The sequence below is a fragment of the Micromonospora desertarenae genome, assembly GCF_056150265.1.
Genome location: NZ_JAXCFQ010000013.1, coordinates 1 through 56896, shown reverse-complemented (window position 1 = coordinate 56896; position 56896 = coordinate 1). Strand labels below are relative to the sequence as shown.

Here is a 56896-nt window from a genome sequence, read left to right as displayed (position 1 = left end):
AACCTGGCCCGCCCGGCGATGCGGGACGCCTCGTTCCGCTCGGAAACGATCTTCCACGAGTACGGCCACGGGGTCTCCAACCGGCTGACCGGTGGCCCGACGGTCAACTGCCTCACCGGCAACGAGCAGATGGGGGAGGGCTGGAGCGACTTCCTCGCGATCGTCTCGCTGCTCAACCCGGCGATCGACGATCCGGAGCAGGCGCGCGGCTACGGCCAGTACGCGCTGTTCCAGGACAGCCGGGTGGGCGGCGGGATCCGGCCCCGGCCGTACTCGCGGAACATGGAGATCCAGCCGTTCACCTACGACAGCATCAAGACCGGCGGCTGGCTGGACGGCACCTCGCTGGCCGCACCGCACGGCATCGGCCACGGCTGGGCCGCGATGCTGTGGGACCTGACCTGGAACCTCGTCGACCGGCACGGGTTCAACCCGAACGTCTACGAGCCCTGGCACACCGGCGGCAACAACCTCGCCCTGCAACTGGTCATCGACGGCCTCAAGATGCAGGGCTGCGGCCCCGGCTTCGTGGTCGGCCGCGACGCCATCATCGCCGCCGACGCCGCCCTCACCGGTGGCGAGAACGCCTGCACCATCTGGGCCTCCTTCGCCCGCCGCGGTCTGGGCCACAGCGCCGTCCAGGGCACCACCAACCGGGACGACAACACCGAGGCGTTCGACACCCACCCGTCCTGCCGCGGTGACTTCCTCGACCGGGCCGCACAACCGGCTCTCAACACCGTCGTCGCCGGCGACGCCGTACCGATGCGGTTCAAGCTCGCCGCCAACCGGGGCCTGGACATCCTGGCCAGCGGCTCGCCCTACTCCCGGCTGGTCGACTGCGACACGCTCCGCACCGTCGGCCCGGACGGCGCCGTCACCCCCCGACCGACGCCGGTCGCCGCCCGCAACCCCGGCGGGTCGGCGATGTCGGTCAACGCCAACGGCCAGTACAACTACCCGTGGAAGACCGACCCGTCCTGGGCCGGCACCTGCCGCGAGTTCGTCCTGACCCTCGACAACGGATTCCAGTACCGCGCCTACTTCGCGTTCACCGGCTGAGCCGTAGCCGCGGCACCAGCCGGCCCCCGGAGGGAGCGCCCGACCACGGGCGCTCCCTCCGGCACGCGCGCTCACGGCGCCAGGTCGGTCCGCGCCACGCCGCTGGCCGGGTCGTACGGGTAGGAGAGGTGCTGGTGCACCATCAGCCAGGCGCCGCCGCGCCGGGCGAAGACCCGCGTGCCGCGGGACCAACTGTCCACGGCCGGGCCGGCGGCCGGCCGCAGCTCGACGCGGTTGAGACCCCAGGCGACGGCGAGGTCACCGTCGACCAGGATCGCCAGGTCGGGCACGTCCCAGCGGACCGCACCGTCGCCGGCGGCGTCGAGGCCGGCGGCGCAGACCTCGCGGACGGCCTGGACGCCGACGTACCGCAGGGGCTGCTCGTGCTCGTACGAGACGACGTCGTCGGCGATGGCGGCCATCAGGGCGTCCAGGTCCTTCGCGGCGGTGCCGTCGAACCACCGCTGGTGGAGCCGACGCAGCTCCCGCTCGGCGGCGGCGCGCGGGCCGGCCGGGCCGGCGGTCGAGTCGACGTTCGGGAAGGAGTGGTGCTCGTGGCTGACGACCCACCGGCCCGCCCGCCTGCGCAGCCCGAGCGTCAGCCGCAGCCGGTTGTCGGGAGCGGCGGCGAGGTCGGCCGGGGTGCCGCAGCGCAGCAGGGCGTACGCGAAGGCGACCTCGTCGCCGGCGGTGACATCCAGCTCCTCGATCTCGAAGGAGGCGCCCTGGGCCTGCCACCGGAAGAACGGCGGCCAGGTCTGCCGGTACCCGTCGAGGCCACGCACGCCCTCGTAGGGCGGCGGCACGTCGAACATCACGATGTCCTCGTCGTGGTCGGCGAGCACCGTGGCGAGGTCGCCGCGGTGGACCGCGCCGGCCCACCGCTCGATCAGGGTGCGGATCTCTTCCTCGTTCGTCGGCATCGTCGGCCCTTCCGGTCGGTGTGTCCGTCAGGACTACAACCCCGGCCGGGGCGGAAAGTCATCGCGCGCCGGAGACCTCCTCGCCGGGCAGCTCCGCCGGCAGGCCGTGGGCGGGCAGGTGGGCGTCGAGGAACGAGACCACCTCGGCCACCCGCCGGCCGCGCAGGACGAGCAGGTCCAGCCCGGCCGGAAGGTACGCGCCCCGGTCGTCGTCCCATAGGTACGTACCGAACGCGAGCTGCCCGTTCGCCCGGGCGGGCAGGAACCGCCAGCGGTGCCGGCCGGCCGCGTCGAGCAGGAAGCCGCGGATCCCGTCGCGCCCCTGGTACCAGGCGCGCAGCGGCGGCATCGAGTACCGCGCGTCCTCGGTCAGCATCGCCACGATCGCGTCGACGTCGCTGGTCTCCCACGCGGCCACGTACCGCTGGACCAGCTCCCGCCGGGCCGCGTCGCCGAGGGTGTCGAGGGTCTGCTGCTGGCTGGCCTCGGGAAGCAGGTCGGCCAGCACCCGGCGGGCGCGCTGCAGCGCGCTGTTGACCGCGGCGACGGTGGTGTCCAGCAGATCGGCGGCCTCGCTGGCCCGGTAGCCGAGGACGTCGCGCAGCAGCAGGGCGGCGCGCTGCCGGGGCGAGAGGTGCTGCAGGGCGGCGACGAAGGCCAGCTCGACGCTCTCCCGCGCGACCACCTGGGCCTCCGGGGTCAGCCGCGCGGTCCAACCCATCAATCGATCCGGGTACGGTTCCAGCCACGCCGCCTCCGCCAGGGGCGCGCCCTCCGGGCTGAGGTCGGTGGGCAGTTCCCGCCGCCCCCGGCGCTCGATCAGGGTGAGCGACCGGTTCGTCGCGATCTTGTACAGCCACGGCCGGATCGCCCCGTCGTCGGCCAACCGGTCGAGGCTGCGCCAGGCCCGGTCCAGGGTGTCCTGGACGGCGTCCTCGGCGTCGTGCACCGAGCCCAGCATCCGGTAGCAGTGCGCGCGTAGCTCGTCGCGCAGCGGGCCGACCAGCCGGCCGAAGGCGTCCCCGTCACCGGCCCGGGCCGCGGCCAGCGACTCCGCCACCGCCGACCCGTCCGGCGGACCGGGCCGGTACCCACGATCCTCGACCTCGCCCACCACCGCACGCTAGCGCGGCCGGACCGGTCGTGGCACGGGGGAGTACCGGTCACCTTCGATCCGGAAGACTTCCAAAACTTCCGGTAGCTCGGCCTCGTGGTGATCGCTGAACCTGACGTTCCACTGTGCGTCGCCGTCGGGCGACGCCGCATGATGCCGCTTCTACCAGGGAGGATACCGTTCAGACGCTTGCCGAGCCTCAGGAGAGCCTCCGAAACATTTCCGAGAAATGTTGACACCCCTGCGGCGCCGAATCGATACTGTCGCCATCGATAGACCTCGACATCTGTCGATCCGGGTCACCCAACACGACCTGGTCCGCCGGTCGTCGACCGCACGGCGACCGGTCAACCCCCACCACGTCGTACGACGTCGACGCGCGGTGGCCGCCACCCCGACCGCCGGCCGCCGCGCCCGGGTCGTACCAGGCTGCCTGGCCTCCCCGCCAGCCACCACGAGGAGGAAGCACGCTCATGAACGACGTCCCCGTCCGACCGCCGCAACACCGCCGAGGCCGCCTCAGAATGCTCGTCGGCGGTGCCTGCACCGTGGCGCTCGTCGTGGCCACCACGATGCTGCCCACCGCCGCCAGCGCGGCCGTGACCTCGAACCAGACCGGCACCCACAACGGCTACTTCTACTCGTTCTGGACCGACAGCGCCGGAACCGTGTCGATGGAACTGGGCTCCGGCGGCAACTACAGCACCTCCTGGCGCAACACCGGCAACTTCGTCGCCGGCAAGGGCTGGAGCACCGGAGGCCGCCGGAGCGTGACCTACTCGGGCAGCTTCAACCCGTCCGGCAACGCCTACCTGACGCTCTACGGGTGGACCCGGAACCCGCTGGTCGAGTACTACGTCGTGGACAACTGGGGCACCTACCGGCCGACCGGCACCTACAAGGGCACCGTGACCAGCGACGGTGGCACGTACGACATCTACCAGACGACCCGGTACAACGCCCCGTCCATCGAGGGCACCAGGACCTTCAACCAGTACTGGAGCGTGCGGCAGTCCAAGCGCACCGGTGGCACCATCACCTCCGGCAACCACTTCGACGCCTGGGCCAGCAAGGGCATGGCCCTGGGCAGTCACGACTACATGATCCTGGCGACCGAGGGATACCAGAGCAGCGGCAGCTCCAACATCACGCTGGGCGGCTCCGGCGGCGGCGGTGGAGGCGGCGGTGGCGGTGGCGGTGGTTGCACCGCGACACTGTCGGCCGGTCAGCAGTGGAGCGACCGGTACAACCTCAACGTCTCGGTCTCCGGCTCCAGCACCTGGACCGTGACGATGAACGTCCCGTCCCCGGCCAAGATCATCGCCACCTGGAACGTCAACGCCAGCTACCCGACCGCCCAGCAACTGGTCGCCACGCCGAACGGCAGCGGCAACAACTGGGGCGTGACCATCCAGCACAACGGCAACTACACCTGGCCGACGGTCTCCTGCGGCACGGGCTGACCCCGAGCCGCACCATCGCCCGGTGGCGCGCCGGACCACGATCCGACGCGCCACCGACGGTGCGGCCGCCATCGACGGTGAGTGCCGTCAGGTCCCCGACGTGAGCATGGTGACCTCCATGATCAGCACGCCGGTCGCGGCGACGGCGGCGAGGCAGTGGACGAGCGCGTCGGTCGGCGTCTCCTCCTTGCCGAACACCTTGCCCAGTGCCAGCAGGATCGTCATGACGGCGGCGAACGGGCCAGCGACAGAGATGACGACGAGAACGGTCTCGTACAGGTTTTCGGCTGTGTGGTCGAGGCCCAGCGCCGCGACTCGGGGTGCGGTGTAGATCGCCATGACCCCGAGGACGATGGTGACCACGCCGGCGCGCAGCACGTCGTCCACGGGGACGGCTGGCTTCGCCGCTTCTGTGTGGTTCCCGGACTGCCGGCGTCCCTGGGACACCTGGATCACCGCCGCCGTGCTCTGCACCAGCGCCGCCACGATCACCAGCCACTGCACCCAGGACGCGTCCGGCGACACCCTCGACCTCCCCGTCGGCGGACCGATGCCCGTCGTCGATCCGATGTGGACATCCTCGGGCATGGCGTCACGGTCCTGCTCGCCCGTGCTCACCGGCTCGGGCCGTGCATTCGGGACCCGGAGACCGGGCACGCCCCGTCTCCGGAGGTGGTCTACCGGTCCGCGAAGCCGCCGGCGGGTCGCGAGGCCCGCACCGGCACGACGTACCGGCTGCCGTTGGGGGCAGTGGCGGCTCGGCCCCTCACCGCCGCCCGAGGCGGGACTCGCGCGGGTTGCGTCCACCCGTCAAGGGTGGTCCGGCGGTAGCTCCAGGGTCCAGGTCTGGCCGGTCAGCTCCCGGCCGAAGCTGTGGTGCCGGTGCTCGTCGACGAGCCGGAAGCCGGCGGCCTGGTAGATGCGCCGTGCCGCGGTCAGGACGTCGTTCGTCCACAGCGTCAGCCGGCGGTAGCCGGCGGCCCGGGCGAAGTCGACGCAGGTGCTCACCAGGCTCGTGCCCAGGCCGTGCCCGCGCGCGGCCGGGTCGACCAGCAGGATGCGCAGCTTCGCCGTGTCCTCCGGCGCGTCCGGCCCGTCGGCGGCGACGCAGAACACGCACCCGACCCGTTTCCCGCCGAGTTCGGCGATCCAGCCGGCCTCCCGTACCGGATCGTGGCGGTCGGCGTAGTCGGCGACGATCCGGGCGACCAGCGCCTCGAAGGAGACGTCCCACCCGAACTCCCGCGCGTACAGCTCGCCGTGGGCCATCACCACCCAGCCCAGGTCGCCCGGCTGGTCCGCGCGGCGAATGCGGAGCTGATTCCGGCCGTCACCCGAGCGATCGCCCGGGGACGTGGCGGGAACCGGCTGGACCGGCACCGACATGGCTGCCTCCTCGACGCCGGCCGCCCGATCGCGGGCGGCACTGACACGACTGTTTCAGTATGGCAGCATGAGGAACCATGTCCACCGCCGATGCGCCGGAACGCGGCGAGGCGAACCCGTCGGCGCGCCACGTCGAGCTGCGGGAGGCCGCCTACCGGTACGTCCTCGATCACGGCCTGGGGGACATGTCGCTGCGTCCGCTGGCCACGGCGATCGGCTCCAGCCCCCGGGTGCTGCTGTACCTGTTCGGCAGCAAGGACGGCCTGGTCCGCGCCCTGCTCGCCCGCGCCCGCACCGACGAGCTGCGCCTGCTGCGCGGCCTCGACGAATCCGGGGAGGCGCCCGGCGACCTGCGGACGGTCGCCGGACGACTGTGGGCCTGGCTCGCCGCCCCGCAGCACCGGTCCCTGCTGGTGCTCTGGGTGGAGGCGTACGCCCGGTGCCTGGTCGAACCGGACGGCCCCTGGGCGGACTTCGCCCGGGCCACCGTGCACGACTGGCTCGACGTGCTCGCCCGCGCGCAGCCCGCCGCGCGGCGGGACACCGCGGCCGGCGCGGCGGAGCGCAGCGCGGTCCTCGCCGTCCTGCGCGGAGCGCTGCTCGACCTGCTCGCCACCGGCGACGTCGAGCGCACCACGGCCGCCGTCCGGCACGCGCTGGACCAGCGCTGACTCGTCCGGGGGGACTCTCCGGCCGCCGGCGCTCAGATCGGGAATCCGGATCACCCGGGCATCGCCGGCGTACCAGGATGTCATCGGGGGGTGAGACGTGCGGAGCCGGGACCGGGATGTGCGGCGGCTGGGCCGGGAGGCGTACGAGCGGCTCCGCACCTACGCCATCGTCGCGGTCCAGGCCGGGGTGGCGGCCGGGCTCTCCTGGTTCGTCGCGGCCGACGTGCTGCACAACTCGCAGGCGCTGTTCGCGCCGGCGGCGGCGATCGGCACCATCGCCGCCGCCCTCGGCAACCGGATCAGGCGGGCGGCGGAGCTCGTCGCCGGGGTGATCGTCGGGGTGCTGACCGGGCAGCTGATCATCGAGGTGATCGGGACCGGGCCGATCCAGACCGGCCTGATCGTGGCGTTCGCCATCTCGTCGGCGGCGGTGATCCGCGGCAACGGCGCCGTCATGGTGCACGCCGGCAGCACGGCCGTGCTGTTGGGCACGCTGTCCGCCGACCAGTCGCACCTGGCGGTGGCCCGGACCGTCAACGGGTTGATCGGCGGGGTGACGGCGATCGCCGTGGCGCTGCTGCTCATGCCGGCCAACCCGGTACGTGTCGTGCACCGGGCCGCCGGTCCGACGCTGGACATCTTCGCGCGCGACCTCACCGCTGTCGCCGAGGCGCTGGAGCAGCGTGACGTCCACCAGGCGGAGAGTGCCTCCGAGCACCTGGTCGCGGCGGAGGAGGAGCGGAACGCGACGCTCGAGATGATCGCCGCGGCCGCGGAGATCGCGGTGCTCTCGCCGTGGCGGTGGCGTCGACTGACCGTCCTGCGCCGTTACCAGCACGCCGCCGAGCACCTGCAACGCGCCTACGCCAACAGCCGGGAGATGGCACATTGGATCGTGTCGACGCTGCGGCAGCGGGAGCCGGTGCCGGCCAGCCTGCCCGCCGCCATCGAGCACCTCGGCCAGGCGGTGCGGCTGCTGCACCGCGATTTCCTCGCCGGCCGGGAGCCCGACCTCGCGCGCGCCCGGGCGCGGCAGGCGGTCGCGGACGTCGACCAGGCCTGCGCCGAGGACCTGCGGTTCTGCGGAAAGGTCCTGGTCACGCGACTCCGCCTGGTCATCAGCGAGGTGCTCCAGGCATCCGGCGTGCCGAAGGCGGAGGCGAACCAGCAGGTGGGGTTGGCGGCGGAGGCGAGCTGATCTCCCGATCGGCGGCGCGCCGCCCGGCTCAGAACAGCGTCGACGGCCCGACCGGGACCGGCTCGGGCAGCGGCGCCAGCTCGGGCAGGCGGGCCCGGACCTGGTCGTGGAAGCCGCGGGCCAGCTCGGGCGCGGCGGCGTTGTCCGGCGTGTGCACGAACACGGTCGGCGAGCGGCCCTCCCGCAGCCAGCCGGTCACCACGTCGAGCCACGGCCGCCAGCCCTCGATCGTCCGCGCGGGGTCGTCCCGGCCCAGGTACCGGACGATCGGCCGGTCGGTCAGCGCGCGGGTGCGCAGCGCCGTCCGCGGCTTGCGGGTCCACGCCTCCCGCTCCGCGTCACTGGTCGGCGGGGTGCGGAAGAAAGCGGTGGTGTCGAAGGGGATCCACTCCGCGCCGACCGTGGCGAGCGCCGCCTCCAGCGTCCGGGCCGCCCCGGCGTCGTCGAAGAACGCGGGGTGGCGGACCTCCACGGCGTACCGGTGGTCGGTGGGCAGCCCGCGCAGGAAACGGGCGAGCGAGGATACGTCGGCCGGGCCGAACGAGCCCGGCAGCTGGATCCAGAGCGCGTGCGTCCGGGGCCCGAGGGGTTCGACCGCGTGCAGGAAGGCGCGGAGTTCCTCGTCGGCGCCGGTCAGCCGGCGTTCGTGCGTCACCGTCCTCGGCAGCTTGAGCACGAACCGGAAGTCGGGCTCGGTCTGTCCGGCCCACGACGCCACCGTCTCCCGGGCCGGGGTCGCGTAGAAGGTGGTGTTCCCCTCGACCGAGTTGCACCAGCCGGCGTAGGCGCGCAGCCGCTCGTGGGCCGGCAGCGGGTGCGGCAGGTACCGCCCCGGCCAGGACCTGTGCGTCCACATCGCGCACCCCACGTGCAGCCGCATCCGGTCTCCCCCTCGACGCGCACCTGGCGCGGGACGGACCCGCGCCGACCGCACGGTATCCGGCCGGCCGGCCGCCCCGGCCGCCGGCTCCGCGCCCACCGGCCGGGCGGCCGCCACCGTCGCGCCCGTGCCCGATCCGGCGCCGCGACGGATCGCCGGCGGATCGGGCTTGTGGCGGCGTCGATGGACGCGGATACTCTGAGGCCACCACGTGCCGTACCCACGGGGGAGGTGGTGGGCGTGGCAGCCGCGGAGGCCTCTGTCACACACCGCGCGATGGACGGCCGGCGATTCCAGCTCACCGGCCCGCTCGACCTCAGCGCGCCGTTCACCTCGGTGGTCGAGGTGACCGTCGCCGGCCGGCTGCACGAGTTCACCGCCGGTTCGGTCGGCCTCGCCGACGACCTGGCGGCGGAGCTCGGCGTCACCGACTTCGACGAGGAACTCGCCTACCAGGGCGGCACCCTGCTGACCGCGCGGGTGCGGTCGCACGACCCGCAGATCCGGCTCGACGAGGAGCGGCTGGTGGCGGCCTGGCGCGGGCGCCGGTACTGCTTCCTCACCCAGCTGTACGGCGGCTCCACCGCCGACCTGCTCGCGGTGCTGCGGACCCTGCGGATCACCGAGCACGACGACGGCCTGACGGTGCGCCCCCAGCCCAGGGCGGGCAGCCGGTACGCGGCGCCGGCAACCGTGCTCAAGCAGGTGCCCGGCCTCGGCCTGCTGGACATGACGCCGCTGACCGCGGAACGGACCCGACAGCTGCCGTCGTGGCGGGGGCTGGCGACGGGCGCGGGCGAACTCTTCCGGGACACGCTGTCGGACGGCAAGCCCTACTTCGTGCTCGCCGCCACGGACGCCTGGGTGACCGTGCTGCCCCGCGCCGACACCGTGGTCGACGGGGTACCGGACCTGGTCAGCCGGTTACGCGTGCAGCTGGGCGGGTGAGGCGACGTGACGGCCCTGGTCGCCGGCGTCGGGGCGTACACCGTGCTGCTCACCCTGCTGGTCGCCGGCGGTGAGCACCTGACGCGGCCGGCCGTGCTGTCGGCGGCGCTGACCGCCCAGCGGGTGGTGCCCGCGCCGTCCGCCGTCGCGGCGGCGGTCATCGCGGCCGAGGGCCTGCTCGGCGTGGCCGGGGTCGTCGCGCTGCTCCGCGACGACGGCGGCCGGCTGCTCGGCCCGGTCCTCGCCGGCAGCGCCGCCCTCCTCGCCACGTACGCGGGCTACGGCTGGTACCTGCGGTCGACCGGACGGTCCGTCCCCTGTGGCTGCTCGCGGGTGGAGCTGCCGATGACCGGCTGGGTGGTGGCGCGCGCGGCCGTCCTCGCCGGGCTGGCGCTGACCGGGTCGCTGCTGTCCGGCGCGGTGGCGCCGCTGGCGCGCCCGGGCACCGAGCTGCTGGTCGTGCTGCTCGCCGCGGCCACGTTCACCGCGCTGCTGGCCCACCTGCCCGCCGCCATGCACGACCCGACCCCGGATCAGCCGCCCGCTCGGGTGGGACGAGGAGGCGTACCCGGATGAGTTTCCAGACCAGCGCGCTGATCCTGAGCTGGATCGCGATCCTGCTGCTGGCCCTCGTGGTGTCCGGCCTGGTCCGGCAGGTGCACGCGCTGAGCAACGGCGCCGCCGGCCGTCCCGGGTCGGTCGGGCTGCGGCCCGGGTCGGCGGCGCCCGGGTTCCGCGATCTGGCGCCGCCGTCCCCGGCCACCCTGGTCCTGCTCTTCCTGGACAGCGGCTGCGCCACCTGCCACCACCTGCTGGACGAGGTCGCCGAACGGGCAGCGCCCACCGACGTCGTGCTGCGGGTGCTCTACCGGCACGCCGCCCCGGCCGCCGCGACCGACCTGCCGGTCACCGTCCACACCGAGCAGGCCGAGCTGTTCGACCGGTACGACGCGATCGCCACCCCGTTCGCGGTCGTGGTCGACCCGACCGGGCGGGTCCGGCGATCCGAGCCGGTGGGCTCCCGGGCGGTGCTGCGACACCTGCTCGACCAGGTCGACCAGCCGTCCGGCACCGAATCCGGGCCGGCCGTCCACCAGATCCAGCGGGGAGGTGCGCGATGATCACTCTCGACGCGGTGCCGGCGCTGCGCGGCACCGATCCGGGTACCGGCGCCGCGCCCCGGCGCCGCCCGGCGGCGAGCCGGACCGGCAGCCGCCTCGGCACGTCCTGGGCGCTGTCCCGCCGCACGCTGCTCCAGGCCGGCACGGCGGTGGGGATGGCCGCGCTCAGCGTCTTCCCGGCCGCCCGCCGCGCCTACGCCGACGGGTACGACATCTACGGCAGCTGCCCGTCGTACGCCGCCGACCAGAACTGTTCCCCCGGCTGCGGGCCGAGCCCGATCTTCGCCGCGGCCTGCAACACCAGCGGCACGTACGCCGGTTTCCACCGCAACGACGGCACCACCTGGAAACTGCGGCCGAACCAGTGCTACGCCGGCACGTACGACGGTTGGCTGTGGCGCTACCAGGGCGCCTGCGGCGCCTGCGCCTGCTCGGTGGAGCGCCGCTGCCACGACGGGTACCGGATGACCAGCTCGGGCTGGGTCAGGTCGATCTGCCGGTGGAACACCGACTGCGGGTGCCTCAGCACGGTCGCCTGGCCCAGCACCCGCCGCGGCCAGTCCGGCCCGAACGTCTACACCGTGCAACACCTGCTGAAGGCGCGGGGCCACGCGGTCACCGTGGACGGGGTCTTCGGCAGCGGCACCGAGAGCCGGGTGAAGCAGTTCCAGACGGCCAACGGCCTCACGGCCAGCGGCGTGGTCGACGCCGGGACCTGGCCGCTGCTGGTGTTCACCGTGTCGAGCCGGGGGATCACGGTCCGCAAGACGGTCGGCACCGGCGGCCGGCCCGGCTCGGTGGTCGTCGCGCACTACCCGTACAGCGGTGACGTGGTCCGCGCCGTGCAGCGGCAACTGAACAGGCACGCGCACGGGCTGACCGTCGACGGGGTCTTCGGGTCGGCGACCGACGCGGCGGTCCGCGACTTCCAGCGGCAGAACGGGCTCACCGTCGACGGCGTCGTCGGCGAGAGCACCTGGCGCACGCTGACCGGCGGGGCGGTGTGACCGGTCCGCCGCCCGTACGACGGGTTCCGCCGCTGCGGCGCTGGGTGACCGACCCGCTCGGGCCCGTCCCGCTGCTCACCGCCGGCGCGGTCGTCGCCGCCGCGTACGGGCACGTGCTCACCTGGGCGGTGCTCGGCGGGCTGGCCGGCTACACCCTCTCCGGCTCGGTCTGAACCCGCAACAGCGCGTACGCGCTGGGCTCGCCCGGGCGGCGGGATCGGAATCCACAGGGCGCGCTGCTCGCCCTGTTCGTGGTCGGGCTGCTCGGCGGCGGCCTGCTCAGCGGGATGGTGCTCGGGCTGCTCTCCGGGCTGTCGGCACCGCTGCCGGAGCCCTGGCGGTACGCGGCCATCGTGGCGGTGGCGGTGCTGGGCCTGCTCCGGGAGACCCGGGTGCTGACCGTCCCGTTGCCACAGAACGCCCGCCAGGTGCCGCAGGACGTGCTGCGCCGCAACCCGCGGCGGGGTGCGCTGCGGTTCGGCTTCGAGCTCGGCACCGGGGTGCGGACCTACGTCTCGGCCACCGCCCCGTACGTGCTCGCGGCCGCGGTGCTGCTCGGCGGCCAGCGCCTGCTGGTCGCGGTGCTGGCCGGGGTCGGCTTCGGCGCCGGACGGGCCGCCACCCCGCTGCTGCGCCGCGCCTCCGGGGCCGTGGCGGGCTGGGACGCGGACCTGCGCTCCCGACTTCGCCCGATCACCGTCACCGGCTGCGCCGCCTTCGTCGCCGCGTTCGGACTGCTCCTGCTGCACCAGGTGTAGCCGCCGGCCGCTGCCCGGCCCCAGTCGGCGCGGGCCGCCGGCGGATGGCCGGCGCCGACCGGCGGCAGGTCCTCCCAACCCGCCGGCGGCCGGCCCGGCCGTCCGTTCGCCGGTCAGACCCGGGTGATCCGGACCGCGTCGGCGATGACGTAGCCGGTGCCGCTGGTCCACCGGCTCACGCCCACCTTGTCACCGTCGCCCCCGGCCAGGGTGAACACGCCCAGGGACACCCACTGGCCGCCGCCCTGCCGCTGGTTCACCCGCACCGTCTGGTTCCCGGCGGTGGTGGCCACGAGGTACGGGGTCGAGTCGTTGTAGCCGGCGTCGGCCGGATACCAGACCTCGACCTGGTAGCTGCCGGTCTCCGGCAGGTTCGCCCGGTACCAGGCGACGTCGCTGGCCGGGGTCGGCGCGGCGAACCGGTAGTCGGTGCCGAACCGCTGGCCGGAGTACGTCGAGGTGCCCCAGTTCGCGCTCGCGGTGAACCGTCCGGTGGTGGTGTTGTCGAGCGTGACGCTGAAGTCCTGCGGCGGCGGGGTGGTGCCGGTCGACACGTCGAGGTAGTCCCGGTCGATGTAGATCCGTACGCCGCCCCAGGTCTCGTAGCTGTCCCCGGTGTACTGGTGGATGCGCTGGTGGTTGGCGTAGTACCCGTCCGGGCAGTAGTCGCCGGCGTCGGTGTCCGCCACGCCGTTCCACCAGCCGAAGAAGAGGTGGTCGACCCGGGTGTAGCGGGTGTCGTGGTAGGCGCCGCAGAGGTCGCGGACGCCGGAGGAGCCGCTGGAGTACATGCCCGAGAGGTAGCCGAGCGTGTGCAGCCGCTCGGTCCAACCGGACAGGTACGACAGCACCGCCGCCTTGCACGCCTCGCTCGACGGGTAGTGCTCGATGTCGTTGTAGATCACGCTGCCGGCGGGGATGCCCAGCGCCTGGGCCGCGTTCACCGCGCTGGTCGCCCGGCTCGCCCCCTCGGACCGGGCCGTGGCCGGGTCGTAGGACATCTTCGGCGTACGGGTGCCGCACGGCGCCTGCTTGTCGAGCTCGATGGGGATGAGGCGCCAGCCGTTGTTGGTCTGGTTGGTCACCCAGGTCGCGGTGAGGTTGGGCTGGGCGCAGGAACGGCTGGAGCCGCTGATGTAGATGCCGACGGCGCGGTAGGGCGAGGAGGCGCGCCAGGTGTTCATCGTCGCCTGCGACGGGGCGGTGCAGGTGTCGAAGCCCTTGCCGAGGTAGGTGCCGGGCTGCGGGCCGGCCGCCGCCAACGGCGCCACCGCGGCCGGCTCCGCGGCGGCGCGGACGGCGTCCAGGGACACCGGCGTGGCGTCCGGACCGAGGCGGGCGGCGGCCAGCATCCGGCGGACCGCCGGCTCGGTCTCGGGCGTGTGGAACGCGGTGACGAGCACGCCGGCGTCGCGCACCGCGAGCCGGATGGATCCGTCGCGGGACACCAGGGGAGCCACGGTGGCCCGGCCGCGGGGTGCCACGGCGGTCTCCGCGGTGAGCTGTTCGGCGGTGACGGCGTCGATCGGCTCGACGAGCAGCCCCGCCGTACGCCCGGCCGGTCCGTCCGGACACCAGGGCTCGGCGCCCGGGTGTCCGAGGTAGACCGTGGGCCGGTCGAACCGGACGCACGCGTGGGGGTCGGTGGACAGGTCGACGACCCGCCAGTCGGCGGGTACCGGCACCCGGTAGCCGCGATAGCTGACGGTCCGGTCGTCGGTGGGCGTCGCCCAGGTCGGGGTGGCCGCCACCGTCAGGCCGACGAGGGCGGCGGTGAGGCTGGCCATGATCCTTCGAGTTCTCATCGGAGCCTCTCTGCGGGAAAATCCTTCGCGCACATTCGCGGTCGTGGCAAATTCCTACCATCCCCGGAGGATCAGCGCTAGAGACAGGCGTCGATGGGATCAGGCGTCGTGCGCGGGGGCCGTCACGGGCCCGCCGCGCGCCCGCCGCGCCGGACGGAGATCCGCAGCGCGTTGCACACGTCGAAGACGCCCGGCACGTCCCACGCCAGCTCGCCGGCGACCTGGCGGACGTGGGGGTCGGCCACGGTCCCGCTGAGGATCACCACCCGGTTCTGCACGGCGACCGCGATCTGCTGCCGGCGGGTGGTCCAGTCGGCGCTGAGCCGCTGCGCCACCAGGGCGGCCAGCCGCAGGTCCGGGGTCTGCTCCGGCTCGACCGGATGGAACGAGGGGTCGTCGGGAATCGGCCAGGGCAGCACCATCGATCCTCCGTGGCGTCGGCGGGTGGACGGGTCGGCGACGGCTGGCCGGGCCCGTCCGCACCGCCGGCCGGTCCGGCCGGCGCGGGCTCGCGCGTCGCGTTCGGCTACCACGGTGGGCGAGGTACGTGGAGGCGATCACGCGGTTTCACGACAGTTGTGTGACAAACCCGAGGTGGGTCGCGCCCGAGGTCAGGGTGGGCGGCCGCGGCGTTGCGGACGGGTTGGCGATCTGGTCGAATGATCTCGGCGGCGGTCCCCGGGATCCGGCCCCGACGGAGTCCGACGAGCCGCGAGCCGTGCGTACGGGCGCCGCCGGTGTCCGTCCGGGGCGATGGGCGGGTGACGATGCGGGTCGCGCTGATGGTGACGTGCCTGGCCGACACGCTGTTCCCCGCCGCGGCCACGGCCACCGTGCGGCTGCTCGAGCGGCTCGGCCACGAGGTGGTCTTCCCGGCGGAGCAGACCTGCTGCGGGCAGATGCACGTCAACACCGGCTACCTGGCCGACGCGCTGCCGTTGGTGCGGCGCCACGTGCGCACCTTCGACCCGTACGACGTGGTGGTGGCGCCGTCGGGCTCGTGCGTCGGGTCGGTGCGGCACCAGCACGCCATGGTGGCCCGGCGGGCCGGCGACGAACGACTGGCCAGCCGGGCGGAGTCGGTGGCCCGGCGTACCCACGAGCTGTCGGAGTTCCTGGTCGACGTGCTCGGGGTGACCGACGTGGGCGCGTACTACCCGCACCGGGTGACCTACCACCCGACGTGCCACTCGCTGCGGATGCTGCGGGTGGGGGACCGGCCGCTGCGGCTGCTGCGGCAGGTCCGCGGGCTGGACCTGGTGGAGCTGCCGCAGGCCGAGGAGTGCTGCGGCTTCGGCGGCACCTTCGCGGTCAAGAACGCGGACACCTCGACCGCGATGCTCGCCGACAAGCTGCGCCACGTCCTCGCCACCGGGGCCGAGGTCTGCACCGCCGGGGACTCCTCGTGCCTGATGCACATCGGCGGCGGGCTGTCCCGGCTGCGGGCCGGCGTCCGCACGGTGCACCTGGCGGAGATCCTCGCCGCGACCGAGGAGACCGGCGCCGCCGCCGACCCGACCCGGACGGCGGCACGGGCGTGAGCCGGACCTTCCTCGGCATGCCGGCCACCGCACCACGGGGCGTCGGTCACCTGCGTGGCGACGAGCCGTTCCCGGCCGCGGCCCGGCGCGCGCTGGCCGACCCGCAGCTGCGCCGCAACCTCGGGCACGCCACCACCACGATCCGGGCCAGGTCGGGCGCGGTCATCCGCGAACTGCCCGACTGGGAGCAGTTGCGCGCCGCCGGCTCGGCGATCAAGGCCGACGTGCTGGCCCGCCTGCCGGAACTGCTCGAACAGTTGGAGGCGGCGGTCACCGCCGCCGGCGGGACGGTGCACTGGGCCGCCGACGCGGTCGAGGCCAACCGGATCGTCACCGACCTGGTGGCGGCGACCGGCAGCGACCGGGTCATGAAGGTCAAGTCGATGGCCACCCAGGAGATCGGGCTGAACGAGGCGCTGGCCGCCGCCGGGATCACCGCCGTGGAGACCGACCTCGCCGAGCTGATCGTGCAGCTGGGGGAGGACCGGCCGAGCCACATCCTGGTGCCGGCCATCCACCGCAACCGGGCCGAGATCCGGGAGATCTTCCTGCGCGCGATGCCCGGCGTCGACCCGGCGCTGACCGACGAGCCGGCCGCGCTGGCCGCCGCGGCCCGCCGCTACCTGCGCCAGGCCTTCCTGACCACTCCGGTCGCCGTCTCCGGCGCCAACTTCGCCGTGGCCGAGACCGGCACCATCGCGGTCGTGGAGTCCGAGGGCAACGGGCGGATGTGCCTCACCCTGCCGGAGACCCTGATCACCGTGATGGGCGTCGAGAAGGTCGTCCCCACCTGGCGGGACCTGGAGGTCTTCCTGCAACTGCTGCCCCGGGCGTCGACCGGGGAGCGGATGAACCCGTACACCTCGATGTGGACCGGGGTCACCCCCGGCGACGGCCCGCGGGCGTTCCACCTGGTGCTGCTCGACAACGGGCGCAGCGCGGTGCTCGCCGACCGGGTGGGCCGGCAGGCGTTGCACTGCATCCGCTGCTCCGCCTGCCTCAACGTCTGCCCGGTCTACGAGCGCACCGGCGGGCACGCCTACGGCTCGGTCTATCCCGGCCCGATCGGCGCGGTGCTGTCGCCCCAGCTCACCGGCGTCGAGGACAACGCCTCCCTGCCGTACGCCTCGTCGCTCTGCGGCGCCTGCTACGACGCCTGCCCCGTGAAGATCAACATTCCGGAGCTGCTGGTCCACCTGCGGGCCGCACACGTCGCCGCCCGGCGCCGGCCGACCGCCGAGTCCGTCGCGATGGCCGCCGCCGCGTACGCCATGGACCACCCGGCGTGGTACGCGGCCGCCCAGCGCGCCGCGCGGCTCACCCGCCTGGCCGGCCGGCGCGGTCGGGGGCTGCCCCCGCCGCTGTCCGGCTGGACCATCGGCCGGGACCTGCCGGAACCGCCCGCGCAGTCGTTCCGGGACTGGTGGGCGCGGCGATGAGCTCCCGGGACCTGGTCCTCGGCCGGCTGCGGGCCGCCCTCGGCCCCGACCCCGCCGCCCCCGCCGACGTGCCGCGCGACTACCGGCCGGCCGGCGGGCCCGCCGACGTCGACCTGCTGGCGCGCCGGCTGACCGACTACCGGGCCACCGTGCACCGGTGCGCCGACGGCGAGGTGGCGCGGGTGGTCGACGAGGTCCTCGGCGGCCGGCGGATGGTGGTCCCGCCGGGCCTGCCCCGGCGGTGGCTGCCGGGCACGGTCGAGGCGGTGACCGACGACCGGCTCGGCAGCGCCCGGCTCGCCGCCGTCGACGGGGTGGTCACCGCCGCCGCCGTGGCCGTCGCCGAGACCGGCACGATCGTCCTCGACGGCGCGCCCGACCAGGGCCGGCGGATCATCACGCTCCTGCCCGACGTGCACGTCTGCGTGCTCCGCGCCGACCAGGTGGTCGCCGGGCTGCCGGACGCCGTCGCCCGGCTCGACCCGCGCCGGCCGCTGACCTGGATCAGCGGGCCCTCCGCCACCAGCGACATCGAACTCGACCGGGTGGAGGGCGTGCACGGCCCCCGGCACCTGCACGTGGTCATCCTGCCGCCCGGCCCGCCGTCCTAGCCGGCTCGTCGGTCCCGGACCGGCGGTGGCGCCGTCGACCGCCGGCCCGGGCCGACCGCTACGATCTTGCCCATGGCGTTGCTGCACCGGGCGGACCTGCGCCCCGCGAAGCTGGAACTGCTGGCGGCGTGGCTGCCGGGACGCGACTGGTTCCACGGGGAGCCGGGCGCCGACCTGGTACGGGTGGCCAGCTACCGGTTCGACGACCCGGCCGGCGAGGTGGGCATCGAGACGATGCTGGTGCGGGCCGGGGACGGCCCGGTCCACCAGGTGCCGCTCACCTACCGCGGGGCGCCCCTGGCCGGCGCCGAGCGCTGGCTCGTGGGCACCACCGAGCACTCGGTGCTCGGCCCGCGCTGGGTGTACGACGCCGCCGGCGACCCGGTCTACGCGGCGGCGCTGGCCGACGCCGTCCTCGCCGGCACCGGCCAGGCCGAGGAGTACTTCGAGGTCGACGGCCGCCGGGAGCCCCGTGAGGCGAGCATGGTGATCGGCACGAGCGGCGCCCCGGTCGCGGTGCCCGCCGTGGGGGCGGTCCGCGACGTCGTGGCCGGCGACCCGACGGTCATCGTCACCGACGCCGTCGAACTCGCCGTGCTGCGTCGGCTCGGCCCGGCCGAGCAGCGCGGCGGCACCGCGCTGACCGGTACCTGGAGCGGGCAGCCCACCCCGCTGCCGCTGGCGTACGCCTCGGTGCGCTGACGCCACCCGCGGCCCGCCGTCGCGGCGGGTCGGCGAGCGAGGCCGCTCGGCTCAGGTGACCACCGCCGGGCTGGCCGCCGGCATCGAGGCCACCCGGCTCGCGGGGCCGGTGTGGCATGTGGCTGCGGACACGCGGTGACCTCGGTCACGGGCTCCTCGGCGAGCCCGGCCCGGACCCGCGCCGACGAGCGGACACCCGGGTCGGCGTCGGTCGATGCGTCGCCGCCGACCGCGCCGGTCAGCGGCGTGGACGGGGCCGCCCGGGCCCGGTCGGTGGTCGTCCCGCCCTGGGCCGTTCGGTGGGGCCGGGTGGGAGTGACGTCGGCCTCGACCGCCGGAAACTCGGAAGCCGTTTGTCGGTGCGGCTCGTTAGTCTGCCTGCCGGACATCGCTCCGTCCGTCACACCGCGCGCGCCACACCGGCCCGGCGCCCGGCCGGCCGACGCCGGCCCTCAACGGGGATTCAGGAGACTTCGTGACACAGCAAACCATCGCGACCTCGGACAAGCTCGACGCCGCGGTCCTCAAGGTGGCCGGGGTGGTCGTGCTCGGCGCGATCATGTCGATCCTCGACGTGACAGTCGTCAGCGTCGCCCTGCCGACCTTCCAGCGCGAGTTCAACGCGTCCTACGCCGACGTCGCCTGGACCATGACCGCCTACACCCTCGCGCTGGCCACGGTGATCCCGCTGAGCGGATGGGCCGCCGACCGGTTCGGCACCAAGCGGCTCTACATGATCGCGCTGGCGCTGTTCACCATCGGGTCGGGGCTCTGCGCCACCGCCGACACGATCGGGCAGCTGATCGGCTACCGGGTGCTCCAGGGTCTCGGCGGCGGCATGCTGATGCCGCTGGGCATGACGATCATGACCCGGGCCGCCGGCCCGCACCGGATCGGCCGGCTGATGGCCGTCCTCGGCATCCCGATGCTGCTCGGCCCCATCTGCGGCCCGATCCTCGGCGGCTGGCTCATCGACACCGCGAGCTGGCACTGGATCTTCCTGATCAACCTGCCCATCGGCGTCATCGGCCTCATCTACGCCCAGCTGGCGCTGCCGAAGGACAACCCCGAGCCGTCCGAGTCGTTCGACTTCGTCGGCATGCTGATGCTCTCGCCGGGTCTCGCGCTGTTCCTCTACGGCGTCTCCACGCTGCCCGACGCCGGCACCTTCAGCGACACCGAGGTGTGGGCGCCCATGCTGGTCGGCGGCGCGCTCGTCGTGGCGTTCGTGCTCTACTCCTTCAAGCCGAAGCACCCGCTGCTCGACCTGCGGCTGTTCGCCAACCGCAACCTGACCGTCGCGACCGTGGCGCTGTTCGTGTTCATCATCGCGTTCATGGGCGCCGGCCTGCTGTTCCCGAGTTACTTCCTGCAGATCCGCGGCGAGTCGACCCTGGCCGCCGGCCTGCTGATGGCGCCGCAGGGGCTCGGCGCCATGGTGACCATGCCGATCGCCGGCACGCTGGCCGACCGGGTGCCCGTCGGTCGTACGGTGCCGTTCGCGCTCGCGCTCATCGCCGCCGGCTTCTTCGCCTTCACCCAGGTGGACACGGACACGTCCTACTGGCTGCTCTGCGGGTCGCTGTTCGTGATGGGTCTGGGCATGGGCGGCACCATGATGCCGATCATGACCTCGGCGCTGAAGACGCTGAACGCCCAGGATGTGGCCCGCGGTTCCACCCTGGTCAACATCCTGCAGCAGATCGGTGGCTCGGTCGGCGCCGCGGTGATGTCGGTGATCCTCACCAACGAGCTGAACGGCTCCCCGGTGATCCCGGGGGTCACCGACCCGAAGGGCGAGCCGGTGACCGAGGCCAGCCTCGCCATCGGCGTCCAGCAGCAGCCGGAGCTGCTCCAGCAGTTCCCGGTCGACCCGTCGCTGCTCCAGCGCGGCCTCGACTTCGCCGCCAGCTCCTTCGCCAGCACCTTCTGGGTGGCGTTCGTGCTGGTGCTGCTCACGTTCGGCGCGGTCGCGTTCCTGCCGCGCCGGCGGGAGCCGTCGCACCTGCTCGACGGCGAGCAGGGCGACGAGACCCGGACGCCCGTCGTCATCCACTGACCCACCGTCGGGCCGTCGGGGCACATCCCCGGCGGCCCGACCGGGTCGGTGGGCGGCGCGCGCGGCCCGGGTTCGACCGCCGGCCCGCGGCGCGGGCGCCCAGCCCGCGACGCCGGCCCCCGAGGGCCACCCGGGCGGCCGTGATTGGATGGCGGAATGCAGTTCACCGTGACAGACGTGCCGGAGCGGGAGCGTTTCGAGGCGCGGGACGAGGCCGGGGCGCTGGCCGGCCTGGTCACCTACCAGCTCAGCGGTGCCATCATCGCCTACACGCACACCGAGGTCGACCCGGCGTTCGAGGGCCAGGGCGTCGGATCGACCCTGGCCCGCGCGGTGATGGACGACGCCCGGGCGAAGGGGCGCACGGTCGTGCCGATCTGCCCGTTCCTCAGCGAATGGCTCGGCAAGCACCCCGAGTACGACGGCATCGTGGCCCGCTCGACCCGCAAGGTGAAGTAGCCCCGGCGGCCGAGCCGCGGGTGGCTCCGGGCTCAGCGCACCGAGAAGCCCGCCGGCAGGCCCCGCCGGCCGGTGGCGGCGAGCAGCAGCGGCCCCGCGACGCCGTCGGTGACGGTGAGGTCGGTGACCACCCGCGGCGCCTGTGCCGCGGCGGTCGCCGGCTGGCGGTCGACCTTCCGCAGGCGGGCTCGGTGGTGGGCCACGCGGCCGACCTTCGGGGAGGCAGCGGGGACGTCGTGGTGAGCCACCGGGGGTCCTAGCGCCAGGGGTCGAGGGCGTGCTTGCCACGGGTCTGACCGGCTGCGAGTCGCTGCAGCACCGCCGGCCCCTCGGCCAGCGGATGAACCTGAGGGGTGCCTGGCGGGTACACGCCCTGGGCGATGAGTGCCTCGATCTCGGCGAGTAGTCCCCGGTATATGGACGGGGCCGCGGCCGCCAGGGCGCCGATGTGCAGGCCCTTGACCTGGACCTGGTGGGTGAATACCAGGTCGTGCGTGCTGAGGCTGGCGTCGCCGGAAGCGGCACCGTACACGACGACGCGTCCGGTGATGGGTCTGGTGACCGACAGGCTGGTCGTGAACGTGGCGCGTCCCACCGACTCCAGGACCAGGTCCACACCGCCGGTCCGGCGGGTGATCTCCTGGGCCAGATCGGGGCGGCGGCCGTCCAGGACCTCGTCGGCGCCGAGCGCCTTGACGGTGGCGTGCTTGTCCGGTGACGCCGTGGCGATCACCCGCGCGCCGTAGTGGCGGGCGAGGCGGACAGCGGCCTGTCCCACGCCCCCGGCCGCGGCGTGAACGAGCACCACGTCACCCGTCTTGAGCTCGCCCAGTGGCTTCAGTGCCGCCAGTGCGGTTGCCCAGTTCAGCACCAGGCCGAGAGCTTCGGCGTCGCTCCAGCCGGAGGGGACGGGGAGTGCACCCGCGGCCGGCATCGTCATGTACTGCGCGAAGGCGCCCGGTCCAGTGCCGACGACGTGGGTGCCCAGGCGGAGCGGGCGGTCGATGTCCGGGCCGACGCCGACGATCTCGCCAGCGGCCTCGAAGCCCGCCACGTAGGGTGCCCGCGGGCCTCCTCCATAGGTGCCACAGCTCTGCATGACGTCCGCGAAGTTGACCCCGGCAGCGCCCACCCGGATCAGGTACTCGCCGGGTCCAGGGACGGGACGAGGCTGATCGGTCGTGAGGGTCAGATCCGTCGGCCCCCGACGCGACCGCTGGATGAGTGCCCGTACCGTCTGCCCGTTGGCGTTTCGCCGCTCGTCGATCTCCATGCGTCCGACCGTAGAAGCCTCACACTGACGTCAAGGTCAAGTCGCCGTCATCGGCCAACCCGGCGAGCCTCGCGCAGGTAACTGTCGAGAGCCGCCTGCTGATCGCTCAGACTGGCGATGCGTGCGGCAAGCCGATCGCGATACCTCTGCACCTCCTGCAGGAACTCCGCACCCATCGTGACCGCCTCGGCGTCGGCTTCGGCAGCGAGACGGGGCAGGACGTCCCTGATCAACCGCACCGGCAGCCCGGACTCCAGCAGTGAGCGGATGACGCGGACCCGGTCGATGGTGGACCGGCAATAGTCACGGTACCCATTGCCGCACCGGCCAGGGACGATCAGGCCCTCGTCCTCGTAGTACCGCAACGACCTGGCACTCACGCCGCTGGCTCGGGAGGCCTCGCTGATCCTCATGCCCGGAACCAACGTCCGGGCGGTCCACGGGCTTCCAGCCCCGGCGTCACAAGAACATGAAGATCCCGCTGCGGCGTCCACGACCTCCAGTCCCGCACCACCCGACCACCGGGGGCCCGCGGCCTGCCGCACTCCCGGGCGTACACCGAGGGCCTGCTCCGCCGGCGGAGCAGGCCCTCGGTGGGCTGTCAGGCGACCGAGGCGGGGAACCGTTCCCAGACCCGGTGCGCGGCCATCAGCCGTTGCACGGCGGTGAGCACGTCGAACCCGGAGTCACCGCTGACCACGCCGGGCGTGCCCGCGACCCCCGCCCGCTCCAGCACGGCGACACCGCCGTTCCACGCGCCGATCGCCTTCGCGTGCCGCCAGCCCTCCTCGACCAGCAGCAGCACCCGCGGATCCACGGCCACCGGGGCCGCCGCCCCGGCCTTGGCGTCCCGGGCCGGCAGCGCGTCCGGCGCGGGAGCCGGCGCACCGGCCAGCAGCAGCACGTCGAACTCGACCGAGCGGGCGGTGGCGAAGGTCCGCTGCACCGGCAGGCCGTCCACCGTGCCGCCGCGCGGCGCGATCAGCAGCGGCACCATGCCGGCGGCGAAGACCGCGCGCCGCACCTCGTCCACCCCGTCGAGACCGGCGGCCGGGTCCACCACGATCCCGACCGTCCGGCCGTCGGCCGGCCATTCCCGGCCGACCTGCGACAGCGCCGGGCTGGGCGCGACGTCGGCGAGGGGCACTGTCGGCTCCGGCGCGGGCAGCCCCAGGCCGGTGGCGACCTCCGCGCACAGCACCGGGTCGATGTTCGCCAGGCACTGCAGCTGGCGCTCCCTGATCGCCTGGTGGTAGCACCTGCCGAGCTCGAAGGTGTAGGCGCGGATGATGTGTTCCTTCTCCACCGGCGACATGCTCAGCCAGAACAGCCGGACCTGGCTGTAGTGGTCGTCGAACGAGACCGGGTTGGCCCGCACCTTGGGCGCCTCGGCCACCGTGACCGGCACGTCGACGAACGCGCCGTCGCCGTCACCGGCGGGGAAGGGGTTGCCGCCGTCGAGCGAGTTCGGCCGGTACGGCGCCACCCCCGCGTGCACGGCGTGCTGGTGGAAGCCGTCGCGGAGCATGTCGTTGACCGGGGCGTGCGGTCGGTTGACCGGGATCTGCGCGAAGTTCGGCCCGCCCAACCGGGTGAGCTGCGTGTCGACGTACGAGAAGAGCCGGCCCTGCAACAGCGGGTCGTTCGTGACGTCGATCCCCGGCGGCAGGTGGCCGGGGTGGAAGGCGACCTGCTCGACCTCGGCGAAGAAGTTCGTCGGCGTCCGGTTGAGGGTCAGCCGGCCGACCGGCTGCACCGGCGCCAGCTCCTCGGGCACGATCTTCGTCGGGTCGAGCAGGTCGATCCCGGCGAAGGTCTCCTCCGGAGTGTCGGGGAAGACCTGGAGGCCGAGTTCCCACTCCGGGTACGCGCCGGCCTCGATCGCGTCGTACAGATCCCGGCGGTGGAAGTCCGGGTCGACGCCGCCCAGCAGCTGCGCCTCCTCCCAGGTCAGCGAGTGCACGCCCAGCTTCGGCTTCCAGTGGAACTTCGCCAGCGCCGTCTCCCCGGCGGCGTTGACCAGCCGGAAGGTGTGTACGCCGAAGCCCTCCATCATCCGGTACGAGCGGGGGATGCCCCGGTCGGACATGTTCCACATCGTGTGGTGCTGCGCCTCGGTGTGCAGCGAGACGAAGTCCCAGAAGGTGTCGTGCGCGCTCTGGGCCTGCGGGATCTCCCGGTCCGGGTGCGGCTTGCCGGCGTGGATGATGTCCGGGAACTTGATCGCGTCCTGGATGAAGAAGACCGGGATGTTGTTGGCGACCAGGTCGAAGGTGCCCTCGTCGGTGTAGAACTTGGTGGCGAAGCCGCGGGTGTCGCGGACCGTGTCGGCCGAGCCGCGCGAACCGAGCACGGTGGAGAACCGCACGAAGACCGGCGTCTCCCGCCCCTTGGCCAGGAAGCCCGCCCGGGTGACCCGCTCGGCGGTGCCGTAGCCGACGAACACGCCGTGCGCGCCGGCGCCCCGCGCGTGCACCACGCGTTCGGGGATGCGCTCGTGGTCGAAGTGCGTGATCTTCTCGCGCAGGTGGTGGTCCTGGAGCAGCACCGGACCGCGCGGACCGGCCTTCAGCGAGTGGTCGGTGTCGCGCAGCCGCGCTCCCTGGGCGGTGGTGAGGAAGGCGCCCTGCTGGCCCTTCGCGGTGCTCGGCACCCCGGTCGGCGCACCGGTCGGCGTCCGGGTCTCCGGGGCAGCCTGCTCCTTCTTCGGCGGCAGCGGGTCGTGCGGCGTCGTCGGCTCCGCCACCGTCGGTGGTGCGCTGCCCGGCGCGCCGGGCACCTCCGGGCTCAGCACGTCACCCACCTTCTCGGCGGCGGCGGTGACGACGTCCTTGACGGCCTTGACGGGCTTGCGGGAATCCACTGGATGAGTCCTCCATGGAACGGCTACGGCGTGTGTTCGCCCTACCCCCGGCCGACCCCGCAAAACGCCTGCCACCGGGTCGCCGGTGTGATCCCGCCGGGCGCGCCCCGGTGGCCGCCGCGCCCCGCGCCCCGGCGTGCCGCCCGAACGCTGGCACAATGGCCGGACCGTCGACCCGGAGCGGGGTGGAGCGCCGATGACGACCGAGGGCCGCGTCCGGCCGAACGAGACCACCGTGCCGCTGCTGCACTGCGTGTCGCCGGAGGACCTGGAGTACGGCGGCTCGAAGCGGTTGGCGGGCCTGGCCCGTGTCCTCGACAACGCCCGGATCCTGCGCGAGTTCAAGAACGATGACCGGGCCGCCTTCCGGGCGCTCAACTCGGGGCTGCGCCGGCACGCCGGGACCGCGTCCCCGGTCGACCAGGCGACGGCGCTCGCCGCGCTGATCGAGCTGTCGGTCGCGCTCGGGGAACCGGAGCGCGTCCCGGACTGGGGCAGCCGGCTGCGGCGGCTCCGGTTGACCGCCGAGGAACTCCAGCGGGTGCGGGCTGCGGTCGCCGACCCGGCCCTGCTCGGGCCCTGGCTGCCCGAGGCGAGCTGACCAGCCGGGAGTCGCGCCGCCACTCGACCCGAGGAGACGTGGCGTCGCGGTCGGGGCGCGCCCACCGCCGGGTGGCCCGACGAGGTCGGCGACACCGCCCACCCGGGGCTTGACCTGAAGTTCGGTTCAGCTTCCAGGATCAGCGGATGACCTTGACACAGCGGCCCGTCCCGGCGCGGGGCGTCCGCAGCACCGCCGGCGCCGGATACCTGACCGGGCTCTTCGTCGACGCCCTGGGCTCCGGGCTCTACCTGCCCCTCACGGTGCTCTTCTTCCACCAGGTGACCCGGCTGCCGGTGGCGAGCATCGGCCTCGGCCTCACCCTCGCGGCGCTCGCCGGCCTGGCCGCCAACCCGGTCGCGGGCGTGCTCGCCGACCGGTTCGGGGCACGGCGCGTGGTCATCGCCAGCTACCTCGCGCGAGCGGTGGGCTTCGCCGCCTACCCGCTGGTCGACAATCTCGCCGCGTTCGTCGCGGTCGCCGCGCTGGTCGCCGCGGGCGACCGGAGCTACTACGCCGCCAACAGCGCGTACGTCGCGGACCTGGCGCAGGGCGCCGCCCGGGACCGGCTCTACGCGCTGGTCCGCACCGCCCGCAACGTCGGCTTCGGGCTCGGCGGGCTGTTCACCGCCGTGGCGGTGGAGTTCGCCGGGACGTCCGGGTACCACCTGGTGGCCGCCGGCAACGCGGCGAGCTTCCTGCTCGCCGCGGCGCTGCTCGCCGGCACCGGACGGCGGGCCGGCCGGGTTCGCCCCGCCGAGCGGGTACGCGCCGAGGCGCCGGGCCTGCTCGTGATGTTCGCCGGGTACCGCCGGGTCCTCGCCGACCGGCCGTACCGGCGGCTGGTCCTGGCCGAGCTGGCGTTCACCGTCGCCCACCAGGTCTTCCCGCTCGCCGTCCCGGTCTACGCGGCGGTGGTGCTGGACGCGCCGGCCGGCCTGCTCGGCGTGCTCTTCACCGTCAACGCCGTCCTCGTCGGCGCCGGCCAGCTGCCGGTGCTGCGTTGGCAGCGCACCGTACGCCGGACCCACGCGATGGCCTTCGCGGGCGTGGTCTTCATCGCCGGCTTCGGGGCCTTCGCACTCACCGCCCTGCTGCCGGCCGGCCCCGCCGTGACGGTCGGGCTGCTGGCCGCCACGCTGCTGTTCACCCTCGGGGAACTGCTGCACACCGCACCGTCGGCCTCGCTCGGCGCCGGCGCGGCGCCCCCGTCGCACCGGGGCCGCTACCTGGCGGTCTACCAGCTCACCTGGGCGATCTCGGCGATCCTCGCACCGGCCGGCGTCACCGGCCTGGTCACCGCGAACCCGCACCTGCTCTGGCTGACCGTGGCCGGCCTCGTCGCGGTGGCCAGCCTGACAGTGCTCCGGCTCGCCCCCCGGCTGCCCGCCGAGGCGGTCTGGCCGGAACCCGCCGGGGAGGGGGAGCGACGGCCCGCCCGGTCGAGCGTCCGGGTCGACGGTCGCCGACTCGCTCGTCGATAGCAGGAGCTCGCAGCGGCGCGCCGAGCCGCTGCCGGTCCGGCTAGCGGGCGGGGTGCGGCGCCGCCGGCGCGGCGGCGCGGGCGGCGTCGAGCCGGTTGGCGCGCAGGGGGTCGGCCAGCAGGGCGGCGAAGGCCAGCTCGGCCGCGCCGACCAGGGTCGCGTCGTCGCCCAGGGCCGAGACGGAGAGCCGCACCCGCTCGCGGGAGACCGGCAGCACGTTCTCCGAGATCCGCGCCCGCACCTGGGCGGCCGAGCCCCGGTACACGTCCCGCAGCATGCCGCCGAAGACGACCAGGCCGGGATTGAACAGGTTGATCAGGTTGGCCACGCCGATGCCCAGCCAGTCGCCGATCCGCCGCAGCGCGTCCCGGGCCGCCGGGTCGCCGTGGTCGGCGGCGTCGACCACGGCCCGGACCGCGTCCCGGCCGAACCACTCCGCCGGGCGGCCGGCCGCGTCGAGCAGGGCACGCTCGCCGACCTCGGCCTCCAGGCAGCCGCGGGAGCCGCACCCGCAGGGCCGCCCGTCGTACGGGTTCACCATCATGTGCCCGAGTTCGGCACCGTACCCGGCGTCGCCGTCGAGGAGTTCGCCGTCGACGATGATCCCGCCCCCGACCCCGACGTCCCCGTGCAGGTAGATCAGGTTGCGGACGCCGACCCCGGCGCCGCGCTGGTGCTCCGCCATGGCGCCCAGGTGGGCCTCATTGCCGACCAGCACGGGCAGGTCGAGGCCGAGCCGGCGGCCGAGTTCGGCGCCGAAGGCCTGATCCACCCAGCCCATGTCCGGTCCGAACCGGACCATCCCGTCCGAGGGCCGGATCATCCCGCAGTACGACGCCGCCACCCCGACGCAGACCGAGTCCGGCGGCGTGCCGTCGCGCAACTCGCGGCCGAGTTCGGCCAGCACCCCGACGACGACGTCCAGGTCGGCCCCGGCGCGGGAACGCACCGCGTCGCGCCGCTCGACGATCGTGCCGCCCAGCCCGACCCGCGCCGCTGTCAACCGGTCCACCGCCACGTCGAAGGCGAGCACGTGGACCCGGTCGGACTCCGGCCGGACCACCACCGAGGGTCGGCCCGCCCGGCCGGTCGAGGACAACCCGGACTCGCGGACCAGGCCCGCGGCCGCCAGGTCGGCGGTGAGCGCCATGATGGTGCTGCGGTTCAGCCCGGTCCGGCTGCCGAGGGTGGCGCGGGACAGCGGGCCGTACAGGTGGACGTGCCGGAGCAGGGCACCGAGGTTGCGCCGACGGATCTCCTCTGGAGCGCGTCCGTCGTCCCGCGTCTTCCGGCTCTTCAGCATCTAGAGAACCCTGGTCGGCTGGTGGAAACCTACCCGCCAAGATACGCGTCGCGTAAAGCGTTGACGATGGCCCGCCCCGAGCGGGCGGGCGTTGGCGCGCGACCGGCGACCGGCCGGGACGACCGACCGGCGCCGGCGCGGTCGCAGGGTGGCCGGCGGCCCGCTTTCCGGATCGGCTGTCCGCCCCGGCGGCCCTTGGCAGAGTGAGGGGGTGACGGACAAGGGGCCGAAGGTGGCGGCCGGCCGGATCCAGCTGGTGGGGGAGTCCAGCGCGGTCAGCCGGCTGGAACTCTTCCTCGACCTGATCTTCGTCTTCGCGTTCGTCACCGTGACGGCCCTGGCCGCCGCCGACCTGACAGTGGTGAACCTGCTGCACGCCGGGGTGCTGCTGATCCTGCTCTGGACCTGCTGGATCTCGTACGCCTGGCTCGGCAACGCGGTGCGGGTGGACCGGGGTGTCATGCCGGCGGTCATGTTCGGCCTGGCGGCGATCGTCCTGGTCATGGGGGCGGACCTGCAGGAGGCGTTCGCCGACAAGCCGGGCGGCCTGCCCGGGCCGCTGGTCCTCGTGGTCTGCTACCTGGCCATCCGGGTGGGCACGCTGCTGGTGCTGACCATCGTCGCCTGGTCGGATCCCGCCGAACGCCGCGGCCACCTGCGCCTGTGGCTGCCCCTGCTCGCCGGGGCGCCGGTGCTGCTGGCCGCCGCGCTGGTGCCCCGGCCACTCGGGGAGGGCAGCACGGCCGGGGAGTGGGTCCGCTTCGGTCTGCTGGCGCTCGCCCTCCTGGTCGACCACGGCGGGGCGATGGCGATGGGCCTGACCCGGTGGCCGATCTCCTCGGTGAAGCACTGGACGGAGCGGTTCCACCTGATCATCCTGGTGGCGTTCGGCGAGGTCATCATCTCGGCCGGCATGGGTCAGGGCGTCGGCACCGGCACCCCGGTCAGCTGGGGGGTGGTGGGCGGGGCGGTGCTCAGCATGCTGCTGGTGGGCGTGCTCTGGTGGACGTACTTCGACATCGCCCGGTTCGGCGCGGAGGACGCGCTGGAGCGCGCGTCGGGCCGGGCCCGCGCGGCGCTCGCCCGGGACGCGTACACCTTCCTGCACCTGCCGATGATCGCCGGCCTGATCCTGCTCTCCCTCGGGCTCAAGCACACCTTCAACGGCCTGGCCTTCGAGTCCATCCGGCACGAGTCCGGGCTCGGCCTGTTCGCCCTGTACGGCGGGGTGGCGCTGTACCTGGTCGGCCTGATCGCGTTCGAGCGCCGGGCGATGGGCCTGCTCGGCCGCGGGCCGATCACCGGCGTCCTGCTGGTGGTCGCGCTGGCCCCGGTGGCGGCGCACCTGCCGGTGGTGTTCGGTCTGGCGCTGCTGGCCGCGGCCGTGGTCAGCCTGGTGGTGCTCGACCGCACCATCTTCCGGGTCCGGCACCGGGCGCTGCACGGCGCGATCGAACCGGTCACCGAGCGGTTCAGCGGTGTCACCCCGAAGGAACTCTTCCTCGACCTGGTCTACGTCTTCGCCTTCATCCAGGTCACCGAACTGATGACAGCGGTACCGAACGCGCGCGGACTGTTCGAGGGGGTGGTGGTGCTGGCGCTGCTGTGGTGGTCGTGGTCCTGCTACGCCTGGCTGGGCAGCGCGTTCCGGGCGGAGAACGCCGTCGCCCGGCTGATGCTGCTCGGGGCGGCGGCGAGCATCCTGGTCATCGCCATCACCGTGCCGGTGGTCTTCGCCGACCTGCCCGGCGGGCTGTCCGGACCGGTGGTCTTCGTGACCGCGTACGGCGTCGTGCGGGCGCTGAACCTCGCCGCCTTCTGGATGATCACCCGGCGCGACCGGGCGTTCCGGCGCCAGCTGGTGCGGCTGGCGCTGCCGGCCGCCGTGGTGCTCGCCCTGCTCTACGCCGCCGCGGCCGTGCCGCAGACCTCGGCCGACCCGGACGAGTTCCAGCCCGTCCGGGCGGCGCTCTGGGTGGCCGCCATCGTGATCGACTTCGGCAGCGGATACCTGCTGAACGCGCGGCACTGGCTGGTCCGCTCCGCGGAGCACTGGGCCGACCGGTTCGGGCTGATCATCCTCGTCGCGCTCGGCGGCGCGATCGTCTCGACCGGGCTGTCGGTCACCAACCGGGCGATCTCCACGATGATGATCCTCGCCACGGTGCTCGGGCTGGTGCTGGTCGCGGCGCTGTGGTGGGCGTACTTCGACGTCGACGCCACCACGGGTCAGCGCCGCGTGCAGAGCCTCAGCGACGGCCAGCGCAGCCGGCTGGCGCTGGAGGCGTACACCTACGCCCACCTGGTGATGATCATCGGCATCGTGCTGGTCGCGCTCGGGCTGCGCAAGACGGTGGCGGAGGTCGAGCGGGTCGCCGGACCGGTCGGCTGGGACATGCCCCACCTCACCCTCTACGGCGGGGTGATCCTCTTCCTGCTCGGCGACAAGCTCTTCTGGTGGCGCATCACCCAGCGGATCCGCCCGCTGCGGGTGGTGGAGCTCCTGACGCTGGTCGCGCTGACGGCGGCGTGCACCCGGGTGTCCCGGCTGGCCGGGCTGGCCATCCTCGCCGCCGCGCTGACCGCCTTCGCGCTGGCCGAGTCGGTCGGCAGCCGCCAGTTGCGCCGTGCCGTACGCGAGCCGCTGGTGCCGGAGTCGGCCGCGCCGTCCCCGCCGCACCGGCCGTAGCCCGGCGTCGAGCTGCGGCGGGTGCGGGTCAGGGCGTGCGGGGCACCGGTTCGGCCAGGGCCCGCAGGTCGGCCGGCAACTGCGCCAGAGCCTCCTCGAACTCCGCGTGCCCGGCCACCCGGTGCAGGGTCTGCAGGACGGCCCGTACGCCGGGCGCCGCGAGGTCGGGTGCCACCCCGGCCCGCTCCGCCACCCGGCGCAGGAACTCGTCGTGCCCGAAGACCTCGGGGTCCTCGGTGCCCTTGATGAGCAGCGGGCGCAGCTCGGCCGCGACACGGTCGGCCAGGTCCGCCGCCTCGCCGCCGCTGATCCGCTCCGTGAGGGTGCGCAGGGTGGCCTCGGTCAGGGAACGCGCGGTCTCCGCCGGGACGTTCGCCCGCGCGGCCACCTTGTCGAAGAACTTCAGCTCAGCCATGCGCCGTCCTTCCCGTGCCGGAGACCGTGGCTACCCGCGCCGACCGGCGGCAAACGGGCTCCGCCCGTACGCCCGTTCGCTCCGGCTCAGTCGCCCAGCCGCTGCCGGGCCAGGAACTTCGGCACCACCATCCGCCACGCCTCGGTCACCAGCTCGGTCATCTGGTCGTGGTCGAGCCGGTCGAGGTGGCAGCACACCCAGTTGAACCGCAGGTCGGACGCGCCGGGCAGGAAGAACACGTCGGGCTCGGCGGCGACCAGGCCGTCCCGCTGCTCCTTCGGGTAGCCGAAGCCCATCGTCCGCTCGTCGCGGGAGAAGGCGACGTAGACGATCGCGCCCACCCGGAACTTGATCCGGTCGTGGATCACGTGCTCGCTGGTGCGGGGGAGCGTCCGGGCCAGCGCGCGGACGTCGGCGACGGTCACCATGGGGTCACGGTAGCGAGGCCCCCCGACAGCCGGTCACCGTCGTCCACCGGGCGGCCACCGCGGGCGTCGGCGCCGGCTGGCCGCTGGGCGGCACGGGAGCGCCCGGCCGGCGCCCCGCCCCCGGTCAGGACCGGCCGAGGCGCGGCACCACCGGGCGGATCTCGACCGGGGCGCCCGGCCGGCCCCCGGCGCGGGAGCGGTATGCGGGGACGCCGACGCAGGTGAAGAGCAGGGCCGCGAGCTCGTCCGGCTCGGCCAGCAGGCCGGGCACCTCGGAGTCGATGAAGGTCATCCCGGACGCCCCCGCGCCCAGCGCGTACGCGGCCAGGTGCAGCCGCCCCTCGACCAGGCCGGCGGCGAGCTGGGCGTCCCGGTAGCCGCGGTCGTCCAGCCCGGCCAGCGGCGTGGCCGCGATGACCACGTACGCCGCGTCGCCGGCGAGCGACTGGTCCAGGCAGATCCGCAGCAGCTCGTCGCGCAGGTCGCCGGCGCGCAGCGGCCGGGACAGGTCGGGCCACCGGTAGAGGCCGGGCGGCACGCCGTCGACGCCGTGCACGGCGACCCAGTGCGGCACCGGCACCCCGCGCAGCGCCGCGGCCAGCGGCCACTCCAGCGCGGCGCGGGGCAGCGTCCGGGAGCGGTCCATCCGCCGCTGCGAGCCGCGCCGGCGCACCACCTCGTCGAGCGTGTCCGACGGCGGGAAGTCCGGCAGCGGGGCCGCCTGCGGCCACGGCTGCCCGAGGTCGTCGCGTTCGCCCGCGCGCTGCGCGGCGGTGCAGAGCGGCAGTTCGACCGGCGGCAGGTCGCCCGGGGCGGCGGGCCCGGCCGGCCCGATCGCCGGCTCGCCGTCGCCGAGGGACAGCAGGGCCAGCGGGTACTCGTGCACCCCGTCCGCGCCGACCAGGGTCCGCACCGCGGCGTCCGGGAAGCGCGACCGCAGCCGGGCCGGGAAACCGGCGCTCGCGGCGGCCGCCGACAGCTGGGACAGCAGCGTGCCGGCGTCCCAGTAGAGGTGCCGCCAGCCCCGCTCGGCGTAGCGCCAACCGGTCCGCCACGGCACGCCGGTCACCACGAGCGTGGTCACCGCCCCGGCGGCGGCGGGGGCGACCCGGACCAGCGCGTGCCGCGCCGGGTCGTACCAGTGCACGCCGTCCGGGACCCCGGCGACGCCGCGGGTGCTCGCGTAGACCTCCAGCGGGAAGCGCGCCCCGGCCGACCCGGCGGCCCGGTAGTAGATCGGCCGGCCGTCGCGCCGGGCGGTGCGGACCACGCCGGCGCCCAGGAACAGCACGCGCCCGAGCTGCGCCGCGTCGAGTGGCCGGGCCGGGCCGGTGACGCCGGCGAGGACGGCCGTCGCCGGTACGCCCGGGTCGGGCAGGTCGCGCGGCAGCGCCACGACGGGCAACCCGTCCGGGTAGTCCTTCACCGGCGGCGGCAGGGTCGCGGGGTCGTTCGGCACGAGGTCCTGGCGCACCCGCGGATCGTCCGCCGGCACGTTCCACTCGCGGCTCGGCAGGTAGGACGTCAGCCGGTGCAGCAGCCCGGCGCCGGAGTCGAGATCCACCCGGCCATCCTGCCAGCCCGGCCGGGCGTAGGGCGGCGCCGGCTCGTGGCCGGGCGCACACCCGTCGCGGCCCGGCCGGTTTCGCGTTGCAGTTGCATCGTAAAACCGGTAGCGTCTTTCGCAATGCAACTGCATCGCAAAAGAGGTGTCCGCTATGTGGGTGATCGCACTCTCCGAGGTGACCGGCGACATGGTCGAGCTGGTTGGTGGCAAGGCGGCCGGGCTTGGCGAGCTGATCCGCGCCGGTGAGCGGGTGCCGGCCGGGTTCTGCGTCACCACCGCCGCCCACGACCAGGGCACCGTCCCGGAGGTCGAGGTCGCCCGGGCGTACGAGCAGCTCGGCGGCGGACCGGTCGCGGTGCGCTCCAGCGCCACGGCGGAGGACCTGCCGGACGCCAGCTTCGCCGGCCAGCAGGACACCCTGCTCGGCGTCACCGGGCTGCCCGATCTGCTGGCCGCGATCCGCGCCTGCTGGGACTCGCTGCACCACCCGCGCGCCGTCGCCTACCGCGACGCCCACGGGATCGACCACGCGTCGGTGCGGATGGCCGTCGTCGTGCAGCGGATGGTCGATCCGGCCACCGCCGGCGTGCTGTTCACCGCCAACCCGCTCACCGGCTGCCGCACCGAGACGGTGGTGGAGGCCGCCCCGGGCCTCGGCACCGCCGTCGTCGACGGCGCCACCGCCGTCGACCGGTACGTCCTCGGCGACGCGCCGCCCACCGCGGCCGGACCGTTGACCGCCGCGCAGCTGACCGAGCTGCGCGCGACCGGCCACCGGCTCCAGCGGCACCTCGGCGCCCCGCAGGACGTCGAGTGGGCGTACGACCACGACGGCGTGCTGTGGCTGTTGCAGTCCCGCCCGATCACCACGCTGTTCCCGCTCCCGCCGGACACCGGCAAGCCCACCCCCCGCGTCTACCTGGAGTTCGGCCACGTCCAGGGCATGCTCCAGCCGGCCACCCCGATGGGCATGTCCAGCCTGAAGGCCTTGGTGGCCGGGATGCTGGCTTCCTTCGGGCTGACCGTCGAGGTGACCGACATCGGCGGGCGCCTCTACGGCGACCTGACCGACCTGGCCCGCGACCGGGCCACCCGCAAGCGGCTGGTCAAGCTGATGGCTGTCGACTTCGGCCCGCGCGCGCAGGCGGTGATGGAGCACGTGCTCGCCGACCCGCGGTTCGCACCGGCCCCGCGCGCCGCCGCCCGCCGGAGCCGCTCCGGCCCGGCCCTGCGCACCGGCCTGCGCGCGGTCAGCGGGGTCACCCGCTCGTTGGCCCGGCCGGACGCCGCCCGGGACCGGCTGTTCCGGGAGGTCGAGCAGCTCAGGCTCGGTTCGGCCGCGCCCGCCGGGCTGCGTACCGCCGCCGAGCGGCTGGAGTTCGTCCGGGCCCAGGACACCTCGGCCGGCGCGGACGACATCGTCTGGCCGATCGTCGCCGGCATGCTCGCCGCGGCGCTGCCGCCCATGCTGCTCGCCGGGGTGGCCAGCCGCGACGAGATCAACACCGTGCTAGCCGGCATGCCGCACAACGTCACCCTCGACATGGACCTGGCGCTCTGGCGGCTGAGCCAACGCGCCGGCGACCACCGCGAGCTGCTGCTCACCACGCCGCCGTCGGAGCTGGCCGCGCGCTACGCGCAGGGAACCCTGCCCGACATCGGGCTCGCCGACTTCCTGGACCGCTACGGCCACCGCGCGGTCGCCGAGGTCGACGTCGGGGTGCCCCGCTGGGACGAGGACCCGACCCCGGTCTTCGCCATGATCGCCAACTACCTGCGGGTCACCGATCCGGAGCAGGCGCCCGACCGCCGCTTCGCCCGGGCCGCGGCGACCGCCGAGGCCACCCTGGCGGAACTCCTCGCGCGGGCCCGCCGCCGCCGGCCGGTCCGCGGCCGGCTCGCCGGGTTCCTGCTGCGCCGGGCGCGGGCGCTGGCCGGGCTGCGCGAGGCCGGCAAGTTCGCCGGCCTGTACCGGCTGCGCGAGATGCGCCGGCAGTTGCTGCTCATCGGCGCCGACCTGACCGAACGCGGCCTGCTGGCGCAGCCGGGCGACGTCATGTTCCTGACCCTGGACGAGACGCACGCGGCCGTGCACGACGGGGCCGACCACCGCGCGACGGTGGCCGCCCGGCAGGCGGTGCACCGGCGGGAACTGCGCCGGCGCAGCGTTCCGGTGGCCGTCCTCTCCGACGGCACCGACGTCGAGGCCGTCCTGCCCGCCCGCCCCGCCCCGGACGGCGCGCTGCTCGGCGTGGGGGCCGCCGCCGGCCGGGCCACCGGACCGGCCCGGGTGGTCCACGACCCGGCCACCGCGCGGCTCGAACCCGGCGAGGTGCTGGTCGCGCCGACCACCGACCCAGGCTGGACACCGCTGTTCCTCACCGCAGCCGCGCTCGTCACCGAGACCGGCGCGGTGATGGCGCACGGCCCGACGGTGGCCCGCGAGTACGGCATCCCGGCCGTGATCTGCGTGCCCGAGGCCACCCGGCGGATCCGCACCGGGCAGCTCGTCACGGTGGACGCCGCGGCCGGGACGGTGACCGTCGAGGACCCCGACGCCGGCCCGCCGACGGCCGGTCACCGGTCCCACCGCGCCGTGACAGCATGACGCCATGCCGAAGAGGGTCGACCGCCACGAGCGGCGCAGGCTCATCGCCGACGCGTTGATGCGGGTCGCCGCCCGGCAGGGACTGGAGGCGGTGAGCCTGCGCCACGTGGCCACCGAGGCCGGGGTCTCGCCCGGCCTGGTGCAGCACTACTTCCGCACCAAGGACGAGATGATGGCCTTCGCGATGGACGTCGTCCGGGACCGCAGCCAGGCCCGGATCACCGGCGCGGTCAGCCGGCTGGGCGAGGACCCGCCGCCCCGGCACCTGCTCCGGACGATGCTCACCGCGCTGCTGCCGCTGACCGAGGAGTCGCGCGCCGACGGGCGGGTGGCGCTGGCCTTCCTGGCCTACACCGCGGTACGCCCGGAGGCCGCCGCCGGCACCCGCGAGGGGACCGGGCAACTGGTCGACTTCGTCGCCGGCCTGCTGCCGGCGTCCCGCCGCGACGCGGCCGCCGGGGTGCTGGCCCTGATGGAGGGGCTGGGCCTCTACCTGCTCGGCGGCCAGTACACGGTGGAGCAGGCGCTGGCCGCGCTGGACACCCACCTCGACAGCCTCTACGGCCCGGCGGACGGCGCACCGGCCCGCTGACCCCGCCTACCCGGCCGAGCCCCGGGACCCGGCCGGGCGGTTCGGCCGGGTCCGGCCGGCCGGCTCAGCTCGCCGGGCCGGCGCGCAGGTAGGTGAGCACCGCCAGCACCCGGCGGTTGGTGTCGTCGCTGGGCAGCAGGCCGAGCTTGGTCAGGATGTTGCCGACGTGCTTGCCGACCGCCGCCTCGGTGACGTGCAGCCGGGCGGCGATGGCCGCGTTGGAGCGGCCCTCGGCGAGCAGCACCAGCACCTCCCGTTCCCGGGGGGAGAGCGCGGCCAGCGGATCGCGCGGGCGGTGCAGCAGCCGGCGTACCACCTCGGGGTCGACCACGGTCCCGCCGGCGACGACCGTGCGGAGGTTGTCGACGAACTCGGCCACCTCGACGACCCGGTCCTTGAGCAGGTAGCCGATCCGGCGGCCGTCGCCGCTGTCCAGCAGCGCGGCGGCGTACTCGGCCTGCACGTGCTGGCTGAGCACCACCACCGCGAGCCCCGGCCGCTCGGCGCGCAGCGCGACCGCGGCGCGCAGGCCGTCGTCGCGCTGGTCCGGCGGCATCCGGATGTCGGTGACCACCAGGTCCGGCTGGTGCGTACCTGTCGCCTCCAGCAGCGCCGGCGCCGAGCCGACGGCGGCGACGACCTCGAAGCCGAACCGGGTCAGCAGGACGACCAGCCCTTCCCGCAGCAGCACCTCGTCCTCGGCGAGCACGACCCGGGTCACCGGCACGGCAGCTCCACCCGCACCAGGGTAGGGCCGCCGGGCGGGCTGGCCAGCAGCAGCCGGCCACCGGCCGCGGCCACCCGGTCGGAGAGACCGGTCAGGCCGGTGCCGCGGGCCGGGTCGGCGCCGCCCCGGCCGTCGTCGTGGACCTCCACCACGAGCCGGCCGCCGGTGCGGGTGAGCCGTACCTCCGCCCGGCCGGCCCGCGCGTGCCGGGCCACGTTGCCCAGCGCCTCGGACACCACGAAGTAGGCGGTCGTCTCGACCGCCTCGGGCAGCGGCTGCCGCCCGAGTTCGGCGTGCACGGTCACCGGGATGGTCGCCTCGCCCGCCAGCTCCCGCACCGCGCCGGCCAGCCCGAGGTCGGTGAGGCTCTGCGGGCGGATGCCGTGCACGATCTGCCGCAACATGACCATCAGGTCCTTCGCCTGGTCGTGCGCGATGGCCAGCGGCCGGGCCGCGGGGGAGTCGGCCGGCACGTCGAGCCGGGCCAGGCCGAGCTGGAGGGTGAGGCTGGTGAGCCGGGGCTGCGCGCCGTCGTGCACGTCCCGCTCGATGCGGCGCCGCTCCGCCTCGTACGCGTCGACCAGCCGGGTCCGCGACCGGGCGACCTCCCGCAGGGCCGCCCCGTCGTCGCGGCGCCCGAGCAGCCACCGGGCCACCGCGGCCTGGCCGGCGGCGAGCGCTCCCGCCCCGTACCAGAGCGCCGGCAGGAGCAGGACGCCCAGGATCGCGTACGGGACGGCCTCCCCGGGGGTGTCCACCGTGGTCCACACGACGATCACCTCGTCGGCCTCCCCGGCCAGCCAGGGGCTGGCCACCAGCGTCAGGTCGAGGAGCGCGACCAGCGCGAACACCCAGTACCCGATCGGCACCACGCTGCCCAGCCAGAAGGCGTACGCGACCTCCCGCCAGGCCGCGGCGCTGGTGTACCGGGCGGCCAGGCCCGACCAGGGCGCCGCCGGCGACGGTCGCTGGTCGACCACCCCGAGCCGCCACCGCTCGACGGCGGCCACCGGGATGCTCACGACCGGCGCGAGGGCCAGCGTGACCAGGCTGCCGACGGCCAGGAACAGCACGAGCGCCAGCTCGACCGGGCGGCCCTGCCGCACCGCGTTGCCGGCCGCCAGCAGCGGCGCCCCGACGACGAGCAGGCCGACGGCGAGCGTGCCGGCGACCGGCACGGTGGTGAGCAGGTAGGCCAGCGCCCGCCAGGGCCACCAGGAGAGCAGGTAGCGGGGTCGGCGCAGCGCCTGGGCCAGGTACGGCGGGTCAGCCTGAGTCATGCGGCAGACGCTAATCGGGGTGCGGAGACCGCCCCAGCCGGCTGGGCGTAGCTTCCGGGTATATCCAGCCCTACCCGACCCCGACCCACCAGGCCCGGTGCGCCGCCGTCCGGCCCGCGCGGCTGCCGACCCTCGCCGGCGCGGGCGGCTACGCCCTGGCCGGTGCCTACCCGGCGACGTGGACGAGAACCGGCACTTCCCCGCCGCCCTGCTGATCTTCGTGCCGGGCAACCTCGGGATGGTGGTGGCCGCCCTGGCCCGGCCGTCCACGCTGCTGGGCTCGGTGTGCTGGTGGAGCCTCGGGCCGGGCCTGACCGGCACGGCCGGGGCGGTACTGTTCCTGGCCCGGGTCGGCGCCGATTCGGTGTCGGCGGCATGGCGCGGGTCGCCGTGTTCCCGCTGCTCGCCTGGACCGTCGGGGTCGCGCTCCGGGTGCTGGCGGCGCGCCGGGCCGGACCGGAATCCGCTCCGCCGGTCACATCGGCCGGCCGCGGCGGGTCAACCGGGTAGGGACCCCGGCGAGGAAGGCGTGTGACAGGTGGACGAGCGCGAGTGGCTGACGGAGCGGTTCGAGGAACACCGGAGCCGGCTGCGGGCGGTGGCCTACCGGATGCTCGGCTCGGTGAGCGAGGCCGACGACGCCGTCCAGGAGGCCTGGTTGCGGGTCAGCCGCGCCGACGCCGCCAGCGTGGAGAACCCGGCGGGGTGGCTGACCACGGTGGTGGCCCGGGTGTGCCTGAACATGCTGCGCTCGCGCGGGTCGCGGCGGGAGGAGCCGCTCGACGTCCGGGTGGCGGACCCGGTGGTCGGCCCGGACTCCGGCCTCGACCCGGAGCAGCAGGCGGTGCTGGCCGACTCGGTCGGGCTGGCCCTGCTGGTGGTGCTGGAGACGTTGACCCCGGCCGAGCGGCTGGCGTTCGTGCTGCACGACATGTTCGCGGTGCCGTTCGAGGAGATCGCGCCGATGGTGGACCGGTCACCGGCCGCGGCCCGGCAGCTCGCCAGCCGCGCCCGCCGCCGGGTACGCGGGCAGGCGCCGGCACCCGACGCGGACCTCGCCCGGCAGCGGAAGGTGGTCGACGCGTTCTTCGCCGCCGCCCGCGACGGTGACTTCGACGCGCTCGTCGCGGTGCTCGATCCCCAGGTCGTGCTGCGCTCCGACGGCGGGCCCGCCCGCCCGCGCCACACCGTCGTCGTCACCGGTGCCCGGGCGGTCGCCGGGCAGGCGGTCACCTTCGGGCGGCTATCCCCGTTCGCCCGGCCGGCGCTGGTCAACGGGGCGGCCGGGGTCGTGGTGGTGGCCGACGGCCGGCCGCTGTCGGTGATGGGCTTCACCGTCGCCGACGGCCGGATCGTCGCCATCGACGTGCTCGCCGACCCGGACCGGCTCGCCGCGCTCGACCTGACCACCCTCGGCGACTGACCGGCGGCCCGCCCGGTCGGGCGGCGGTCCCGGCGGCGTCGTGCCGTCCGGCCCCGGCCCCACCCGGGCCGGGGCCGGACGGCGATCACCGCCCGTAGGAAAGCTTCCATCCTCCCGTTGACTTCGGTGATTTGTAACACAACAATCAGCGTCTATATAGACACTGATCGTTCTCGATCACGTCCCTGGAGGGGAGGTACCCATGGCAGCTCTGCGAGGTGAGGTGTCCTGGTTCTGCTGTGGCACCGCCTGGGGTCCCTGCGGCTCGGCCGGCGGTGGCGCCTGCGGCACCTGCAGATCCGGCAACTACCAGCACGCCTGGCCGAACACCTCGGACGCGTGCCTGGCCATCACCCGCCCGCACGCCTGCGGGATCACCGGGATGAGCCGCCGCGGCTGCGGCTTCCGGCACTACACCACCAACCTGTGCAACGGCGCCCGGATCGGCACCACCATCGCCGACTGCGGACCGCAGACCGACCTGTTCTGCGGCGAGCGCACCTGCTGCGGCTCGGCCTGCGGCAGCAACCGGATTATCGACCTGACGCCCGCGGCGTACAGCGTGATCGCCAGTCTCTCCACCGGGCTGCGGCCCTGCTCGGTCGACACCGTCTGAACGGGAGGGCACCACCATGGACCAGACCCTGGACCGCCGGCGGCTGCTCGCCACCGCCGCGCTCGGCGGCGTGGTCGGCGCCACCGCGCTCGGCTCGCTCGCCCCCGAGGCCGCCTTCGCCGCCGAGGCCACCGCCGTCGCGCCCGGAGCGCCGGACCCGAACTTCGCCGAGGGCCGGATCAGCAAGATCTCCGGCAGCATGCTGCTGGTCACCGGCTCGGACACGGTGCTGCACTCGATCCGGATCACCGACGGCACGAGCATCTGGAAGCTGCACCCGACCACCTTCGACCGGGTGGCGGTCGGTGACGGGCTGTACGCGCGCGGCGTCCGCCTGCCCGACGGCACCCTCGCCGCCGACTCGGTGTGGGTCAACATCGTCAACCTGCACGGGCACGTCGCCGCGGTCGGCCGCAACGTGCTGCACCTGGACCACAAGGGCCAGCGGATCCTCGCGCACGTGGTGCCCGGCCGGTCCGCGGCGGTCTACAACGGCACGCCGGCGGTCAGCGACATGTCGCTGCTGCGGGTCGGCCGGCACGTCCAGGTGCTCGGCGCCTGGCACCCGGACACCAACGAGATCGACATCGCCACCGTCTACGCCGCCGCCTGACCCGCGCGGCCCCCGGGCGGCACCGGACCGCCCGGGGCGCCGCCGCCGGACACCTGAGGGGAGAACCCATGATCGAGCTGATCGCGGCGCTGCAACCGCTGCTCGTCGGTGTGGTGCTGATCTGGTCCGCCCGCGTCAAGCTGGTCAGCCGGCACGCCGCCGCCGCGGCCCACCGGTCGGCGCTCGTCCGGCTGGTCGGGCAGCGCCGGGCGCTGCCGGCGTACCGGCTGCTCGGCGGCGTCGAGCTGACCCTCGGCGGGCTGCTCCTGCTGCCGCCGGCGCTGCGGCTGGAGGCGGTCGCCGCGACCGTGCTGGCCGCGGGCTTCCTCGGCTACCTCGGCTACGCCCGCCGGGCGGCCCCGACCTCCTCCTGCGGGTGCCTGAGCGCCCGGCCGGTCCCGGTCTCCGGTCGCAGCCTGGCCCGGGCCGCGCTGCTGCTGGCCGCCGGCGGCCTGGCCGTGCCGGCCACCACCGGCTGGGCGGACGCGCTCGCCACCCGGCCGGTGGCCGGCGGCGCGGTGCTGCTCGCCGAACTGGCGGTGGTGGTGGCGCTCTCGCCCGAACTCGACCCGGCCTGGTTGCTGCCGCTGCGCCGGCTGCGCGCCCGGCTGACCCACCCGCTGCGTGGCGGCTCCGGCGTGCCGCTGCTCGCCACCGTGCAGCAACTCCAGCTCAGCGACGCCTACCGCCGGGTGGCGGCGCTGCTCCGCTCCGACGTACGGGAGCACTGGGACGACGGCGGGTGGCGCTTCGTCGCGCACGCCGCGCGCTACCAGGGCCGCCCGGTGACCGCGGTGTTCGCCGTGCCGCTGGCCGACCCGGAGCCCGGCGCGGTCCGGGTCGCCCTGGTCGACGACGCCACCGGGCACACCCTGCTCAGCCTGGCCGGCACCGCGCCGCCCAGCGGCCCGCGGCTCGCCGTCGTGCCGGTGTGAGCACCGGCCGCCCCACCCGGTGGACGGGGCCCGGCACGCCGCGAGGACGGCACCCGGTGTGGGTGCCGCCCTCGCGGGCCGGTGGTCACTTCAGGAAGGGCATGCGCCGCACGATCCGCAGCCGGCTCCAGTACCTGCCGAGGCCGAGGGTGTTCCCGGCGGCGGTGAGGGCCAGGACGCCGAGGACGCCGGCGTAGATGAGGTGGTCGTCCATGAAGGGGTTGTTCTCCGGGGGTAGGACGGCCGTCCACATCATGACCAGGAGCAGCGCGCCGGCGGCGGCGGCGATCCGCATCCCGATGCCGAGCATCAGGGCGGTGCCGATGGCGGCGAGACCGATCATGAAGAGCCAGTCGGCCCAGGCGGCGCCGGCGAACGACCGGTAGAAGTCGGCGAACGGTCCGGCGACCGCGTTGCCGAGGAAGCCCTTGGTGGGGCTGCCACCATTGATCCAGGCCTTGGCGCTCTCGGTCGAGTGGCCCAGCCCGAACATCTTGTCGAGGAAGGCCCAGAGGAAGGTCCAGCCGAGGGCGAGGCGCAGGCCGGCGAGCGTGTACCGGGTCGCCCTCTCCCGCGTGGTCTCGGCCGGGACGGTGACCGCCCGGTGGGCGGTGGTGGCGGTGCGGTTGACGGTCGGGCGCTCAGCGATGGCGGTCATGGCGCCTGCTCCTCTCACTTCTTGGTTACGACTTCATTCCACCCGTTCCGGCCGGGCCCGAGCAGTGCCGGCGGACCACAGTCGACGGGACCTTCGCCCCCCGCCCGGAGGGACCTTCCGACCGCCGGCTGCCCGCCGTGACCGGGGACTAGCCTCGGGCTGTCCCGCCCGCCGTCCATCCCGGAGCCGTCCGTGACCGAGCCCGCCGAGCCGACCATCGCCGCCTTCGCCGGGATGCGCCTCATCGGCGCGGCCGACGTCGCCCGGACGCCGATCCGGGCCGCTGTCGACGCCCTGGAGACCGCCCTCGTCCAGGGCCTCGCCCCGGAGCGGCAGCCGCCCCGCTCCCGGCTGGCCACCGCGACCGGTGAACTGCTGGTCATGCCGGCCACCCGGGACGGCCACACCGGCTGCAAACTGATCACCAGCACGCCGGACAACCCCGACCGCGGCCAACCGCTGATCCAGGGTGCGTTCCTGCTCTTCGCCGGTCCGGAGCAACGCCCGGTGGCGCTCGTCGACGGTGCCGGCCTGACGAACCTGCGTACGCCGGCGATGTCCGCGCTCGCGGTGCGCCACCTGCTGCCGCCCACCGCCGCCGGACCGTTGTGGCTCACCGTGTTCGGGGCCGGCCCGCAGGCGCTCGGCCACGCCGAGGCGCTGCTCGCGTCGCACGACGTCGGCGCGGTGACCGTGGTGGCCCGGCCCGGAGCGCGGCGGGACCGGCTGGTCGCCCGGCTCGCCGGCAGGAGCGTCGCGGTCGACGCCCGCGAGCCGGGCTCGGCGACCGAGGCGGTGCGCGGGGCGGACGTGATCTGCTGCTGCACCAGTGCGGCCACCCCGCTCTTCGACGGGGCGCTGGTGCGGGCCGACGCGGTGGTCGTGGCGATCGGCTCGCACTCGCCGCGCGCCCGCGAGGTGGACGACACGCTCGTCGCCCGCGCGCACGTCGTGGTGGAGTCGCGGGCCAGCACCCTGCGCGAGGCGGGTGACGTGGTCATCCCTCTGGCCGCCGGGGTGCTGCGGGAGGAGGAGCTGATCCCACTGCACCACCTGGTGACCGGACGCGACCGGCTGCCGGACGGCGGGCCGCGGTTGTACAAGGGGACCGGCATGCCGTGGCAGGACCTCGTCGTCGCCGTCGAGGTCTACCGGCGGTCCCGGGACGCGGCGACCGCGCCGGCCGAGCCCGGCTGACGGCTCGCGCCGGCGGAGCCCGGTCGGCGGGCGACCGCGCCGGGCCCGGAGGCGGGCCCGGCGCGGCGCGATCCGTCAGCCGAGGGTGAACCGGAAGAACCGGGGGCGATAGATCCCCGGGTCCCGGTAGTGGTCCCCGTCCTCCGAGATCCGGGTGTCCATGCTGTTCACGTTGTACGACGCCAGGAAGGTGTCACCCGAACTCAGCGACGCGTGCACGTGCGCGTTGTACGAGATCACGTTCGGGTTCCAGTAGCTGCCGTACGGGCCGGGCTCGGGCATCCGGTGGACCGGGGTCTTCTGGGTGAACGGGCCGTACGGCGAGCAGGACGTCCAGGCGTTGATCTGGCCGCTGAACGCCTGGGTGCTGTCCTGGCTGAGCAGCAGGAACTGGCTGCGCCACGGGGTGACGCTGTACTCGTTGGCGATGCCGGTCAGCAGGTTGCGCGAGTTCTGTTCCCGGAAGGTCCAGCCCCACGGGGTGTGGTACTGCCAGGTGCCGTCGGCCAGGTCGTCGCCGTAGACCCGGGCGATGCGCATCTGCTTGTTGATCGGCGAGTCGTCGACCCCGTAGACGTAGGTGAAACCGTCCATGCTGCGGCTGGCCGGCAGCAGCGCCGAACCCCACGCCACCCCGCTGGCCGACGGCAACTCCCGCACGCTGACCGGTTCGCGCAGGTTGGACAGGGCGAAGTTCGCCACCACGTTGCGGTTGAACCGCCAGTCCCAGGCGCCCGAGCCGAACCGCTCGTACTCCTGGAACACCACCTGGAGCTGGCCGTCGGAGAGGTGGCCGTCGCCGATCCAGTACCACTTGCCGATCGCCGACGGCGGCATCAGCGCCTGCGGGAACCCGGGCGTGCCGCCCTGGTAGGTGGTGAGGCTGCCGCCGTTCTGCACCACGAACGTGTTGTTCACCAGCGGCGCGCTGAGCGGCCGGGTGCCGTCGGCGTTGAGCGGGCCGAGCCAGGTGTCGGAGAAGAGCCAGACGATACGGCCGTCCGGCAGCTTCACCGAGTACGTGGAGTCGCCACCGGTCCAGCCGTCCGGCGTGCTGGCCGCGTACCGGTTGAAGGTGCCCTGCGGCTCGACGTCGATCTCCACGCTCTGCACCGAGAGCGGGCGCAGCGTGCACGAGCGGGGCTTGAGCGGCAGCGTCGTCTCCACGTAGGTGGAGAAGGTCTTCGGGCTGTTGGCCGCGTCCTCGGAGTGGATGTCCAGCTCGGTCCAGGTGGAGACCAGGGTCGCCACCATCGGGTACTTGAAGTCCGGCACCGTGATCAGTCCGCCCGCGTCGGGGTAGCGCACAGTCTGGATGCTTGGGTACTCCGTCCCGCCGCCGCCGGATCGCGACCAGACGACCACCGCCGAGCTGCGGTTGGCGTCCTTGGTGACGTCGACCAGCAGGGTCGAGCAGTACCCGCAGCTGGGGTCGCCGGAGTTCGGCACCGCCCAGAAGTCGTGGTAGACGGCGCCGCCCTTGCGCAGGATGTCCTCGTAGGTGACGTGGGTGCCGGCGGGGGTGGAGTGCTTCTTGCGGGCCGGACGCGCGCTGCCCAGGCCGTCGTCGCTCGTCCCGGCCTCGCCGACGAGGTTGAAACGCCACAGGGCAACCGCGTCCGGGTCGGTGTAGCCGTAGTTGCGCCACGCGTCCGGGTGCGGCGCCGGGGCCGCGTTCGCCTTGGTCAGCCGGTAGTTGGCGATGTGGTAGCCGAGCAGCATGTCCTTGAAGTTCAGGCCGTAGCCCTGCGCGGTGTGCCGGATCGCCTCGATCGGCAGGTGGTCGTGGTCCCGGACGCTCTCCCACGTGCGCCGCACGAAGGCCGCGTCGACCTGTTCGGTGAGGTACGTCGGCAGCAGGAACGCGCCGTACTGCGGGCCGCCGCCGAGCCCGCCCCACGAGTTGAGCGCGGCGCCGGGCTTGCTCAGCACGTCGTAGACGTTGCGCGCGTACAGCTTCTCGGAGTCCTGGATCGGCACGTACGGCTCGCGCACGTACGTCTGGTGGGCGGCCCACTCGGCGGTGGCCTCCATCCACCAGTTCATCGAGCCGAACTCCTTGCCCCCGACGAAGTTGAAGAGGTAGTCGAGGCTGACGTCGCTGCGGTCCCAGTACTGGTACTGCATGACGTGGAACAGCTCGTGCCGGGGCAGGTAGTCCCAGTCGTCCGCGCCGTTGGGCACCAGCATGGTGGCCTGCTGGTTGAGCCCGAACGGCAGCACGAAGGGCGCGTCGATCGGGAAGCCGAGGCCGCCGACGACGGGGAGTTCGTCCACGCCGTAGACCAGCACCCACGGCTTGCCGTCGCGGACCGGCAGCGGGTAGCCCATCTCCCGGTACTCGCCGACGGCGATCGAGAGGGAGTTGAGCATGTACTGCACGGCCTTGGCCCGGCCGTTGGGGTTGTAGTCGGCCGGGATACCGGGCTGGCCGCCGGAGGCGATGTTGTAGAGGATGAGGAACTCGCCCGCGCTGGCCCGGCACCGGTAGGTGACGCCGAGGTACTCGTACGGCTCGGCGGCGCAGTCGTCGTAGTCGGCAGCGGCGGTGGGCGCCGCGGCGGGCGCGGTGACGTCCGGCGCGATCGGTCGGGCCACCTCCGGCCGGGCGCCGGCCGCCAGCATGGACAGGTAGGTCAGGTAGCGCTGCGGGTCGCGGATCGCGCCGGTCGGCCGCAGGTGCGCCGGCACCGTGTCGGGCGCCCGCAGCGCGGCCAGCCCGTGCCGCACGGCGTCGTCGCGGGACAGCTTCCCCCGGTGGTACGCCGCGAGGATCTTCTCGCCCGGGCCGAACTCCGGTGGGGCGGCCTTGGCGGCTGGCTCCCGCGCGGGCGGTGGCACCGCCCGGAACGGCTTGGCCCGTTGGACCGCCGGCGGGATCGCCGCGGGTTCCGGGGTGGCCGGTGTCCGGGCGGTGCCGACGGTGCGCTCGGCAGCGGGTGCCGCGGGTGCGGCCTGCGCCGTGCCGCCGGTCAGCGCGGCGGCGGCCAGCACGACCGCGGCGCCGACCAGGGCCAGGGGTCTTCTCATCTCGCTCCCTCGGAGATCGGGGGGACCGACCGCCTGCCGGTGCGGTCCCGGTGCGGCCAGGGGGCGGCCGCCGCGGAAGGCTAGCCATCGGCGGTTAATGATCGGCTGGCGTCGCCACCCACCACAGTGGATGCCTAGAATGCGGCGGTCCTGGGGAGGCCGTGTGTCACGCGATGTCGTCGATCTGCACCTGCTCGGTCCCGTCGCGGCGAGCCGCGACGGGACCGGCGTACCGCTGGGGCCGCCCAAGCAGCGGGCGGTGCTGGCCGCGCTGGCGCTGGAGCCCGGCCGCCTGGTGCCGACCAACGACCTGGTCGACGCGGTCTGGGGCGACCGGCCGCCGGCCGCGGCCCGCAAGGCCGTCCAGGTGTACGTCTCGCAGCTGCGCCGCGCGCTGCCCACCGCCGGGCTGCGCGGCTGCCCGCCGGGGTACGTGCTCGACCTCGATCCGGAGCGTGTCGACGTGCACCGGTTCCGCCGGCTCGTCACCGCCGCCGAGCAGGCCGGCGGCGCGGCCGCCCGCGACCTGCTCGGCGAGGCGTTGGCGCTGTGGCGGGGCGGCGTCCCGCTGGCCGGTCTGGGGGAGGACGCCCCGCTGGCGCGGGCCCTGGCCCCGGTCCTGGTCGAGGAGCGGCTGTCGGCGGTGCAGCGGCGGTTGACCCTGGACCTCGACGCCGGCCACCACCGGGAGGTGGTCGGCGAGCTGGTCGCCCTGACCACCGCGCACCCGATCCGGGAGTCGCTGGTCGGCCTGCTGATGCGGGCGCTGGCGGCCGCCGGCCGACCGGCCGAGGCGGTGGCCGCGTACCGGCGGCTCGACCGCCGGCTGCGCCGTGAACTCGGCGCCGGGCCGGGCGAGGAGTTGCGGCGGCTCCACCACGCGCTGCGGGACGGCGGCGTCGCGGGCGAGCCGGCGGCCGCCCCGACCATCCCGGCCATCCCGGCCGCCCCGGCCGCCCCGGCCCCCGAGATCGAGCGCATCGACGACCGGGAGCTGGTGGCCGGCCGGCTCTGGGCCTTGGCCCGCGACGCCCGGGAGGTGCTGACCGTGCACCGGAAGCCGGCCGGCCCCGGTGAACTGGCCCGCTACCTGCGGCGGCTCCGTCGCGGTGACACGCGGTGGCGCACGGTCGTGCACCGCAGCGTGCTGTCGAGGGCCGCGCAGCTGGCGTACTCGCTGCGGCTGCACCGGGCCGGCGACCGGCACCGGGTCACCGACCGGCCGGTGCGGCAGATGGTGATCCTGGACCGGCGGATCGCCGTGGTGCCCGCCGCGGCCGGCGCTGCGGCGGGGGCCCTGGTGATCCGCAACCCGGGCGTCGCGGCCACCCTCGCCGACCTCTTCGAGCACACCTGGGCCGCCGCCGTCGACCTCGAACCGGCCACCCCGGGTGGGGGCGCCGGGACGGCGGGGTGGGGAGGGGACTCCGCCACCCCGCCGTCGGCGGGACCGGTGCGAACGCCGGCGGTGGTCGCACCGGTCCGGATCACGGGTTGGTGATGCCCATCGAGTAGCTGCCCGAGCCGCTGTAGGCGTGCACCTCGAAGCGGTAGTAGCCGGCGGTGCCGGTGTAGCTCAGCGACTCGTCCGGGCCGGCCGTGTACGACCCGGCCACGTCCGCCCAGCTGGAGCCGTTCCACTTCTGCAGGTAGAGGTCGAAGTCGACCCCGGCCGGCCCGTCGAGGCAGCCGCGGTGGGTGCCGGAGACCGACGAGTAGTAGTAGCTGCCGTTCGGCTGGTACCGGCTCTGGCCCGCCGAGATCGAACCGGTGTAGGTGGCCTCGTAGCCGCTGCACCCGGTGGGCGGCGGCGGCTCACCACCACCGCTGGTACGCAGCGTCAGCCCGTACGCGGAGAGGATCTCGTTGACCGGCTGGAAGTAGGTCGTCCCGCCGGAGGTGCAGTTGCCGGAGCCACCGGAGGTGACGCCCTGCGCCTGCTGGCCGGAGAGCCACGAGCCACCCGAGTCGCCGGGCTCCGCGCAGGCGTTGGTGCGGGTCAGGCCACTGACCGAACCCTCGGCGTAGTTGACCGTCTGGTTCTTGGCCTGGATCGAGCCGCACCGCCAGCCGGTGGTGGAGCCGGAGCGGCAGATCGCCGCGCCGACCGCCGCCTCGGTGGAGCCGGCCACGGTGACGTTGCCGCCGGAGTAGTTGTTCACCCACGGCTGCGGCGTCCAGTTGGAGTTGGTCTGCACCCAGGCGTAGTCGTTGCCCGGGAAGGACGACCCGCGGAAGGTGCCCTGCGAGACCTGGTTGTAGCCCTGGGTGGCGGTGCCGACCGTGCCGCAGTGGCCGGCGGTGACGAACCCGCCGGTGACCGAGAAGCCGACCGAGCAGCGCCCGCCCATGTAGTAGGCGTCGCCGCCGCGCACGTCGTAGTAGGTGCGCGGCGCCTCGGTGGTGGCCGTCACCCGGACGGCGGCGGCGTCCACCCGGCTGGCCCGCACGAACGCGGCGGCGGCGCGGGTGTCCCGGGCGAGCACCACCACGGTGTTGGTGGCGACGTCGACGTACCAGCCGGGGATCGCGGCGGCGGGCGCCTTCGCGGCGTGCCGGTCCAGGGTCGACTTGATCCGGTCGAGGTCCGCGCCGCTGCGCTCGACCAGCTTCGGCTGCGCGCCGGCGGCCCGGACCCGGTCCGCCGCGGCCGGGCTGGTGACCGCCACGACCAGCGCGTCGGCGGTCAGCCAGCCACCGGCGTACGCGGCGCCGAGCGACCGGCGCAGCGCGGCGTCCGTACGGCTGCCTTTCTCGTCCCGGGCGATGCGGGTGCGGGCCTGCTGGGCGGTCAGGCCGAGGTCGCGCTGCATCGCGGCGAACATCTCCGACGACGCCGCGGCGGGCGGCGCCGCCGCGCTGGTGGCGGGGACGTCCGACGGTGCGGCGGCGGCCGGCGCCGCCGCGATGGTGAGGGCGCCGGCGGGCAGCAGGATCGCTGCTGCCGCGGCGGCGAGGCTTCGTCTCATCCGTGGCCTCCTTGAGGGCGGCCGCGGCGCTGGTTCGTGGGGGTTGCGCCGCGGACGGGAGCGGGTCCCGGTGCCCGCCGCGGCCCGCCCGGCGCGAGTGGTGGGCGGCGCGGCTGGTCCCGGGCGACCCGCCGGCCCGGCCGTGCCGTAGCCGCTGGTCACCCTCGGCCCCGACGCCGGCCCGATCGAACGGGTCAGCGTCAACCTACGCGGATACGATCGAGATAGCTCTATATCATCTGACTCATATCACCAGGTGACGCGGCCGGGCCCGCCCCGGAGGTGTCCGGCGGGCGCGGATTACCGCACCGTCACCGGGTCGTCGCGCCGCTCGGCCGCGATGCGCAGCGCCTCGACCAGCCGGCGGTAGAGGTCGTCGCCGGCCAGCAACTCGGCGTGGGTGCCCTGGGCCCGGATCCGGCCGTCGGCCAGCACGACGATCCGGTCGGCGTCGAGCACGGTGGAGAGCCGGTGCGCGATGGTGACCACCGCGCCGGTCGCGGCCCGTTGCCGGACGCACTCGTGCAGCGCCGCCTCGGTCAGCCCGTCGACCTGCGCGGTCGCCTCGTCCAGCAGCAGCACGTCGGGGGTGCGCAGCATGGCCCGGGCCAGGGCGATGCGTTGGCGCTGCCCGCCGGACACCTCCGTGGAGGCCAGCGAGGTGTCCAGGCCGTCGGGGAGCGAGTCGACCTTCTCGTCCAGCCGCACCGCGCGCAGCACCTCCCGGATCTCGGCCTCGGTGGCGTCCGGGTGGGTGAACCGCAGGTTGTCGCGGATGGTGCCGGGCACCACCGGCGTCTCCTGCTCCACGTACGCCAGCCGGGCGCGCACCTCGTCGTGGCTGTAGCTGGCGTACGGGCGGCCGTCCAGCAGCAACTGGCCGTGCTCGGGTTCGAGGAACCGCAGGATCAGCGAGAAGAGGGTGGTCTTGCCGGCGCCGGACGGGCCGACGATCGCGGTGTGCCCGCGGCGCGGGATGACCAGGTCGATGCCCCGTACCGCCGGCGGCGCGTCCGGACCGTACCGGGCGGTGACGTCCTGGAAGACCAGCACCGGCTGTTCCGGGTCGGCCACCGCCGGCCGGGTCGCGGCGGTGGGCGGGGTCTCCGGCTCGGTCTCGATCGCCTCGATCTCCCGGATCCGCCCGGCCGCCGCCACGCCGGCCTGCAGGGCGGTGGTGTTCTGGGTCAGCTCGCTGATCGGCCCCATCAGCTGGAACGCGTACAGCAGGAAGGCGATCAGGCTGGAGATCTCCAGCAGGTCGCGCTGCGCCCGCCAGGCGCCGATGCCGAGGATGGCGATGACCGCCAGCTGGATGCCGGTCCACGCGATCGTCCAGACCGAGGCGGTCACCCGGGCCGACCGTACGCTGTGCGCCGCGGCCTGGCGGGCGTCGGCGACCACGCGCTCGCCCAGCCGGGCCTCGGCGCGGCTGGCCTTGACCGTGCGGATCGCCCGCAGCGCGCCCTCCAGCGCCCCGCCGAGCTGCCCCATCGACTCCTGCGCCGCGGCCTCCGCCGCCGCGATCCGGGGCATCAACACGCCCATCACCGCCGCGACCACGAGCACGGCCACGACGGTGCAGCCCAGCAGGAACAGGTCCAGCACCCCCATCAGCACCAGCGTGCCGAGCAGCGCGATGCCGGCGTTGACCAGGCCGACGATGCTGCCGGACGCCTCGCGCAGCAGGTGCGTGTCGGAGGTGACCCGGGTGACCAGCTCCCCGGTGGGCCGGCGTTGCAGGTCGCCGACCCGGGCCCGGAAGTAGCGCCGGACGAGCGCGGTCCGCGCGTCCAGCACGATGTGCTCGGCCAGCGTGCCGAGCAACCGCCACTGGCAGAGCGTGATCGCCGCGCCGACGACGACGAGGGCCAGCAGGACGCCGATCGGCCGGACCATCGACTGGCCTGCGCCGAGGGTGTCGAGGACCCACTTGGTGACCATCGGCGTGGCCAGCCCGGCCGCGTTCGCGGCGAGGCCCAGCACCAGGCCGAGGAGCATCGTCCGCCGGTGCGGGGCGAGGAACGACGCCAGTGTGCGGAGTCGGGGGAGGGCGGCTTCGGAGCTGGAAGGAGCCATGACCTGAATGGAACAGCCATGTTCCACTACAGTCAAGCTGTATTCCGAACTGGGCTGTTGCTATCCTCTCGGCGTGACCGAGGTGCAGGTGTCCGGCAGCCGGGCGCGGACCCGCCAGGCGATCGTCGACGCGGCGATCGAGGTGCTGGGGCGCAACCCGGCCGCCTCGCTGGGCGACATCGCCACCGCCGCCGAGGTGGGGCGCACCACCCTGCACCGCTACTTCGCCGAACGCTCCGACCTGCTGGCCGCGGTGGGCGCCGAGGCCGTCACCCGGCTGGGCCGCGCCACCGCCCAGGCCCGGATCGGCGAGGGCACCGGCGCCTCGGCGCTGCGCCGGCTCTGCCAGGAGTACTTCGACCTGGGCAACCTGCTCTCGCTCATGTTCACCGAGCCGGGGCTCTGCGTCGACCCGGCGGCCGGCCGGTCCGAGGGGTGCGACCCGGAGTTCGCCGCGATGGTCGAGCGCGGCCACGCCGACGGCACCATCGACCCGGAGCTGCCGGCGGACTGGTTGCAGAGCCTGGTCTGGTCCCAGCTCTACGCGGGCTGGGCCTACCTGGCCGAGACCGGCGCCTCCCGGCACGAGGTGCTGCGCCTGATCCTGCGCACCGTCGACGGCGCGATCGCGGTCCGCCCGACCTGACCGACCGGCGCGCGCCCGCGCTGACCATGCGGCGGGCGGTGCGTGCGGTGGGCGGCCGGCCGGCGGGTCGTCCGCGCTGACCGGTCAGCGCCCGCCCTCGGCCAGCTCCGCGAGCATCCCCTCGCAGCTGCGGACCACGACCTCCGCGCCCCGCCGCTGGGCCAGCCGCAACACCGGATCCTCCGCGCGCTCCCGCCAGCGCCACTGCGCGTCGGCGGCGACCTCCCACAGCCGCTGCACCGTCGCGTCGTGCTCGACGCCGAGCCGGGCGGCCAACCCGACCCCGTCACCGCCGACCAGCCGCCGCGCCTCCGCGGCCAGGTCGGCGTCGAAGCCGAGCCGGGTGTCCCGCAGCGCGGCGAGCAGGCGCAGCTCCTGGAACTCGTGCGCGCCGGCGAGGATCTGCTCGACAGTGCCGAGCAGTTCCGCGCCGCCCGGGCCCGGCTCGGCCCGTAGCACCGCCTCCACGGCGGCCAGCGCCGAGCGCGCCTTGAGGGTGTCCCGCCGGTCGACGAAGAACCGGTGCACCGACTCGCGCAGCTCGGTCAGGCCGCTGCGCCGGATCAGCTCCGCGCAGAGCGCCACCCGGCTGTCGCAACCCGTCCGCACCAGGGTGGTGGCCAGCCGGACCCCGAACAGGCCCAGCCGCTCCAGCAGCGTGGCGCGCACCTCGGCGTCCAGCGCCACCGGCAGCTCGCCGCGCAGGAAGCGGTCGGCGGAGAGCAGGTACGCCTCCAGCTCCGGGCGGGGCACCCGGGCCAGCTGGGCCAGCGCCGCGTAGTCGGACTCGCTGAGCACCCGGCCGGCCAGGCCGAGCAGCCCGCTGCACGCCACCACGTTCAGGCAGACCGCGTCGACCCGCGGGTCGCGCTGCTGCCGGCGGGCGACCTGCCGGGCGGTGAGCAGGGCGTCGATCCGCCCGCCGCCGATCTCGTCCGCCCGGGACAGCACCAGCACCACCGGCATCGGGGCGGCCTGCCCGACCGCGCTCTCCCGGACCGACTCCAGCAGCCGCAGGTCGCTGCCCCGACCGTCCCGGGTCAGGTAGAGCAGGGCGTCCGCGTCGCGCAGCACCCGGTCCAGTACCGGCGACCGGCCGTGCTCGTCCGGGCCGGTCACCGGGGGCGTGTCGATCAGCGTGATCTGCCGCAGCGCCCGGGTGGGCCACCGCACCACGATGTCGCGCAGCTCGCCGGCCCGCCAGCCGACCAGGTCCACCCGCATCCCGGTCGCCGACTTGGCCACCGCGAGCTGCTGGGGCGGGTGGCTGGTCGAGTAGGCGGTCGCCGCCGGCTGCGCGCCGTCCTCGTACCAGGTGAAGACGCCGCTGCCGTCGGTCCCCTCGACCGGCGCGACCTCCTCGCCCATCAGCGCGTTCAACACCGTCGACCGGCCGGAGCGCCACGGACCGGCGATCGCGATGCGCAGCGGCTGCTCCAGCCGGGCCAACTGGCGGCGCAGGTGCGCGGTGGCCCGGGGATCGTCCCGGTAACACTCCAGGGCCCGGTGCAGCAGCCCCCAGACCGCCTCGTCCAGCCGCAGGCCGACGGTCATGCCCGGGGCTCCAGGGTGGCCGCCGCGGGCCGGGCGCCGGTCAACTGCTGCGCCTGCTCGTAGAGCGCGGCCAGCCGGGTCATGGTCAGCCGGATCTCGCGCTGGCGCTGGTCGCGCGCCGCCGCGTCGGTGTCCGCGGCCTGCTTGGCGGTACGCAGCGACGCGACGATGGCCTCCTGCAACTCCTCGGTCAGCGCGGTGAAGTGGTCCCGCAGCATCCGCTGCACCTGCCGGGTGGCGTCCCGGCACTCCTTGGTCATCCGGACGAAGAAATCGTCGACGTGCCGCTGGATCGCCGTCTTGACGGTCGCCTGGCGGCGGCGCAGCAGCTGCCGGCCCTCGTCCCGGATGCTCTTGCCGCCGAACAGCGCGCCGGCGCCGATCGACACCGGGTTGATCATCGGCATCCCGGCCAGCGTCATCGCCAGGCCGAACATGAGCAGGCCGCCGTACGAGCCCTTCATGCCGGTGAACACCTTCTGCCCCGCGGTGAACCGGTCGATGCTCGGCCGTTCCATGCTCGGCAGCCGGTCGCCGAGGTCGTCGGGCACCGCCATCGACCACGGCGGCAGCACGTCGTAGCCGTACCGGGCGAAGTTGCCGGCCACCCGCCGGGCGGCGAAGTCGCAGCGCTGCACCAGCCACTCGTGGTTGGCCTCGGCCGCCTCGACCAGGCTCTGCCGCAGCCACTCCTCGAAGGTGTCCCAGGCGACAAGGGGGTCGGCGGTGTCGAACGCGTCGTCGACCATCCGCAGGATCTCCCGGGTGCGGTCGCGCAGGTCGTACTCGATGTCGGAGAGCAGGTCGGCCATCTCGTCGGCGAGCGTGTTCTGCCACCGGGTGGCACACCGGCGCAGTTCGTCGGCCTCCCGCTGGGCGGCGTGCAGCCGGGACATCGGGCCCGTCTCCCGCTCGGCCTGCTGGCTGGCCAGTTCGGCGCGCAGCGGCGCGGCGAGCTGCTCCACCACCGTGCGGGCCACCAGGCTCACCGACGCCCGGGCCAGCACGTCGCCCTTGCCGGCCAGGTCGCGCTGGAGCCGGGCGATCAGCACCGGAAAGCCCGACTCGGCGTTGAGGTCGCGGTCGTCGGCGGCCGCGGCGCGCAGCCGCAGCGCCGCCGACACGCAGATCAGCGCCGCCGGCACGCCGGCCTCGGCGAGGTGCCTGCGGTTGCGCTCGGCCACCGCCCGCCAGTCCGGCGCCAGGTCGGTCTTGGTCTGCACCACCAGCACGTTGGGATGCGACCGGGTGAGGTGCAGCAGCACGTTCAGCTCGGCGACGGAGAGTTCCCGGGTCGAGTCGGAGACCAGCAGCACGGTGTCCGCGCGGTTCAGCGCGGCGGCCGGCGCGGCCGCGCCGAGCGCGGCCACCTCGTCGGCGCCCGGGGTGTCGACCAGCACCAGGCCCGCGCCGAGCAGGGCGCGGGGGAGTCCGATCTCGACGTACGCCGGCCCGCCGCCCGCCCGGCGCAGGGTGCCGGCCACCCCGGCGGGGATCTGGTCCAGCGGGACCGCCGTCCGCTCCACGGTCCCGGTGCCGCCGCCGGGCCGACCCGGAGTGGACGGTGGAGCCTGGACCACTGCGGCGGCGGCCACCGCGGCGTGCCGCACCACGGTGGGCAGCAGGGTGGTGCGGCCGTCGCCGACCGGGCAGACCGGGGCGTTGACGATCGCGTTGACCAGCTGGCTCTTGCCCTGGTTCGGCTCGCCGAGCACCAGCACCCGCAGCGTCGGATCCAGCAGCTGGGCGCGCTTGTCCCGGACCGTCTGGAGCAGGTCGCCGCGCCCGTGCTCCCGGCACGTACGGGCGATCTCGTCGAGCACGTCCAGCCAGATCCCCGCCATCACCGCACCAAGTGTGCGGATTTCATGGCAATTATCAAGAGGGGTCCGGGAAAAGGCCGGACCGCCCAGGGCGGTCCGGCCTTTTCGCTCCCACCGGTTCCGGTCAGAGCAGTCCGTCGGTGACCCCGAGCAGGCCGCCGCCGGCCGACGCCGAAGCGTCGCCGTGGACCCCGGCGTCGCCGGTGACACCGCCGGTCACGCCGCCGGTCACGCCGCCGGTCACGCCGCCCACCGTGCCGGTGACCCCACCGAGCAGGCCGTCGACCTGGCCGGTGACGCCGTCCACGGTGGAGGGGACGTCGATCGGCGGGACGACGCCGCCCTGCCCGGTGCCGATGCCGAGGCCGCCGAGGGT

At 74.6% G+C, this 56896-nt stretch carries 52 protein-coding genes (1 of these 52 cut by a window edge); 28 read left to right on the top strand and 24 right to left on the bottom strand.

The genetic code is table 11. From position 1 onward, the window contains the following. Positions 1-1062, top strand: partial view of a M36 family metallopeptidase gene (locus SM577_RS24345; RefSeq protein ID WP_474588053.1) — the end only. The gene continues 1770 nt to the left of window position 1, outside the view; 1062 of the gene's 2832 nt are visible here — the last part of the coding sequence; its start codon lies beyond the left edge, outside the window; the stop codon is at positions 1060-1062. 71 nt (positions 1063-1133) lie between these two features. Here the strand turns inward: SM577_RS24345 and SM577_RS24340 are convergent, their stop codons facing one another. Continuing rightward, positions 1134-1985: a nuclear transport factor 2 family protein gene (locus SM577_RS24340; RefSeq protein WP_474588052.1), complete on the bottom strand. Its 852-nt coding sequence runs from the start codon at positions 1983-1985 to the stop codon at positions 1134-1136. A gap of 58 nt (positions 1986-2043) precedes the next feature. Continuing rightward, on the bottom strand, positions 2044-3045 hold the full coding sequence (locus SM577_RS24335) for a sigma-70 family RNA polymerase sigma factor (protein ID WP_474588114.1): 1002 nt from the start codon (positions 3043-3045) through the stop codon (positions 2044-2046). Between the two features lie 527 nt (positions 3046-3572). On the opposite strand from SM577_RS24335, the gene SM577_RS24330 reads away from it, so the two are divergent. Beyond that, a complete protein-coding gene (locus tag SM577_RS24330) occupies positions 3573-4562 on the top strand; it encodes a glycoside hydrolase family 11 protein (protein WP_302920019.1) in 990 nt (329 codons plus the stop codon). 87 nt (positions 4563-4649) lie between these two features. Here the strand turns inward: SM577_RS24330 and SM577_RS24325 are convergent, their stop codons facing one another. Beyond that, positions 4650-5150 carry a hypothetical protein gene (locus SM577_RS24325; protein ID WP_302920018.1) on the bottom strand — a complete coding sequence of 167 codons (501 nt, stop codon included), beginning with the start codon at positions 5148-5150 and terminating at the stop codon, positions 4650-4652. Between the two features lie 222 nt (positions 5151-5372). Next, entirely contained in the window at positions 5373-5948 is a 576-nt protein-coding gene (locus tag SM577_RS24320) for a GNAT family N-acetyltransferase (protein ID WP_474588051.1), read from the bottom strand. Between the two features lie 77 nt (positions 5949-6025). Between SM577_RS24320 and SM577_RS24315 the strand changes: the two genes are divergently transcribed. Together SM577_RS24315 and SM577_RS24310 are read left to right on the top strand one after the other, a co-directional pair. Next, entirely contained in the window at positions 6026-6619 is a 594-nt protein-coding gene (locus tag SM577_RS24315) for a TetR/AcrR family transcriptional regulator (protein ID WP_302920016.1), read from the top strand. A gap of 97 nt (positions 6620-6716) precedes the next feature. Continuing rightward, a complete protein-coding gene (locus tag SM577_RS24310; RefSeq protein WP_474581388.1) occupies positions 6717-7817 on the top strand; it encodes an FUSC family protein in 1101 nt (366 codons plus the stop codon). A gap of 28 nt (positions 7818-7845) precedes the next feature. Here the strand turns inward: SM577_RS24310 and SM577_RS24305 are convergent, their stop codons facing one another. Then, positions 7846-8673, bottom strand: coding sequence for a DUF72 domain-containing protein (locus tag SM577_RS24305; protein ID WP_474588113.1), 828 nt, complete (start codon positions 8671-8673; stop codon positions 7846-7848). Between the two features lie 300 nt (positions 8674-8973). Here SM577_RS24305 and SM577_RS24300 point away from each other — a divergent pair, with 300 nt between their 5' ends. From SM577_RS24300 to SM577_RS24275, 6 genes are all read left to right on the top strand, one after another. After that, positions 8974-9645, top strand: a complete 672-nt coding sequence (locus SM577_RS24300; protein WP_474588050.1) for a hypothetical protein — start codon at positions 8974-8976, stop codon at positions 9643-9645. 6 nt (positions 9646-9651) lie between these two features. Next, positions 9652-10221 (top strand): MauE/DoxX family redox-associated membrane protein, encoded by a 570-nt coding sequence (locus tag SM577_RS24295; protein WP_474581390.1) that lies wholly within the window; start codon positions 9652-9654, stop codon positions 10219-10221. Beyond that, a complete protein-coding gene (locus SM577_RS24290; protein ID WP_474581391.1) occupies positions 10218-10766 on the top strand; it encodes a hypothetical protein in 549 nt (182 codons plus the stop codon). The genes SM577_RS24295 and SM577_RS24290 overlap by 4 nt, the downstream gene beginning before the upstream one ends. Continuing rightward, entirely contained in the window at positions 10763-11773 is a 1011-nt protein-coding gene (locus SM577_RS24285) for a peptidoglycan-binding domain-containing protein (RefSeq protein ID WP_302920011.1), read from the top strand. Before SM577_RS24290 ends, SM577_RS24285 begins: the two co-directional genes overlap by 4 nt. Before the next feature lie 44 nt (positions 11774-11817). Further along, positions 11818-11946, top strand: a complete 129-nt coding sequence (locus SM577_RS24280; protein WP_302920010.1) for a hypothetical protein — start codon at positions 11818-11820, stop codon at positions 11944-11946. Between the two features lie 78 nt (positions 11947-12024). Continuing rightward, positions 12025-12531 carry a hypothetical protein gene (locus SM577_RS24275; protein WP_474588049.1) on the top strand — a complete coding sequence of 169 codons (507 nt, stop codon included), beginning with the start codon at positions 12025-12027 and terminating at the stop codon, positions 12529-12531. Between the two features lie 113 nt (positions 12532-12644). Here the strand turns inward: SM577_RS24275 and SM577_RS24270 are convergent, their stop codons facing one another. Further along, positions 12645-14336, bottom strand: coding sequence for a glycoside hydrolase domain-containing protein (locus tag SM577_RS24270; protein WP_474588048.1), 1692 nt, complete (start codon positions 14334-14336; stop codon positions 12645-12647). Positions 14337-14458: 122 nt separating this feature from the next. Next, positions 14459-14758 (bottom strand): BON domain-containing protein, encoded by a 300-nt coding sequence (locus tag SM577_RS24265; RefSeq protein ID WP_302920008.1) that lies wholly within the window; start codon positions 14756-14758, stop codon positions 14459-14461. A 345-nt stretch (positions 14759-15103) separates the two neighbouring features. Here SM577_RS24265 and SM577_RS24260 point away from each other — a divergent pair, with 345 nt between their 5' ends. From SM577_RS24260 to SM577_RS24235, 6 genes are all read left to right on the top strand, one after another. After that, positions 15104-15877: a (Fe-S)-binding protein gene (locus SM577_RS24260; RefSeq protein WP_474588112.1), complete on the top strand. Its 774-nt coding sequence runs from the start codon at positions 15104-15106 to the stop codon at positions 15875-15877. A gap of 17 nt (positions 15878-15894) precedes the next feature. Next, entirely contained in the window at positions 15895-17316 is a 1422-nt protein-coding gene (locus tag SM577_RS24255; RefSeq protein WP_474588111.1) for a LutB/LldF family L-lactate oxidation iron-sulfur protein, read from the top strand. Beyond that, the gene (locus tag SM577_RS24250) at positions 17313-17927 is read left to right on the top strand and encodes a LutC/YkgG family protein (RefSeq protein ID WP_474588047.1); all 615 of its coding nucleotides are present in this window, start codon (positions 17313-17315) and stop codon (positions 17925-17927) included. Before SM577_RS24255 ends, SM577_RS24250 begins: the two co-directional genes overlap by 4 nt. 72 nt (positions 17928-17999) lie before the next feature. After that, positions 18000-18629: a CG0192-related protein gene (locus SM577_RS24245; RefSeq protein WP_474588046.1), complete on the top strand. Its 630-nt coding sequence runs from the start codon at positions 18000-18002 to the stop codon at positions 18627-18629. A gap of 475 nt (positions 18630-19104) precedes the next feature. Further along, positions 19105-20688 carry a DHA2 family efflux MFS transporter permease subunit gene (locus tag SM577_RS24240; RefSeq protein WP_302920005.1) on the top strand — a complete coding sequence of 528 codons (1584 nt, stop codon included), beginning with the start codon at positions 19105-19107 and terminating at the stop codon, positions 20686-20688. Between the two features lie 156 nt (positions 20689-20844). Further along, a complete protein-coding gene (locus tag SM577_RS24235) occupies positions 20845-21147 on the top strand; it encodes a GNAT family N-acetyltransferase (RefSeq protein WP_474581395.1) in 303 nt (100 codons plus the stop codon). A 32-nt stretch (positions 21148-21179) separates the two neighbouring features. Here SM577_RS24235 and SM577_RS24230 read toward each other — a convergent pair whose 3' ends face one another. The 4 genes from SM577_RS24230 to SM577_RS24215 all read right to left on the bottom strand — a co-directional run bounded on the left by SM577_RS24230 (position 21180) and on the right by SM577_RS24215 (position 25283). Continuing rightward, positions 21180-21350, bottom strand: coding sequence for a hypothetical protein (locus SM577_RS24230; RefSeq protein WP_474588045.1), 171 nt, complete (start codon positions 21348-21350; stop codon positions 21180-21182). 53 nt (positions 21351-21403) lie between these two features. Further along, positions 21404-22420 (bottom strand): zinc-binding dehydrogenase, encoded by a 1017-nt coding sequence (locus tag SM577_RS24225; RefSeq protein WP_474588044.1) that lies wholly within the window; start codon positions 22418-22420, stop codon positions 21404-21406. A 47-nt stretch (positions 22421-22467) separates the two neighbouring features. Continuing rightward, a complete protein-coding gene (locus tag SM577_RS24220; RefSeq protein WP_302920001.1) occupies positions 22468-22833 on the bottom strand; it encodes a MerR family transcriptional regulator in 366 nt (121 codons plus the stop codon). Positions 22834-23021: 188 nt separating this feature from the next. Beyond that, positions 23022-25283, bottom strand: coding sequence for a catalase (locus SM577_RS24215; protein ID WP_474588043.1), 2262 nt, complete (start codon positions 25281-25283; stop codon positions 23022-23024). A gap of 196 nt (positions 25284-25479) precedes the next feature. Between SM577_RS24215 and SM577_RS24210 the strand changes: the two genes are divergently transcribed. Continuing rightward, positions 25480-25884 carry a hypothetical protein gene (locus tag SM577_RS24210; RefSeq protein WP_474588042.1) on the top strand — a complete coding sequence of 135 codons (405 nt, stop codon included), beginning with the start codon at positions 25480-25482 and terminating at the stop codon, positions 25882-25884. A 146-nt stretch (positions 25885-26030) separates the two neighbouring features. Continuing rightward, positions 26031-27368 carry an MFS transporter gene (locus SM577_RS24205; RefSeq protein WP_474588041.1) on the top strand — a complete coding sequence of 446 codons (1338 nt, stop codon included), beginning with the start codon at positions 26031-26033 and terminating at the stop codon, positions 27366-27368. 40 nt (positions 27369-27408) lie between these two features. Here the strand turns inward: SM577_RS24205 and SM577_RS24200 are convergent, their stop codons facing one another. After that, positions 27409-28671: an ROK family transcriptional regulator gene (locus SM577_RS24200; RefSeq protein WP_474588040.1), complete on the bottom strand. Its 1263-nt coding sequence runs from the start codon at positions 28669-28671 to the stop codon at positions 27409-27411. A 211-nt stretch (positions 28672-28882) separates the two neighbouring features. On the opposite strand from SM577_RS24200, the gene SM577_RS24195 reads away from it, so the two are divergent. Then, positions 28883-31360, top strand: a complete 2478-nt coding sequence (locus tag SM577_RS24195) for a low temperature requirement protein A (protein WP_302919996.1) — start codon at positions 28883-28885, stop codon at positions 31358-31360. A gap of 28 nt (positions 31361-31388) precedes the next feature. Here SM577_RS24195 and SM577_RS24190 read toward each other — a convergent pair whose 3' ends face one another. The 3 genes from SM577_RS24190 to SM577_RS24180 all read right to left on the bottom strand — a co-directional run bounded on the left by SM577_RS24190 (position 31389) and on the right by SM577_RS24180 (position 33767). Beyond that, on the bottom strand, positions 31389-31775 hold the full coding sequence (locus tag SM577_RS24190; RefSeq protein WP_302919995.1) for a DUF2267 domain-containing protein: 387 nt from the start codon (positions 31773-31775) through the stop codon (positions 31389-31391). An 86-nt stretch (positions 31776-31861) separates the two neighbouring features. Beyond that, the gene (locus SM577_RS24185; protein WP_302919994.1) at positions 31862-32203 is read right to left on the bottom strand and encodes an MmcQ/YjbR family DNA-binding protein; all 342 of its coding nucleotides are present in this window, start codon (positions 32201-32203) and stop codon (positions 31862-31864) included. Between the two features lie 124 nt (positions 32204-32327). After that, entirely contained in the window at positions 32328-33767 is a 1440-nt protein-coding gene (locus SM577_RS24180; RefSeq protein WP_474581404.1) for a nitroreductase family protein, read from the bottom strand. Between the two features lie 154 nt (positions 33768-33921). Between SM577_RS24180 and SM577_RS24175 the strand changes: the two genes are divergently transcribed. Then, the gene (locus SM577_RS24175) at positions 33922-36378 is read left to right on the top strand and encodes a PEP/pyruvate-binding domain-containing protein (RefSeq protein WP_474588039.1); all 2457 of its coding nucleotides are present in this window, start codon (positions 33922-33924) and stop codon (positions 36376-36378) included. Positions 36379-36382: 4 nt separating this feature from the next. Then, on the top strand, positions 36383-36970 hold the full coding sequence (locus SM577_RS24170) for a TetR/AcrR family transcriptional regulator (protein ID WP_302919991.1): 588 nt from the start codon (positions 36383-36385) through the stop codon (positions 36968-36970). Positions 36971-37034: 64 nt separating this feature from the next. On the opposite strand, the gene SM577_RS24165 is transcribed toward SM577_RS24170, so the two are convergent. Together SM577_RS24165 and SM577_RS24160 are read right to left on the bottom strand one after the other, a co-directional pair. After that, on the bottom strand, positions 37035-37691 hold the full coding sequence (locus tag SM577_RS24165) for a response regulator transcription factor (protein WP_302920421.1): 657 nt from the start codon (positions 37689-37691) through the stop codon (positions 37035-37037). Continuing rightward, positions 37688-38977: a sensor histidine kinase gene (locus tag SM577_RS24160; RefSeq protein WP_302919990.1), complete on the bottom strand. Its 1290-nt coding sequence runs from the start codon at positions 38975-38977 to the stop codon at positions 37688-37690. Before SM577_RS24160 ends, SM577_RS24165 begins: the two co-directional genes overlap by 4 nt. 538 nt (positions 38978-39515) lie before the next feature. On the opposite strand from SM577_RS24160, the gene sigJ reads away from it, so the two are divergent. The 4 genes from sigJ to SM577_RS24140 all read left to right on the top strand — a co-directional run bounded on the left by sigJ (position 39516) and on the right by SM577_RS24140 (position 42564). Further along, the gene (sigJ, locus tag SM577_RS24155) at positions 39516-40400 is read left to right on the top strand and encodes an RNA polymerase sigma factor SigJ (RefSeq protein WP_474588038.1); all 885 of its coding nucleotides are present in this window, start codon (positions 39516-39518) and stop codon (positions 40398-40400) included. A gap of 202 nt (positions 40401-40602) precedes the next feature. Beyond that, positions 40603-41016: an RlpA-like double-psi beta-barrel domain-containing protein gene (locus SM577_RS24150; protein WP_302919988.1), complete on the top strand. Its 414-nt coding sequence runs from the start codon at positions 40603-40605 to the stop codon at positions 41014-41016. A 16-nt stretch (positions 41017-41032) separates the two neighbouring features. Then, positions 41033-41629: a cell wall protein gene (locus SM577_RS24145; RefSeq protein ID WP_302919987.1), complete on the top strand. Its 597-nt coding sequence runs from the start codon at positions 41033-41035 to the stop codon at positions 41627-41629. Positions 41630-41697: 68 nt separating this feature from the next. After that, entirely contained in the window at positions 41698-42564 is an 867-nt protein-coding gene (locus SM577_RS24140) for a MauE/DoxX family redox-associated membrane protein (RefSeq protein WP_302919986.1), read from the top strand. Positions 42565-42649: 85 nt separating this feature from the next. Here SM577_RS24140 and SM577_RS24135 read toward each other — a convergent pair whose 3' ends face one another. After that, the gene (locus SM577_RS24135) at positions 42650-43222 is read right to left on the bottom strand and encodes a hypothetical protein (protein ID WP_474588037.1); all 573 of its coding nucleotides are present in this window, start codon (positions 43220-43222) and stop codon (positions 42650-42652) included. A 192-nt stretch (positions 43223-43414) separates the two neighbouring features. Between SM577_RS24135 and SM577_RS24130 the strand changes: the two genes are divergently transcribed. Continuing rightward, positions 43415-44419, top strand: coding sequence for an ornithine cyclodeaminase family protein (locus SM577_RS24130; protein WP_302919984.1), 1005 nt, complete (start codon positions 43415-43417; stop codon positions 44417-44419). A gap of 75 nt (positions 44420-44494) precedes the next feature. Here the strand turns inward: SM577_RS24130 and SM577_RS24125 are convergent, their stop codons facing one another. Further along, positions 44495-47449 carry a hypothetical protein gene (locus SM577_RS24125; protein WP_474588036.1) on the bottom strand — a complete coding sequence of 985 codons (2955 nt, stop codon included), beginning with the start codon at positions 47447-47449 and terminating at the stop codon, positions 44495-44497. A gap of 163 nt (positions 47450-47612) precedes the next feature. Here SM577_RS24125 and SM577_RS24120 point away from each other — a divergent pair, with 163 nt between their 5' ends. Continuing rightward, entirely contained in the window at positions 47613-48950 is a 1338-nt protein-coding gene (locus SM577_RS24120; protein WP_474588035.1) for an AfsR/SARP family transcriptional regulator, read from the top strand. Here the strand turns inward: SM577_RS24120 and SM577_RS24115 are convergent. Together SM577_RS24115 and SM577_RS24110 are read right to left on the bottom strand one after the other, a co-directional pair. Next, positions 48937-50418, bottom strand: coding sequence for a S1 family peptidase (locus SM577_RS24115; RefSeq protein ID WP_474581412.1), 1482 nt, complete (start codon positions 50416-50418; stop codon positions 48937-48939). The genes SM577_RS24120 and SM577_RS24115 overlap by 14 nt on opposite strands. A gap of 300 nt (positions 50419-50718) precedes the next feature. Continuing rightward, positions 50719-52497 carry an ABC transporter ATP-binding protein gene (locus SM577_RS24110; protein WP_302919980.1) on the bottom strand — a complete coding sequence of 593 codons (1779 nt, stop codon included), beginning with the start codon at positions 52495-52497 and terminating at the stop codon, positions 50719-50721. A 73-nt stretch (positions 52498-52570) separates the two neighbouring features. Between SM577_RS24110 and SM577_RS24105 the strand changes: the two genes are divergently transcribed. Continuing rightward, positions 52571-53143, top strand: a complete 573-nt coding sequence (locus tag SM577_RS24105) for a TetR/AcrR family transcriptional regulator (RefSeq protein ID WP_474588034.1) — start codon at positions 52571-52573, stop codon at positions 53141-53143. A gap of 84 nt (positions 53144-53227) precedes the next feature. Here SM577_RS24105 and SM577_RS24100 read toward each other — a convergent pair whose 3' ends face one another. The 3 genes from SM577_RS24100 to SM577_RS24090 form a co-directional block, all read right to left on the bottom strand. Continuing rightward, positions 53228-54697 (bottom strand): GTPase domain-containing protein, encoded by a 1470-nt coding sequence (locus tag SM577_RS24100; RefSeq protein ID WP_302919978.1) that lies wholly within the window; start codon positions 54695-54697, stop codon positions 53228-53230. After that, the gene (locus tag SM577_RS24095) at positions 54694-56541 is read right to left on the bottom strand and encodes a dynamin family protein (protein ID WP_302919977.1); all 1848 of its coding nucleotides are present in this window, start codon (positions 56539-56541) and stop codon (positions 54694-54696) included. The genes SM577_RS24100 and SM577_RS24095 overlap by 4 nt, the downstream gene beginning before the upstream one ends. Positions 56542-56644: 103 nt before the next feature. Then, the coding region (locus tag SM577_RS24090; RefSeq protein ID WP_474588033.1) for a hypothetical protein at positions 56645-56896 on the bottom strand (252 nt) is incomplete at its 5' end.

Bases quoted from the DNA above. Each gene is read 5' to 3' on its own strand.
- SM577_RS24340 (WP_474588052.1), bottom strand. From the start codon at position 1,985: ATGCCGACGAACGAGGAAGAGATCCGCACCCTGATCGAGCGGTGGGCC.
- SM577_RS24330 (WP_302920019.1), top strand. From the start codon at position 3,573: ATGAACGACGTCCCCGTCCGACCGCCGCAACACCGCCGAGGCCGCCTC.
- SM577_RS24325 (WP_302920018.1), bottom strand. From the start codon at position 5,150: ATGCCCGAGGATGTCCACATCGGATCGACGACGGGCATCGGTCCGCCG.
- SM577_RS24320 (WP_474588051.1), bottom strand. From the start codon at position 5,948: ATGTCGGTGCCGGTCCAGCCGGTTCCCGCCACGTCCCCGGGCGATCGC.
- SM577_RS24315 (WP_302920016.1), top strand. From the start codon at position 6,026: ATGTCCACCGCCGATGCGCCGGAACGCGGCGAGGCGAACCCGTCGGCG.
- SM577_RS24305 (WP_474588113.1), bottom strand. From the start codon at position 8,673: ATGTGGACGCACAGGTCCTGGCCGGGGCGGTACCTGCCGCACCCGCTG.
- SM577_RS24300 (WP_474588050.1), top strand. From the start codon at position 8,974: ATGGACGGCCGGCGATTCCAGCTCACCGGCCCGCTCGACCTCAGCGCG.
- SM577_RS24290 (WP_474581391.1), top strand. From the start codon at position 10,218: ATGAGTTTCCAGACCAGCGCGCTGATCCTGAGCTGGATCGCGATCCTG.
- SM577_RS24285 (WP_302920011.1), top strand. From the start codon at position 10,763: ATGATCACTCTCGACGCGGTGCCGGCGCTGCGCGGCACCGATCCGGGT.
- SM577_RS24270 (WP_474588048.1), bottom strand. From the start codon at position 14,336: ATGAGAACTCGAAGGATCATGGCCAGCCTCACCGCCGCCCTCGTCGGC.
- SM577_RS24265 (WP_302920008.1), bottom strand. From the start codon at position 14,758: ATGGTGCTGCCCTGGCCGATTCCCGACGACCCCTCGTTCCATCCGGTC.
- SM577_RS24260 (WP_474588112.1), top strand. From the start codon at position 15,104: ATGCGGGTCGCGCTGATGGTGACGTGCCTGGCCGACACGCTGTTCCCC.
- SM577_RS24255 (WP_474588111.1), top strand. From the start codon at position 15,895: ATGCCGGCCACCGCACCACGGGGCGTCGGTCACCTGCGTGGCGACGAG.
- SM577_RS24250 (WP_474588047.1), top strand. From the start codon at position 17,313: ATGAGCTCCCGGGACCTGGTCCTCGGCCGGCTGCGGGCCGCCCTCGGC.
- SM577_RS24245 (WP_474588046.1), top strand. From the start codon at position 18,000: ATGGCGTTGCTGCACCGGGCGGACCTGCGCCCCGCGAAGCTGGAACTG.
- SM577_RS24235 (WP_474581395.1), top strand. From the start codon at position 20,845: ATGCAGTTCACCGTGACAGACGTGCCGGAGCGGGAGCGTTTCGAGGCG.
- SM577_RS24225 (WP_474588044.1), bottom strand. From the start codon at position 22,420: ATGGAGATCGACGAGCGGCGAAACGCCAACGGGCAGACGGTACGGGCA.
- SM577_RS24220 (WP_302920001.1), bottom strand. From the start codon at position 22,833: ATGAGGATCAGCGAGGCCTCCCGAGCCAGCGGCGTGAGTGCCAGGTCG.
- SM577_RS24210 (WP_474588042.1), top strand. From the start codon at position 25,480: ATGACGACCGAGGGCCGCGTCCGGCCGAACGAGACCACCGTGCCGCTG.
- SM577_RS24205 (WP_474588041.1), top strand. From the start codon at position 26,031: ATGACCTTGACACAGCGGCCCGTCCCGGCGCGGGGCGTCCGCAGCACC.
- SM577_RS24200 (WP_474588040.1), bottom strand. From the start codon at position 28,671: ATGCTGAAGAGCCGGAAGACGCGGGACGACGGACGCGCTCCAGAGGAG.
- SM577_RS24190 (WP_302919995.1), bottom strand. From the start codon at position 31,775: ATGGCTGAGCTGAAGTTCTTCGACAAGGTGGCCGCGCGGGCGAACGTC.
- SM577_RS24185 (WP_302919994.1), bottom strand. From the start codon at position 32,203: ATGGTGACCGTCGCCGACGTCCGCGCGCTGGCCCGGACGCTCCCCCGC.
- SM577_RS24175 (WP_474588039.1), top strand. From the start codon at position 33,922: ATGTGGGTGATCGCACTCTCCGAGGTGACCGGCGACATGGTCGAGCTG.
- SM577_RS24170 (WP_302919991.1), top strand. From the start codon at position 36,383: ATGCCGAAGAGGGTCGACCGCCACGAGCGGCGCAGGCTCATCGCCGAC.
- SM577_RS24160 (WP_302919990.1), bottom strand. From the start codon at position 38,977: ATGACTCAGGCTGACCCGCCGTACCTGGCCCAGGCGCTGCGCCGACCC.
- SM577_RS24150 (WP_302919988.1), top strand. From the start codon at position 40,603: ATGGCAGCTCTGCGAGGTGAGGTGTCCTGGTTCTGCTGTGGCACCGCC.
- SM577_RS24145 (WP_302919987.1), top strand. From the start codon at position 41,033: ATGGACCAGACCCTGGACCGCCGGCGGCTGCTCGCCACCGCCGCGCTC.
- SM577_RS24140 (WP_302919986.1), top strand. From the start codon at position 41,698: ATGATCGAGCTGATCGCGGCGCTGCAACCGCTGCTCGTCGGTGTGGTG.
- SM577_RS24135 (WP_474588037.1), bottom strand. From the start codon at position 43,222: ATGACCGCCATCGCTGAGCGCCCGACCGTCAACCGCACCGCCACCACC.
- SM577_RS24125 (WP_474588036.1), bottom strand. From the start codon at position 47,449: ATGAGAAGACCCCTGGCCCTGGTCGGCGCCGCGGTCGTGCTGGCCGCC.
- SM577_RS24115 (WP_474581412.1), bottom strand. From the start codon at position 50,418: ATGAGACGAAGCCTCGCCGCCGCGGCAGCAGCGATCCTGCTGCCCGCC.
- SM577_RS24110 (WP_302919980.1), bottom strand. From the start codon at position 52,497: ATGGCTCCTTCCAGCTCCGAAGCCGCCCTCCCCCGACTCCGCACACTG.
- SM577_RS24100 (WP_302919978.1), bottom strand. From the start codon at position 54,697: ATGACCGTCGGCCTGCGGCTGGACGAGGCGGTCTGGGGGCTGCTGCAC.
- SM577_RS24095 (WP_302919977.1), bottom strand. From the start codon at position 56,541: ATGGCGGGGATCTGGCTGGACGTGCTCGACGAGATCGCCCGTACGTGC.